The 57,671-nt window shown below is 68.2% G+C and carries 51 protein-coding genes, 1 tRNA gene and 2 pseudogenes (2 of these 54 running past the window's edge); 29 read left to right on the forward strand and 25 right to left on the reverse strand.

Annotated features, from left to right (window positions below; genetic code table 11):
- On the reverse strand, positions 1-685 hold the 5' portion of the coding sequence (locus tag IG75_RS0118790) for a metallophosphoesterase (protein ID WP_030522768.1). It extends 92 nt beyond the left edge of the window; 685 of the gene's 777 nt are visible here — the first part of the coding sequence; its start codon is at positions 683-685; its stop codon lies beyond the left edge, outside the window.
- 699 nt (positions 686-1,384) lie between these two features.
- A complete protein-coding gene (locus IG75_RS0118800) occupies positions 1,385-2,131 on the reverse strand; it encodes an RluA family pseudouridine synthase (protein ID WP_030522766.1) in 747 nt (248 codons plus the stop codon).
- Positions 2,132-2,401: 270 nt separating this feature from the next.
- Between IG75_RS0118800 and IG75_RS0118805 the strand changes: the two genes are divergently transcribed.
- From IG75_RS0118805 to IG75_RS0118830, 6 genes are all read left to right on the forward strand, one after another.
- Positions 2,402-3,640, forward strand: a complete 1,239-nt coding sequence (locus IG75_RS0118805) for an MFS transporter (RefSeq protein WP_030525822.1) — start codon at positions 2,402-2,404, stop codon at positions 3,638-3,640.
- Between the two features lie 133 nt (positions 3,641-3,773).
- A complete protein-coding gene (locus tag IG75_RS0118810) occupies positions 3,774-7,463 on the forward strand; it encodes a nitrate reductase subunit alpha (protein WP_030522764.1) in 3,690 nt (1,229 codons plus the stop codon).
- Positions 7,463-9,142: a nitrate reductase subunit beta gene (narH, locus tag IG75_RS0118815; protein WP_030522763.1), complete on the forward strand. Its 1,680-nt coding sequence runs from the start codon at positions 7,463-7,465 to the stop codon at positions 9,140-9,142. The genes IG75_RS0118810 and narH overlap by 1 nt, the downstream gene beginning before the upstream one ends.
- A complete protein-coding gene (gene narJ, locus IG75_RS0118820) occupies positions 9,139-9,918 on the forward strand; it encodes a nitrate reductase molybdenum cofactor assembly chaperone (RefSeq protein ID WP_063834168.1) in 780 nt (259 codons plus the stop codon). The genes narH and narJ overlap by 4 nt, the downstream gene beginning before the upstream one ends.
- The gene (gene narI / locus IG75_RS0118825) at positions 9,915-10,679 is read left to right on the forward strand and encodes a respiratory nitrate reductase subunit gamma (RefSeq protein ID WP_030522761.1); all 765 of its coding nucleotides are present in this window, start codon (positions 9,915-9,917) and stop codon (positions 10,677-10,679) included. Before narJ ends, narI begins: the two co-directional genes overlap by 4 nt.
- Positions 10,680-10,798: 119 nt before the next feature.
- Positions 10,799-11,551, forward strand: coding sequence for a 2'-5' RNA ligase family protein (locus IG75_RS0118830; protein WP_051714717.1), 753 nt, complete (start codon positions 10,799-10,801; stop codon positions 11,549-11,551).
- Here IG75_RS0118830 and IG75_RS0118835 read toward each other — a convergent pair.
- Positions 11,501-12,760: a helix-turn-helix domain-containing protein gene (locus IG75_RS0118835; RefSeq protein ID WP_156059009.1), complete on the reverse strand. Its 1,260-nt coding sequence runs from the start codon at positions 12,758-12,760 to the stop codon at positions 11,501-11,503. The genes IG75_RS0118830 and IG75_RS0118835 overlap by 51 nt on opposite strands.
- A gap of 366 nt (positions 12,761-13,126) precedes the next feature.
- On the reverse strand, positions 13,127-13,384 hold the full coding sequence (locus tag IG75_RS39170) for a hypothetical protein (protein ID WP_156060987.1): 258 nt from the start codon (positions 13,382-13,384) through the stop codon (positions 13,127-13,129).
- Between the two features lie 307 nt (positions 13,385-13,691).
- Here IG75_RS39170 and IG75_RS39175 point away from each other — a divergent pair, with 307 nt between their 5' ends.
- On the forward strand, positions 13,692-13,874 hold the full coding sequence (locus tag IG75_RS39175; protein ID WP_156059005.1) for a hypothetical protein: 183 nt from the start codon (positions 13,692-13,694) through the stop codon (positions 13,872-13,874).
- Positions 13,875-14,016: 142 nt separating this feature from the next.
- Entirely contained in the window at positions 14,017-15,183 is a 1,167-nt protein-coding gene (locus IG75_RS0118840; RefSeq protein ID WP_030522759.1) for a thiolase family protein, read from the forward strand.
- Positions 15,184-15,306: 123 nt separating this feature from the next.
- Here the strand turns inward: IG75_RS0118840 and IG75_RS0118845 are convergent, their stop codons facing one another.
- The gene (locus IG75_RS0118845; RefSeq protein ID WP_030522758.1) at positions 15,307-15,849 is read right to left on the reverse strand and encodes a C40 family peptidase; all 543 of its coding nucleotides are present in this window, start codon (positions 15,847-15,849) and stop codon (positions 15,307-15,309) included.
- Positions 15,850-16,097: 248 nt separating this feature from the next.
- Positions 16,098-16,679: a helix-turn-helix domain-containing protein gene (locus tag IG75_RS0118850; protein ID WP_030522757.1), complete on the reverse strand. Its 582-nt coding sequence runs from the start codon at positions 16,677-16,679 to the stop codon at positions 16,098-16,100.
- 90 nt (positions 16,680-16,769) lie between these two features.
- Between IG75_RS0118850 and IG75_RS0118855 the strand changes: the two genes are divergently transcribed.
- The 5 genes and pseudogenes from IG75_RS0118855 to IG75_RS0118875 all read left to right on the forward strand — a co-directional run bounded on the left by IG75_RS0118855 (position 16,770) and on the right by IG75_RS0118875 (position 22,701).
- Positions 16,770-17,417 carry a class I SAM-dependent methyltransferase gene (locus IG75_RS0118855; protein WP_030522756.1) on the forward strand — a complete coding sequence of 216 codons (648 nt, stop codon included), beginning with the start codon at positions 16,770-16,772 and terminating at the stop codon, positions 17,415-17,417.
- A 184-nt stretch (positions 17,418-17,601) separates the two neighbouring features.
- Positions 17,602-19,662: pseudogene (locus IG75_RS0118860) on the forward strand (CocE/NonD family hydrolase); the annotation flags it as partial.
- A gap of 563 nt (positions 19,663-20,225) precedes the next feature.
- Positions 20,226-21,236: an adenylate/guanylate cyclase domain-containing protein gene (locus tag IG75_RS0118865; protein WP_030522754.1), complete on the forward strand. Its 1,011-nt coding sequence runs from the start codon at positions 20,226-20,228 to the stop codon at positions 21,234-21,236.
- A gap of 116 nt (positions 21,237-21,352) precedes the next feature.
- Complete coding sequence (locus tag IG75_RS0118870; protein WP_030522753.1) at positions 21,353-21,640, forward strand: DUF1330 domain-containing protein; 288 nt, start codon at positions 21,353-21,355, stop codon at positions 21,638-21,640.
- Between the two features lie 125 nt (positions 21,641-21,765).
- Positions 21,766-22,701, forward strand: coding sequence for an aldose 1-epimerase family protein (locus tag IG75_RS0118875; protein ID WP_030525827.1), 936 nt, complete (start codon positions 21,766-21,768; stop codon positions 22,699-22,701).
- 84 nt (positions 22,702-22,785) lie between these two features.
- Here IG75_RS0118875 and IG75_RS0118880 read toward each other — a convergent pair whose 3' ends face one another.
- Positions 22,786-23,715, reverse strand: coding sequence for a LysR family transcriptional regulator (locus IG75_RS0118880; protein WP_051714719.1), 930 nt, complete (start codon positions 23,713-23,715; stop codon positions 22,786-22,788).
- Positions 23,716-23,922: 207 nt separating this feature from the next.
- On the opposite strand from IG75_RS0118880, the gene IG75_RS0118885 reads away from it, so the two are divergent.
- The gene (locus IG75_RS0118885; RefSeq protein ID WP_030522750.1) at positions 23,923-25,071 is read left to right on the forward strand and encodes an MFS transporter; all 1,149 of its coding nucleotides are present in this window, start codon (positions 23,923-23,925) and stop codon (positions 25,069-25,071) included.
- 122 nt (positions 25,072-25,193) lie between these two features.
- On the opposite strand, the gene egtD is transcribed toward IG75_RS0118885, so the two are convergent.
- Positions 25,194-26,168 (reverse strand): L-histidine N(alpha)-methyltransferase, encoded by a 975-nt coding sequence (egtD, locus tag IG75_RS0118890; protein ID WP_030522749.1) that lies wholly within the window; start codon positions 26,166-26,168, stop codon positions 25,194-25,196.
- A 90-nt stretch (positions 26,169-26,258) separates the two neighbouring features.
- Here egtD and IG75_RS0118895 point away from each other — a divergent pair, with 90 nt between their 5' ends.
- From IG75_RS0118895 to IG75_RS0118920, 4 genes are all read left to right on the forward strand, one after another.
- Positions 26,259-26,471 carry a hypothetical protein gene (locus tag IG75_RS0118895; protein ID WP_030522748.1) on the forward strand — a complete coding sequence of 71 codons (213 nt, stop codon included), beginning with the start codon at positions 26,259-26,261 and terminating at the stop codon, positions 26,469-26,471.
- Between the two features lie 895 nt (positions 26,472-27,366).
- Positions 27,367-28,236, forward strand: coding sequence for a helix-turn-helix domain-containing protein (locus tag IG75_RS0118905; protein WP_063834171.1), 870 nt, complete (start codon positions 27,367-27,369; stop codon positions 28,234-28,236).
- A 60-nt stretch (positions 28,237-28,296) separates the two neighbouring features.
- Positions 28,297-29,772 carry an alpha/beta hydrolase family protein gene (locus IG75_RS0118910; RefSeq protein ID WP_030522745.1) on the forward strand — a complete coding sequence of 492 codons (1,476 nt, stop codon included), beginning with the start codon at positions 28,297-28,299 and terminating at the stop codon, positions 29,770-29,772.
- Positions 29,773-30,051: 279 nt separating this feature from the next.
- Entirely contained in the window at positions 30,052-30,357 is a 306-nt protein-coding gene (locus tag IG75_RS0118920) for a hypothetical protein (RefSeq protein WP_063834167.1), read from the forward strand.
- Between the two features lie 19 nt (positions 30,358-30,376).
- On the opposite strand, the gene IG75_RS0118925 is transcribed toward IG75_RS0118920, so the two are convergent.
- From IG75_RS0118925 to IG75_RS0118945, 5 genes are all read right to left on the reverse strand, one after another.
- On the reverse strand, positions 30,377-32,089 hold the full coding sequence (locus IG75_RS0118925) for an ABC transporter ATP-binding protein (protein ID WP_030522743.1): 1,713 nt from the start codon (positions 32,087-32,089) through the stop codon (positions 30,377-30,379).
- Positions 32,086-33,912, reverse strand: coding sequence for an ABC transporter ATP-binding protein (locus IG75_RS0118930; RefSeq protein ID WP_030522742.1), 1,827 nt, complete (start codon positions 33,910-33,912; stop codon positions 32,086-32,088). Before IG75_RS0118930 ends, IG75_RS0118925 begins: the two co-directional genes overlap by 4 nt.
- Before the next feature lie 333 nt (positions 33,913-34,245).
- Positions 34,246-34,890, reverse strand: coding sequence for a DUF4097 family beta strand repeat-containing protein (locus IG75_RS0118935; RefSeq protein ID WP_030522741.1), 645 nt, complete (start codon positions 34,888-34,890; stop codon positions 34,246-34,248).
- Positions 34,891-34,962: 72 nt separating this feature from the next.
- Entirely contained in the window at positions 34,963-36,177 is a 1,215-nt protein-coding gene (locus tag IG75_RS0118940) for a cytochrome P450 (RefSeq protein ID WP_030522740.1), read from the reverse strand.
- 101 nt (positions 36,178-36,278) lie between these two features.
- Positions 36,279-36,578 (reverse strand): ferredoxin, encoded by a 300-nt coding sequence (locus tag IG75_RS0118945; RefSeq protein WP_246872164.1) that lies wholly within the window; start codon positions 36,576-36,578, stop codon positions 36,279-36,281.
- Between the two features lie 137 nt (positions 36,579-36,715).
- On the opposite strand from IG75_RS0118945, the gene IG75_RS0118955 reads away from it, so the two are divergent.
- Positions 36,716-39,871 (forward strand): AfsR/SARP family transcriptional regulator, encoded by a 3,156-nt coding sequence (locus IG75_RS0118955; protein WP_030522738.1) that lies wholly within the window; start codon positions 36,716-36,718, stop codon positions 39,869-39,871.
- Here the strand turns inward: IG75_RS0118955 and IG75_RS0118960 are convergent.
- The 3 genes from IG75_RS0118960 to IG75_RS0118970 form a co-directional block, all read right to left on the reverse strand.
- Positions 39,855-40,616 (reverse strand): ABC transporter permease, encoded by a 762-nt coding sequence (locus IG75_RS0118960; RefSeq protein WP_030522737.1) that lies wholly within the window; start codon positions 40,614-40,616, stop codon positions 39,855-39,857. The genes IG75_RS0118955 and IG75_RS0118960 overlap by 17 nt on opposite strands.
- Positions 40,613-41,557 (reverse strand): daunorubicin resistance protein DrrA family ABC transporter ATP-binding protein, encoded by a 945-nt coding sequence (locus IG75_RS0118965; protein ID WP_030522736.1) that lies wholly within the window; start codon positions 41,555-41,557, stop codon positions 40,613-40,615. The genes IG75_RS0118960 and IG75_RS0118965 overlap by 4 nt, the downstream gene beginning before the upstream one ends.
- A 326-nt stretch (positions 41,558-41,883) precedes the next feature.
- Complete coding sequence (locus IG75_RS0118970; RefSeq protein ID WP_051714721.1) at positions 41,884-42,630, reverse strand: DsbA family protein; 747 nt, start codon at positions 42,628-42,630, stop codon at positions 41,884-41,886.
- Positions 42,631-42,770: 140 nt separating this feature from the next.
- Between IG75_RS0118970 and IG75_RS0118975 the strand changes: the two genes are divergently transcribed.
- Positions 42,771-43,544, forward strand: a complete 774-nt coding sequence (locus tag IG75_RS0118975) for an SDR family oxidoreductase (RefSeq protein WP_030522734.1) — start codon at positions 42,771-42,773, stop codon at positions 43,542-43,544.
- A 265-nt stretch (positions 43,545-43,809) separates the two neighbouring features.
- Complete coding sequence (locus IG75_RS0118980; protein WP_030522733.1) at positions 43,810-44,385, forward strand: dihydrofolate reductase family protein; 576 nt, start codon at positions 43,810-43,812, stop codon at positions 44,383-44,385.
- Here the strand turns inward: IG75_RS0118980 and IG75_RS0118985 are convergent.
- From IG75_RS0118985 to IG75_RS0118995, 3 genes are all read right to left on the reverse strand, one after another.
- On the reverse strand, positions 44,367-45,077 hold the full coding sequence (locus IG75_RS0118985; protein WP_030522732.1) for a helix-turn-helix domain-containing protein: 711 nt from the start codon (positions 45,075-45,077) through the stop codon (positions 44,367-44,369). The genes IG75_RS0118980 and IG75_RS0118985 overlap by 19 nt on opposite strands.
- A 10-nt stretch (positions 45,078-45,087) precedes the next feature.
- Positions 45,088-45,228 carry a hypothetical protein gene (locus IG75_RS39180; RefSeq protein WP_156059002.1) on the reverse strand — a complete coding sequence of 47 codons (141 nt, stop codon included), beginning with the start codon at positions 45,226-45,228 and terminating at the stop codon, positions 45,088-45,090.
- 115 nt (positions 45,229-45,343) lie between these two features.
- The gene (locus IG75_RS0118995; protein WP_030522731.1) at positions 45,344-45,580 is read right to left on the reverse strand and encodes a FitA-like ribbon-helix-helix domain-containing protein; all 237 of its coding nucleotides are present in this window, start codon (positions 45,578-45,580) and stop codon (positions 45,344-45,346) included.
- 118 nt (positions 45,581-45,698) lie between these two features.
- On the opposite strand from IG75_RS0118995, the gene IG75_RS0119000 reads away from it, so the two are divergent.
- Positions 45,699-45,878, forward strand: a complete 180-nt coding sequence (locus tag IG75_RS0119000) for a hypothetical protein (RefSeq protein ID WP_030522730.1) — start codon at positions 45,699-45,701, stop codon at positions 45,876-45,878.
- A gap of 146 nt (positions 45,879-46,024) precedes the next feature.
- Here the strand turns inward: IG75_RS0119000 and IG75_RS0119010 are convergent, their stop codons facing one another.
- Positions 46,025-47,584 carry a WD40 repeat domain-containing protein gene (locus IG75_RS0119010; protein WP_030522729.1) on the reverse strand — a complete coding sequence of 520 codons (1,560 nt, stop codon included), beginning with the start codon at positions 47,582-47,584 and terminating at the stop codon, positions 46,025-46,027.
- A gap of 259 nt (positions 47,585-47,843) precedes the next feature.
- Here IG75_RS0119010 and IG75_RS0119025 point away from each other — a divergent pair, with 259 nt between their 5' ends.
- Both IG75_RS0119025 and IG75_RS0119030 read left to right on the forward strand, forming a co-directional pair.
- Positions 47,844-48,725, forward strand: a complete 882-nt coding sequence (locus tag IG75_RS0119025) for an NAD(P)-dependent oxidoreductase (RefSeq protein WP_030522728.1) — start codon at positions 47,844-47,846, stop codon at positions 48,723-48,725.
- A 386-nt stretch (positions 48,726-49,111) separates the two neighbouring features.
- Positions 49,112-49,768, forward strand: a complete 657-nt coding sequence (locus IG75_RS0119030) for an immunity protein Imm33 domain-containing protein (protein ID WP_156059000.1) — start codon at positions 49,112-49,114, stop codon at positions 49,766-49,768.
- Positions 49,769-50,005: 237 nt separating this feature from the next.
- Here the strand turns inward: IG75_RS0119030 and IG75_RS0119040 are convergent, their stop codons facing one another.
- A complete protein-coding gene (locus tag IG75_RS0119040; RefSeq protein WP_245713316.1) occupies positions 50,006-50,302 on the reverse strand; it encodes a hypothetical protein in 297 nt (98 codons plus the stop codon).
- Positions 50,303-50,343: 41 nt separating this feature from the next.
- Between IG75_RS0119040 and IG75_RS0119045 the strand changes: the two genes are divergently transcribed.
- Together IG75_RS0119045 and IG75_RS40295 are read left to right on the forward strand one after the other, a co-directional pair.
- Complete coding sequence (locus IG75_RS0119045; RefSeq protein WP_247904484.1) at positions 50,344-51,684, forward strand: helix-turn-helix domain-containing protein; 1,341 nt, start codon at positions 50,344-50,346, stop codon at positions 51,682-51,684.
- Positions 51,685-51,751: 67 nt separating this feature from the next.
- Positions 51,752-51,925, forward strand: a pseudogene (locus IG75_RS40295) (helix-turn-helix domain-containing protein); the annotation flags it as partial.
- A 981-nt stretch (positions 51,926-52,906) separates the two neighbouring features.
- Here IG75_RS40295 and IG75_RS0119055 read toward each other — a convergent pair.
- Positions 52,907-53,680 (reverse strand): helix-turn-helix domain-containing protein, encoded by a 774-nt coding sequence (locus IG75_RS0119055; RefSeq protein ID WP_030522722.1) that lies wholly within the window; start codon positions 53,678-53,680, stop codon positions 52,907-52,909.
- Between the two features lie 67 nt (positions 53,681-53,747).
- On the opposite strand from IG75_RS0119055, the gene IG75_RS0119060 reads away from it, so the two are divergent.
- Positions 53,748-54,692, forward strand: a complete 945-nt coding sequence (locus IG75_RS0119060; RefSeq protein WP_051714722.1) for an LLM class flavin-dependent oxidoreductase — start codon at positions 53,748-53,750, stop codon at positions 54,690-54,692.
- 310 nt (positions 54,693-55,002) lie between these two features.
- Here the strand turns inward: IG75_RS0119060 and IG75_RS0119065 are convergent, their stop codons facing one another.
- Both IG75_RS0119065 and IG75_RS0119070 read right to left on the reverse strand, forming a co-directional pair.
- Positions 55,003-55,410 carry a hypothetical protein gene (locus IG75_RS0119065; RefSeq protein WP_156058999.1) on the reverse strand — a complete coding sequence of 136 codons (408 nt, stop codon included), beginning with the start codon at positions 55,408-55,410 and terminating at the stop codon, positions 55,003-55,005.
- A gap of 96 nt (positions 55,411-55,506) precedes the next feature.
- Positions 55,507-55,944: a hypothetical protein gene (locus tag IG75_RS0119070; protein WP_245713317.1), complete on the reverse strand. Its 438-nt coding sequence runs from the start codon at positions 55,942-55,944 to the stop codon at positions 55,507-55,509.
- Between the two features lie 63 nt (positions 55,945-56,007).
- Here IG75_RS0119070 and IG75_RS39185 point away from each other — a divergent pair, with 63 nt between their 5' ends.
- Both IG75_RS39185 and IG75_RS39190 read left to right on the forward strand, forming a co-directional pair.
- Positions 56,008-56,250, forward strand: a complete 243-nt coding sequence (locus tag IG75_RS39185; protein ID WP_156058997.1) for a hypothetical protein — start codon at positions 56,008-56,010, stop codon at positions 56,248-56,250.
- Positions 56,251-57,419: 1,169 nt separating this feature from the next.
- Positions 57,420-57,611, forward strand: coding sequence for a hypothetical protein (locus IG75_RS39190; RefSeq protein ID WP_156058995.1), 192 nt, complete (start codon positions 57,420-57,422; stop codon positions 57,609-57,611).
- A 15-nt stretch (positions 57,612-57,626) separates the two neighbouring features.
- On the opposite strand, the gene IG75_RS0119085 is transcribed toward IG75_RS39190, so the two are convergent.
- Positions 57,627-57,671: transfer RNA gene (locus IG75_RS0119085), tRNA-Arg, on the reverse strand (it continues 28 nt past the right edge of the window).

Raw genomic sequence — 57,671 nt, forward strand, 5'->3', positions numbered from 1 at the left:
CCGGGTCCGGCGCGTAGTCCATCACCCGCTCGGGCGGGGCGAGTTCCCATTCGCCGCCCAGTACGGAGGCGGTACTCGGGCCCATGAGCAGCGGACGTCCGGCGAAGGTGGCGACCGCGGCGGTGTGCGCGTGCCCGGTCAGCGTGCCGATGATCCGCTCGTCGCCGGTGATGACGGCGGCCAGCCGCTCCGGCCCGGCCAGCGCGATGGGATCCACGATCGGGCTGTGCAGGAAAACCGGGGGATGGTGCAGCGCCAGCAGCACGGCATCATCGGCGGGAGTGTCGGCGAGGGTCTCGTGCAACCAGTCGTAGGTCTCGTCGGTCAGCCGCCCACCGGACTGCCCGGGAACACTGGAATCGAGCAGGATCAGCGTGACACTGCCGACCCGGTGCACCTGATTGACCGTGTCGTCGAGCGGGGGAGCGCCGAGCAGCACCTCCCGGAACGCCGGCCGTTCGTCGTGGTTACCCGGAATCGCCAGCACCGGTAGGTCGGCCTGCAGCGCGGCCCGGGCCTCGGCGTACTCCTCGGGTTTGCCGGAATCGGTGATATCGCCGGTCACCACGATCACATCGGGCCGCCGCCGCAGATCCGCGAGGTAGGCCATGACCCGCTGCGCGCGTTCGACGTTACGGGTGCCGAGGTCGAAATGTGGATCACTGATCTGAGCCACCAAGATCATCGGACGCTCCTGTGCTTATTGGCGCCGCCTTCGGCGTCGCGGGGTCGAGGCCCCCGCAGGTCCCGCCGTTCAGCCCTCGAGACTCGCGGCTTCGCCGCATGCGCTTCGAGGGCTGAACGGCGGGACGGGCCTCGACCCTTTCAGGGTCTCGTAAGACTCGACACCGCGTGGGGGTCCGGTCCGGTGCTGGGTTCATCGACCGTGGGGCCCGGTCCGGTGCTGGGTCCTTCGACCAGCTTAGGGGAGTTGGCCAGTGCAAATGGTGCGGGTATGAGGGAGCACACCACCCGGGCGGGGTGCTGCGGGATGTGGCCGGGATCGCTGCAATTCAGGCATGGCCGGGAACCCAGTGGCCGGCCCTGGCGCTGACCGCCGTCGCCGTGAGACGCCTCGGTATCAGCCGAGGCGGGGCCGGAAAGAAATAGTCCGCCCGCGGACCCGGGACGGGTAGCAATCGCAGCCGGGTGTCGAGGACCACGGCCGCAACCGGTCCGGGCGGTCCGGCAAGCCCAGCGTGGGACAGCGGGCCTTGAACTCGGCCACGCTCTGAAAGAAACAGACGACCTTGCCGTCCTTGGAACGGCGATCGGTTCGCCGGGTGTGCGCACGGGCACCGGAGTCGAAGAACTCTGCGGCCTCGGCCACCGACATGTCGAGGCGTTCACGATGGCCCGGCGGTGGCCGCACAGTATCCGGGATTCACCAAGGCCCGGGCAGGGCGGGCGGCGGGCCGGGGAGTGGTGACCAGAAGTCGGCGCCGGGCGTGGCCTCCAGCTCCAGTCTGCCGTCGGGGCGCCATTCGGCGGCCAGGCCGAGGCGCCAGGAGTGCAGATGGGCGCGCGGGATCGTGCCGGAGCGGTCGAACAGGGGATCGCCCAGGATGGGGTGGCCGATCCAGGCCAGGTGTACGCGTAGCTGGTGGCGGCGGCCGGTGATCGGACGCAGCGCTACGACGGTGTGCCCGGGGCGCCGGGCGAGGACGGTGAACTCGGTGGTCGAGGGGTAGTTCTTGGTGTGCAGCAGATCCGTGTCGGCGACGGACCAGCGGTCGCCGACACGCCGGATCGTTTCGCGCGGGGCGGCGACCCGGACGCGGTTCTTGCGTCCCACGCCGAGCGGAAGATCGATGATCCCGGTGCCGGGGAGTTCGGCGGCACCGGCGTCGACGATCGCCAGGTAGACCTTTTCGGCGGTCTGCTTGTTGAACTGGCGGGTCAGCGGGCCGTGGGCGGACAGTTCCCGGGCGAACAGGATGAGACCCGAGGTCACCTTGTCGATCCGGTGGACCGGGTACAGCTTCTCGCCGTGCGCCTCGGCGGCTTCCACGATATCGATATCGTGGCGTTCCCCGGTGACCGATATCCCGGCCGGTTTGTTCAGGGCCAGGACCGCCTCGTCCTCGAGGAGCAGGCTGCGGGCGCGCAGCTCGGGCCAGTCGATATCCACCGGTCGAGCCTAGGAGCCGACGACGGGGTTCGGTCGAGCAGGCTCCGCCGGTGATATCACGCCACTCCCGGAATCCCGAGTGAGCTGTGAGTCGAGGCCCGTAGAAGGCACAATGGCGACAGCAGGCCGTAAGTCAGTGATATCGCGATAACGGTGGTTCGGGAGGGCCCGGCCTTCCCGGCCGCGTTCGATGACCGAATCGCCCGTCGAGCGGTGGGACCAGGTGTCCACCGGGCGCGAGAGCTAGCCGGACCGATCTCCCCAGGAGTGATGGTGGCCTCTTCGACCCCGCTGAATCCCGGCCGAGCGATGGCCGGCGACCGTACCGTGACCGGCGGGCGCACCCTGATGCTGGTCCTGGCCACAGTGGGTTTCGCGCTCAATTTCTGGGCGTGGGCACTGCTGAGCCCGCTGGCGCCGCGGTTCCGCGACGACCTCGGGCTGAATTCCTTCCAGGAGTCGCTGGTGGTGGCCGTTCCGGTGATCGTGGGTTCGCTGGGCCGGATCCCGATCGGTGCGCTGGCCGACCGCTACGGCGGGCGCCTGATGTTCCCGGTGGTTTCGCTGATCACGGTGCTGCCCGTCCTGTTCCTGGGCCTGGTCGGGCATTCCGCGTTGGCAGCCCTGCTGATCGGCGGTTTCTTCCTCGGTATCGGCGGCACGGTGTTCGCGGTCGGCGTGCCGTTCGTGAGCGCCTGGTTCCCGCCCGAGAAGCAGGGGCTGGCGATCGGTGTGTACGGGATGGGCATGGGCGGGACCGCGATCAGCGCCCTGACCACGGTCCGTCTGGTGGAGGCGGGCAATACCGCCACACCGTTCCTGCTGTGCGCGCTCGCGCTGGTGATCTACGCGAGCGTCGCCTGGTATCTGCTGCGTGACGCCCCCGGCCACACCCCGCCCACCGAATCCGTCACCGCCCGGCTGAACCAGACCGTGCGACTACCCGCCACCTGGGCGGCTTCGGTGCTCTACGCCGTCTCCTTCGGCGGCTTCGTGGCCTTCTCCGTCTACCTGCCCTCTTATCTGCGCACCGCCTACGACCTGTCCCAGACCGACGCGGCCAACCGTATGGCCGGGTTCGTGCTGCTCGCGGTGGTCATGCGGCCGGTCGGCGGTTGGCTGGCGGATCGGTTCGACGCGCCGACGGTCCTCGCCGCCACGCTGTGTGCCGTGGTGATCGCCGCCTCGGTGCAGGCCACGACCCCGGGCCTGGCGCCGACCGGCACCCTCGCATTCCTCGTGCTGGCCGCCGCGCTCGGCGCCGGCAGCGGCGCCACCTTCGCGCTGGTCGCCCTGATCGCGCCCGCGGGCAAGGTCGGGGCGGTCACCGGTTTCGTGGGGGCCGCCGGTGGGCTGGGCGGCTTCGTGCCGCCGCTGGTGATGGGCGCCGTCTACGAGGCGACCGCCGACTACGGCCCGGGTCTGCTGGCGCTCGCGGTGGTGGCCCTGGTCGCGCTGCTGTTCACGCTGATCGTGGTGCGCCACCAAGTGGAGCGGAACCACACATGAGAGGCGGTACCGCCGCCTTCCCTGTGGTCTCCGCCGACGTCTGTACCCGTCGCGAAGGAGTTTCCATGAGGCGGTACCTCCGCCGGTGCTGCGCCTTCCGCGGACCGTATGTACACACTTCCAGGGAGGTTTCATGACGCACCGCGGCCCGGGGCGGGCGGGGCTCGACGACGAACTGACCGATGCGCTGGTAGGCACCCGGCGGTTCTTCACCCGTGCGCAGATCTCCCCGGATCGGCGTTCGATGTTCGAGGTGGGCGGGCGGCAGGCGGACGAGTTCTATCGGGACCGCTGGAGTCACGACAAGGTGGTGCGTTCCACGCACGGCGTGAACTGCACCGGGTCGTGTTCCTGGAAGATCTATGTCAAGGACGGGATCATCACCTGGGAGACCCAGCAGACCGACTATCCGTCGGTGGGCCCCGACAAACCCGAATACGAGCCGCGCGGTTGTCCGCGTGGGGCCGCGTTTTCCTGGTACACATACTCGCCGACCCGGGTGCGCTACCCGTATGTGCGGGGTGTGCTGCTGGAGATGTATCGCGCGGCGAAGGCCGCCACCGGGGACCCGGTGACCGCCTGGGAAACGATTGTCGAGGACCTGGATTCGGCGCGGCGGTACAAATCCGCGCGCGGCAAGGGCGGTCTGGTGCGGGCCACGTGGGACGAGGCGACCGAGATGATCGCGGCCGCGCATGTATACACCATCGCCCGGTACGGCCCGGACCGGATCGCGGGGTTCTCGCCCATTCCGGCCATGTCCATGGTGTCGCACGCCTCCGGGTCTCGATTCGTCTCACTGGTGGGCGGGACGATGCTGTCCTTCTACGACTGGTACGCGGATCTGCCGGTGGCCTCGCCGCAGGTGTTCGGCGACCAGACCGATGTCCCGGAATCGGGGGACTGGTGGGACGCGGGCTATCTGATCATGTGGGGGTCGAATCTGCCGGTGACCCGGACGCCGGACGCGCACTGGATGGCCGAGGCCCGCTATCGCGGGCAGAAGGTGGTCGCGGTCTCCCCGGACTATGCCGACAATGTGAAGTTCGCCGACGAATGGCTGGCCCCGCATCCCGGTACCGACGGCGCGCTGGCCATGGCGATGGGGCAGGTGGTGCTGCGCGAGTTCTTCGTGGAACGCGAGGTGCCGTATTTCACGAGCTATGTGCGCCAGTTCACCGATCTGCCGTTTCTGGTCCGGCTGGAGGAGACCGACGGCGGCTACGCCCCGGGCAAGTTCCTGACCGCCGCCGACCTCGACGAGCACGCCGGGGTGGAAAACGCCGCGTTCAAAACGGTGGTACTCGACGCGGACGGCCGCCCGGTGGTCCCGAACGGTTCGGTCGGTTACCGCTACGGCGAAGCCGGGGTGGGGAACTGGAATCTCGATCTCGAGGGTGTGGTGCCCCGGCTGACACTGTTCGGCGAGACGGCGGTACCCGTGCTGTTGCCCCGGTTCGACACCGCGGCCGGTGACGACACGACGATCCGGCGGGGCGTACCGGTGCGGCGGGTGAACGGCCATCTGGTCACCACGGTGTTCGACCTGATGCTGGCGCAGTACGGGGTGCACCGGGACGGCCTGCCCGGGGCCTGGCCCGTCGACTACGACGATTTCTCCCACCCCTACACCCCGGCCTGGCAGGAAACGATCACCGGTGTCCCGGCCGCGGCGGTCCTGCGGATCGCGCGTGAGTTCGCGGCCAATGCCGAGGAGAGCCACGGCCGCTCGATGATCATCATGGGCGCCGGGACCAACCACTGGTTCCACTCCGACACGATCTACCGCGCATTCCTCACCCTGACCACCCTCACCGGATGCCAGGGCGTGAACGGCGGTGGCTGGGCGCACTATGTGGGCCAGGAGAAATGCCGGCCGGTCACCGGATGGACACAGCTGGCCTCGGCCCTCGATTGGTCGCGACCGCCACGGCAGATGATCCAGACCGCCTTCTGGTACCTGCATTCCGACCAGTTCCGTTACGACTGGTTCGGTGCCGACAAACTTTCGGCCGGTTCAGGCGCCGGGCGGCTGGCGGGGATGAGCACCGCCGATGTGATCGCGCAATCCGCGCGGCTGGGCTGGATGCCGTCGTATCCGACCTTCGACCGCAACCCACTGGAACTGGCCGATTCCGCCGCGGCCGAGGGCGGCTCGGTGGCGGGCTATGTGGTCTCCGAACTGCGTTCGGGACGGATGCGTTTCGCCTGCGAGGATCCCGACGCCCCGGAGAACTTCCCGCGGATACTGAATGTGTGGCGGGCCAACCTGCTCGGTTCCTCGGCCAAGGGCAACGAGTACTTTCTCGAACATCTGCTGGGCACCGAATCGTCGCTGCGCGCCAAACCCACTCCGGCCGGCGCGCGCCCGCGTGATGTGGTGTGGCGGCCGGACGCGCCGCGCGGCAAACTCGACCTGCTGCTGACCCTGGATTTCCGGATGACCAGCACCACCCTGTTCTCCGATATCGTGCTGCCCGCCGCGACCTGGTACGAGAAGCACGATCTCAACACCACCGATATGCATCCGTTCGTGCACTCGTTCAACCCCGCCATCGCACCGCCCTGGCAGACCCGCACCGATTGGGACGCCTTTCGGGCGATCGCCGAGAAGTTCAGCGAACTCGCCGGCCCGCGGCTCGGGGTCCGCAAGGATGTGGTGGCGGTGCCGCTGTTGCACGACACCCCGGACGAACTGGCCACCCCGCACGGCCGGGTCGCGGACTGGAAAACCGGCGATGTGGAACCGGTCCCCGGGGTCACCATGCCGAAACTGGTGGTGGTCGAGCGTGATTACGGCGCGATCGCGGCGAAGATGAACGCGCTGGGCCCGCTGGCGGAGAAACTCGGCGGCACCACCAAAGGGGTCACCTTCGATTTCGGGCCGGAGGTCGAATACCTGCGGCACAAGAACGGCGTGATCCGCGGCGGACCGGCCGACGGGCGGCCGTCGTTGCAGCGCGGTATCCAAGCGTGTGAGGCGATCCTGGCGCTGTCGGGTACCACCAACGGGCGCCTGGCCACCGCGGGTTTCCGCACTCTCGAACAGCGCACCGGTATGCGGCTGGTCGATCTGGCCGCCGAGCACGAGGGCAAACAGATCACCTTCGCCGATACCCAGGCCGCTCCGGTACCGGTGATCACCTCACCGGAATGGTCGGGGTCGGAAACCGGGGGTCGCCGGTATTCGCCGTTCACCATCAATATCGAACGCCGCAAACCCTGGCATACATTGACCGGCCGCCAGCATTTCTATCTCGACCACGACTGGATGACCGAACTCGGTGAGGGACTGCCGGTATACCGGCCGCCGCTGAATATGGCCGCGCTGTTCGGCGAACCCGTGCTCGGTTCGACGGGGGAGCTGGGTGTGACCGTCCGCTATCTCACCCCGCACAGCAAATGGTCCATCCATTCCGAATACCAGGACAACCTGTTCATGCTGAGCCTTTCGCGCGGCGGGCCCACCATCTGGATGGCGCCCGCGGACGCGGCGACCATCGGGGTGGCCGACAACGAATGGGTCGAGGCGGTCAACCGCAACGGTGTGGTGGTGGCCCGGGCGGTGGTCTCGCACCGCATGCCCGCCGGAACCGTGTACATGTACCACGCGCAGGACCGGCTCATCGATGTGCCGATCAGCGAGACCTCCGGGCATCGCGGCGGTGTGCACAATTCGCTGACCCGGCTGCTGGTCAAACCCAGCCATCTCATCGGCGGCTACGCCCAGCTCAGTTTCGCGTTCAACTATCTCGGACCCACCGGTAATCAACGCGACGAGGTGACCGTGATCCGTCGTCGCAGCCAGGAGGTGAGCTATTAATGCGGGTGATGGCGCAGATGGCGATGGTGATGAATCTCGACAAATGTATCGGCTGCCATACCTGTTCGGTCACCTGCAAACAGGCGTGGACGAACCGGTCGGGCGTGGAATACGTGTGGTTCAACAATGTGGAGACCCGGCCGGGACAGGGGTATCCGCGCACCTACGAGGATCAGGATCGGTGGCGCGGCGGCTGGGAGCTGAACTACCGGGGCAGGCTGCAACTCAAAGGCGGCGGCCGGTTGCGCAAATTGTTCACCATCTTCAGCAATCCCATCCTGCCCGCCCTGAGCGATTACTACGAACCATGGACCTACGACTACGAGAATCTGACTACCGCGCCGGCCCAGCGGCACACTCCGGTCGCCCGGCCGAAATCGCTGATCACCGGCCGGGATACGAAAATCGAATGGTCGGCGAACTGGGACGACGATCTCGGCGGCGCACCCGAATTCGGCCACCGGGATCCGCTCCTGCGCAAACTTTCCGAACAGGTGCGTTTCGAATTCGAGCAGACCTTCATGTTCTATCTGCCGCGGATCTGCGAACACTGCCTGAATCCGTCCTGCGCCGCCTCGTGTCCGTCGGGCGCGATCTACAAACGCAGCGAGGACGGCATCGTCCTGGTGGACCAGGACCGGTGCCGGGGCTGGCGGATGTGCGTATCGGGCTGCCCGTACAAGAAGGTCTATTTCAACCACCGCACCGGGAAAGCCGAGAAGTGCACCTTCTGTTTCCCGCGGGTGGAGGTCGGATTGCCGACCGTCTGCGCCGAGACCTGCGTGGGCCGGCTGCGCTATATCGGGCTGGTTCTCTACGACGCCGACAAAGTGCTGGAGGCCGCGGCCACCCCGGAGGAACACGGCCTCTACGAAGCGCAGCGGGAGGTGTTCCTCGACCCCGCCGACCCCGAGGTGCGGCGCGAGGCCGAACGCGCGGGTATCCCGTGGGACTGGGTGGAGGCCGCCGACCGGTCGCCGATCTATGCGCTGATCAACACCTATAAGGTCGCGCTGCCCCTGCATCCGGAATACCGCACCATGCCCATGGTCTGGTACATCCCGCCGCTGTCGCCGGTGGTCGATATCGTGCGCGATACCGGCCACGACGCCGAGGATCACGGCAATCTCTTCGCCGCGATCGAGGCATTGCGAATTCCGGTGGACTATCTCGCGCAGTTGTTCACCGCGGGCGATCCCGGCCCGGTGACCGCGATCCTGCGCCGGCTGGCCGCCATGCGCAGCTATATGCGCGATATCAATCTGGGCCGGGAACCACAGGAGCGTATCGCCGAGGCGGTCGGTATGTCGGGTGAGCAGATCTACGATATGTTCCGCCTGCTGGCCCTGGCCAAATACGACGAGCGCTATGTGATCCCGCCCGCGCACACCGAATCGGCGCACGGGCTGGAAGAACTCGCCACCGAATGCAGCCTCGATTACGAGGGCGGTCCGGGAATGACCGGCTCCGGGCCCTTCGGCGAGAATTCGGGCGGGGTCTCGCCCATTGCCGTGGAGAACTTCCGGATGCTGCGCAACCGGCAGACCTCCGAGACCGCCACCAGCGTCGGCGGCCACGGCCGGGTGAATCTGCTCAACTGGGACGGAAAGGTCCCCGACGGGCTGTTCCCGCCGGAGGGGGTAAACCACCGGCCCGGTGACGCCGAGCGGCCGCGATGAGGGCGACCAGGGCGAATGCCCTCGACCCGGACACCCGGGCCGCCGCCTGGCAGGTGCAGTCCCTGCTGCTCGGCTATCCGGACGACTCCCTGCGCCGCAATCTCGACCTGCTGAGCACGGTGGCGGCGACGCTGCCGCCTCCGGTCGGTGCCCCGCTCACCCGGTTCCTCGGCCATGTTCGAACCCGTTCGGTTTTCGAACTCGCCGCCGACTATGTGGCGACCTTCGACCATCGCAAGCGGTTCAGCCCCTACCTCACGTACTTCGCCTACGGTGACACCCGTAAACGCGGTATCGCCCTGCTGCGGTTCAAGCAGGCGTATCGAGCGGCCGGGTTGGAGATCTCCGAGGAGGAACTGCCCGACCATCTGTCCGTGGTGCTGGAATTCGCCGCGGCCGATAATGCCGAGACCGGGTCGCGGCTGCTCACCGAACATCGGGCCGGTCTCGAGGTGATGCGCCGGGGCCTGCGGGACACCGGTTCACCTTGGGCCGATGTCCTCGACTCGGTCACCGCCACCCTCCCGGCTCTCGCCGGCTCCGAATCGGATGCCGTCGCCCGGCTCATCGCCGCAGGTCCACCGGAGGAAGCCGTTGGCCTGGCGCCGTTCGCCCCGCCGCAGTACCTCCCCGATCCGGTCGTACCACCGGTCCCCGGCGGCGCCTCCGGAGTCACGGAGGCAGCCGCGGGGTATCCAGGATCGTCGGCATTCGAGGTCGGGATCAGACCTCCCCAGCCCGAGAAGCCGCATACGGGTACGGAGGCGCGCCGATGACCGCCGTGCTGCTCGCCGCACCGGGTGAGAACCTCACCGCGGTCGACATCCTGCTGTGGGTCGCCCTGCCCTATGCCGCCATCGCGACCTTTCTGGTGGGCCATTACTGGCGCTACCGCTACGACAAATTCGGCTGGACCACCCGTTCGTCCCAGCTCTACGAGAGCCGCCTGCTGCGCCTGGGCAGCCCGCTGTTCCACTACGGAATCCTGCTGGTGATCGTGGGCCATATCGTCGGTCTGCTGGTCCCGGAGGGCTGGACCGAGGCCGTCGGTGTCAGCGATTCGGTGTACCACGTGGCCTCCGCCAGTCTCGGGATCGTGGCCGGTCTCGCCACCCTCGCCGGAGCGGCCATCCTCATCTACCGCCGCCGCACCACCGGACCCGTCTTCTCCGCGACCACCCGCAACGACAAGATCATGTACGTCCTGCTGCTCGGCACGCTGCTGCTGGGTTTCGGCACTACGCTGGTCAACAATGCCGACAATCACCCGCACGACTACCGGGAGACGGTCTCCCCGTGGTTCCGCTCCATCCTGTCCTTTCGCCCCGATACCGACCTGATCCTCGCCGCGCCCCTCGGTTTCCAGCTGCACGTGATCGCCGCCTGGCTGCTGTTCGCATTCTGGCCGTTCACTCGGTTGGTCCACGTGTTCTCGATGCCGATCGGTTACCTGACCAGGCCCTACATCGTCTACCGCAGCCGCGACCGGGAGTTGGGTTCCCGGCCGGAGCGCCGGGGGTGGGAGCGGATCCAGTAGGCGTTCATTGTTGTCGGGCCCGAGGTTGATCAGCGGCCACGGTATACGGCGCACCCGAGCCCAGCCGGACGTACACTCGCGATCGTGGTCGATTCGAATACGGTCAACCGGCAGCAGAGATGAACGCGAAGGGCCCGTTTCCCCCACTGTTTCCTGCTTCGACCGCTGATGCCCTGGCGATTCGGGAGAATGATTGGTCGGCTTTCCGGCAGCTCGGAAATTTGGCTGACCATTGGACGATCAAGTACTGGGCTCCAGACCGGATCGGGTATTACTGGTACTTGACTTTCGAAGACCTCGAGCTGGCCGCTCTCGCGGGGCAGTGTCAGAAGGGCCTCGAACACGACGGCATCGATTTCGTTCCCCGAGATGGCCTGCACCTGACCCTGCTCGGTCTCGGCCACGCCGACGAGGTATCCGATGAGCAGCTTGCACGGATCATCGCGGTCGCGAGGAATCGCTTGGCCGAGTTCCCGGCCTTCGATCTCGAAATCGGGCCACTGGCAGGGTCCCGCAGCGCGCTGCGCTTCTCTGTTGCTCCATGGGACGAACTGCTGGAACTCCACCGACTCCTACGTGAGGTTACTGCCGCCCACCTGCCTTCCTGCGAACTCGCCGAGACCGCGGGCTTCCGACCGCATCTGGGCATCGGATACATCAACAAGCCGGTCGGCGCCGCGGCTCTGATAAGTGACGTCGAAGGATTGCGCACACTGCGTCCGGTGACTGTCTGCGTTGCCGCTGTCGAATTGGTCGAATTGAGACGAGAAGGGCACGTCTACCGCTGGGCCGTACGGGACAGATTCGCCTTGCGCTGCGCATCACCCCTCGGACGCCGAGAACCGGCGAGCGTTCGTCGACCAAGTGCGTAGTGATTCGAGGTATGCCTGCGATGCTCGCGAAGGAATCGCCTCGATTGCGTGCCCGAACTCGTGCGCTCGCTGCCAAACGGAACGGATCGGGCGGTCTTTCGACGCCTCGAGGGCTTCGATGCCCAACTGGGCCGCACTGTCGATATCGCGCAGGCCGCCTCCGAGCATTGCGGTCGCCCTATCGAGTCGGACGAGCGAATGACTCCACACCGAGTCCGACTGCGCGACGTAATCCTCGACCCGTTCGCCGAACTCGAGGCAACGGCGGAAGTCTCCGGCCGAGAGAAATGCTGTAGCTGCGTTGGCCATCAGACGTGCCTCACCGTAGGCATCGAAGGACAGCGCGGGTGTGAGCCCCGGCCCGGTGCCCAAACTGGCCGCCTTGGCGATCGCCAGATCGATCGCTTCTGCTACACCGGCAGCATCGCCGACCTTTCCGAGAGCTCGCGCCAGGCCGTTCGAATACAGCCGAACCGACTGTGGGCCATCGTTCGCCGCGTCCAGCCCCTCGTAGGCCACTCGAACCGCAGTTGCGTAGTCGCCCTGGTAGTACGCGCAAAAGCTCTCGGTACCTTTTATCCAGGCTCGCAATTCCGCATCGTCCGATAATTCACCGATGACGAGCGCTTCCTTACAGTACATCTTGGCATGGCCGAATCTGCCGCGATTCACCGCCATATAAGCGAGAATTCCCGCCAAGCGACCTGCAACCGCGTACAAAGAGCGCAACTGAGTCGGATTCCGGCGCTGGCGCAGCATGGCCTCGAGCTGCCGCCGCGCATCGATAACGACTGGGGCGAGACGATAGGGCCCGGCGAATTCATAGCGCTCTACAACGTCGTCGACCAAAAGCGCGAGTGCGTCGGGGACCGTTCGGTCCGATTCGATGACACTCAGGTGCTGGATGCGTTGCAGGATCTCGGCGGGGTTCTCGAATGAGTCGGTCGAACCGCCTGCGGGTGTCGATGTATTCGGCGCGGAGAGCGCGACCTCGAACCGTGCCTCCTGATCGGGGCCGAGGTCGCGCAGCAGATCGTCCATGCGCGCGGCGAACTTACCTGACAGTTCGATACTTTCGCGACGCCCTTCCCACTTGCGTACAACCCCCACAGTGAATCCCGCCGTCTCGGCAAAGTCCTCCTGAGTAACACGCAGCGCAGCGGTCCGGAGGGCACGAACCTCTACCCCTGTCCATCTGGTCACGATCATCGTGCTCAGCCCCACCTGTGTCGTTTCGCTCGTGAATCTGCAGCGTAGAGGTTCCGTTGTAGTCCCGTGGCTTCTATCGCTCGGAGATCCGGCGAAACCTGGAGCTACCACCCCGCGTCGGCTGCCGACGGGCCCGGCGCGGGGTCGGTTTCCACTCCAGACCGACTACGAGGTGACCCATGTGCCAAGAACGACTGCCTTTGCCCGTAAGGGCTCCATCGAACCGTGCGATGGCTGCGACGCTGCGGCTTCGGCGGGCCGGGGAGTGCGCAGACCTCAACACACTCGAACGTGTAGCTGCCGGCCTGCGCAACCTTGATTCGGTGCCGCGCAGGGAGGTCCGAACGCAGCACGAGATAGACGGTGTCATTGCTCGATACCGGGCCGCTCGGTCCAAGGAGTTGGGCAATGACGATTGAGGGTTTGTGTTCGTGTGGCGACGAACCGTGGGTCGTACTGGGGATGCTCACTGTTTCGAGGTGCGACGAAGATGGCTTGATCGTGCGCTGCCCGGATTCGCTGCACTGCCTCCGCGGTGCCGCTGTCGTCGATGGTCGCATCGGTGAGCAGCACCGAAATGTCCCCGGCGTTTGCCCGTGGCTGGGCATGCGGGTGCGTCTCCACCCACCTGAATGTGGTTGTCCGGCCCGCATAACAACGCGTCAGCTGCGGATCGTGCTACGGGCCGGTTGCCATCCTCGAGGAGAGATACGTTCTGTGCCCTGTCCGGGTTGCAAGTGCTTCGTGTCCACACCGGACGGAGTTTTCGAACGGCACGGTGATGGGCGGTGTTCGTGGGCGGGAGTGAAAGTTGTGGACCAAGGCTTCCCCCCGCCGCTACTGGGACCGGAGTAAGTCCGGGAGTGCTGAAATCTCCCGATATCTTTGCAGGGCGTGCGACGGAATATGTGCGGGAGGGAAGGAGCTTTGCGTGACCGATCTCCCCGCTCTGCTGGCCGTCGCACGGGCTGCAGTCGCCGAGGGTGCGGCACCATTGTCGAGCGCCGTGCGACGACGACGTTCCGAGCCGCTATGCCTGCGCCGATTCGCCAGCGGCGATCCGGGCCTGGCGGATCGTGTCGACCAGATCCTCGCTGATGACTTCACAGAATGACTGCGGCCAGCCCTATTGAGGAGGGGGCTCGTCGGCTGACCGGCCGGAAGGGTGGAGGCTGGCCGCCGGGTGCGAATGCGTGTTAACTTAAATCGAACGGTCATTAACTTGACCGGCCGGAACGAGCAATTCAGGAGGGACTATGCAGTCCGCCGTCATCGTCGATGTGGTTCGCACGCCGTCCGGGAAGGGTAAGGCCGGTGGGGGGTTGTCCGGGGTGCACCCGGCGACTCTGCTGGCCGGAGTGCTGAGCGAACTGCTGCAGCGCAACGACCTGGATCCGGCGCTGGTCGACGATGTGATCGGCGGCTGCGTGACCCAGAGTGGGGAGCAGGCCTTCAATATCTCCCGGACCGCTGTGCTGGCCGCCGGATTCCCCGAATCGGTACCGGCCACCACGGTGGACCGGCAGTGCGGGTCCAGCCAGCAGGCCGCGCATTTCGCCGCGCAGGGCGTGATCGCGGGTGCCTACGATATCGCCATCGCCTGTGGCGTGGAGTCGATGAGCCGGGTGCCCATGTTCTCCAACGCGCAGGGCCAGGACGCCAATCGCGGTCCCATCGCGCACCGGTACCCGGAGGGCCTGGTGCAGCAGGGTGTGGCCGCCGAGATCCTGGCGGCCCGCTGGAAGTTCGACCGGGCCACCCTCGACGAATTCGCGGCCCGGTCCCATCGGCTGGCGGCCGAGACCGCCGCGGCCGGCGGGTTCGACCGGGAACTGGTCGCCGCCGGGGAGCTGACCGCGGACGAGACCATCCGGGCCGGATCCACCCCGGAGAAGCTCGCGGGCCTGAAGCCGGCGTTCGCCGACGAGCAGTACACGCAGCGGTTCCCGGAGATCAACTGGTCCATCACCCCGGGCAACTCCTCGCCGCTCACCGACGGGGCGTCGGCGGCGCTCATCATGAGCGAGCAGGCGGCTACGAAGCTCGGTCTGCGCCCGCGGGCGCGCTTCCATTCCTTCGCGGTGGTGGGTGACGATCCGCTGCTCATGCTGACCGCGCCCGTACCGGCCTCGAAGAAGGTGCTGGAGCGGGCCGGTCTGACAATCGACGATATCGACGCCTACGAGGTCAACGAGGCGTTCGCGCCCGTGCCGCTGGTCTGGCAGCACGAGCTGAACGCCGACCCGGAGAAGCTGAACCCGCGCGGTGGGGCCATCGCGCTGGGGCACCCGCTGGGCGCTTCGGGAGTGCGGATCCTGGCCACCATGGTCAACCATCTCGAGCAGACCGGCGGGCGGTACGCGCTGCAGACCATGTGCGAGGCGGGCGGTCTGGCGAACGCCACCATCATCGAACGTCTCTGATCGCCGAATACGCCCCCTCGGGACTTCCCCGCCCCGAGGGGGCGTATTCCGTGGATGCGCCGTGGGCCCGAGGCTGTGGTTCGGGTTTGCCACCGGTCGATGGGGACCACGGTGCGGCTCGGGTCAGAAGCGGCGTGCTCCGACCACGGGCGAATACGACATCGGCGATATCTCCACGGTGGAGGTCGCGGCGTGGATCACCTGACCGTCTCCGGCGTACAGCGCCGAATGGCCACCACTGCTGTAGGAGATCACATCGCCGACCCGCAGCTGGTCGAGCGGTACCGGTGTCCCGGCGGAGAGCTGGGACCAGCTGGTGCGCGGTACCTGGACTCCGGCCTGCTGGTACGCCCACTGCACCAGTCCCGAACAGTCGAAAACGTTGGGTCCGGTACCGCCGGATACGTACGGCGCCCCGAGTTTGCTGCGCGCCGCCGCCACCGCGATATCGCCGACTGCCGGGGCGGGCGCCACCTGCGGGGTGAGTGCGCCGATGCCGGGGATTTCGGCCGGCAGGGGTATCTGATCGGGAATTTCGAAGGTGCCGAGGCCGGGCAGGGTGACCGGCTGGGCCTGGGCGGGTGCTGTTGTGCCGAGGATGGCGCCGGCCGCGGCGGCGAATAGGGCCAGTGCGGCGCAGCGCTGACGTATCGGTACAGAATCCATAATTGCGGTCCTCCGTGCTCAGGTCGAGAGCCGGCGGGAGCGCCACGGTTTTCATCGCCGAATGCGCGAGGAGAACATCACCGACTGCTCGAACAGCGTTGGAAATACACCACAGCTATATGTCGGTCCTGCAAACCCGGGGAGTCATATTTCGCGTGATCGCGCGCCGTGCGGTAAACGACACGGGCAATACGGATCACGAAGAAATAACTATCTATATTTCCGCAGCGTAGCGGCCGTGTCCGCATTCACTCCGGGCGATATCTGGCCTTGATGTGGAACCGTTCGCCCTGCGGTCCGTAGATGCTCAGGTACTCCACCGGATGCTCGTCGGCGTTGCCGAACCAGTGCGGCAGATGGGTGTCGAATTCGGCCACTTCACCCGGGGTCAGGATCATGTCGCGGTCGCCGAGGATGAGTCTGAGTTTGCCGTTGAGCACGTAGAGCCAGTGGTAGCCCTCGTGGGTGTGCATCTCGGGTTCGGCGGCGGCGCGGCCGGACAGGATCTGCTTGTAGGCCTGCAGGCCGCCCGGTCGGCGGGTCAGCGGGATGAAGGTCTGGCCGTGCCGGGTCACCGGGCGGGTGTGGACCCGGGGGTCGCCGGTCTCCGGCGCGTCGACCAGTTCGTCCAGCGGCACCTGGTGGGCCTTGGCCAGCGGGAGCAGCAGTTCGAGGCTGGGTTTCCGCTGGCCGGATTCCAGGCGCGAAAGGGTGCTCACCGGGATGCCGGTGACCTCGGACAGTGCCGCCAGCGTCGTACCGTTGCGGCGGCGCAGTTCGCGCAGCCGCGGGCCGATCGCATCGATGACCTCGCCGAACTCCCGATCCATACCTCTATTGCAGAACTGGCAAATAAATTTGTCAAGCCGGCTGTTTGCCCGGATGCTGGGGAACACACCTCACGAGACCAGGAGTAACGGATGGACCAGCAGTTCTGGGACGATATGTACGGCGAGAGCGAACAGCGGTTCAGCGGTTTGCCCAACGATGCGCTGGTCGCGGAAGTGACCGGTATGGCACCCGGCCAGGCCCTCGATCTCGGCTGCGGTGAGGGGGCGGACGCCTACTGGCTGGCCGAACACGGCTGGCAGGTCACCGCGGTGGATATCTCGCAGGTCGCGCTGGACCGCGCGGCGGCCGGGCATCCGGAGATCTCGTGGCAGCGCGCCGATATCACCGTCACGCCGATGCCGGCCCGCTCCTTCGATCTGGTGTCGGCCCACTATTTCCCGATCGTGCACGAAACCGATCACGCCACCGTGCGCGGGCTGCTCGAGGCCGTGGCCCCCGGGGGGACCCTGCTGTTCGTCGCGCACGACCCCACCGAATTCCCGCCGCGCGAAGAACATTCGCACGAGGGCGGGCATTCACACGAGGGCGGGCATGCGCACGAGGGTGACGGGCCTTCACCTCGATTCGACCCCTACGACTTCTATCAGCCGTCCGAGATCGTCGAACTCCTCGGCGACGGCTGGACCGTGGAGGTCGACGAGCGGCGCGACCGCAACCGGCCCGCCGCCGGACATCAGGTCAAGGACCTCGTTGTGCGGGCGCGGCGGGTGAACTGACACCGCGGCGCGGGCCGGCCGCCCGATACCTGTCCCTCTCGGGTTCCGGTGATCGGCCGGGTCCGCGCGTCGTAACCCGGTTCCATCAGAGCTGATTGCTATCGTCGGCTCCACCTGTGTGCGGAAACTATTGTCCGCGCCGACTGTGCGCGGAAACCGGAACCACGAGGTGGAGGGTTTGTTCATGCGGCTGTACCGGGTTCACGGGCTCGCGGCCGCCGCGGCCGCCACCGTGGTAGTCGTCGTGACCGTGATCCTGGTGGTGGCAGCACAATCCACGCACCACCCGGTGCACCGGGACACCTCCCCGGCGGTATCGCCGGCCGAACTCGCCCAGCAGTGGACCGACCTGCACGACGGCCCGCAGCCGTATCCCGAAACGCAGATCGACAAAGACGTACTGATCACCATGAGCGACGGTGTGGTGCTGAAAGCCGATGTGTACCGGCCCGCGGCGGCCGGCGGTGCGGTGGAGACCCGCCCGCTGCCGACGATCGTCACCATGACGCCGTACTCGAAAATGATGTCGAGCATGATCGATTCGGCGATGGGCGATCCCGAAGTGCGCCGGTGGACCATGGACCTGGTGCGCCGGATCAACCTGACCGGCACCCCGATCAGCGGTTTCGAGGATCTGCTGCACGCACTGGACGGCGGCACCGTGGCGACCGTGCTCGGGCTCGACAGCCAACTCGTCCGCGCCGGTTACACGGTCGTCTCCGTGGATGTGCGCGGTACCGGGCAGTCGCAGGGGCTGTGGGACACCCTCGGTGAGCGCGAACAGCTCGACACCCGCGAGGTGATCGAATGGTCGGCACGGCAGCCGTGGTCCAACGGGCGGGTCGCCATGAGCGGCGGCTCCTATGCCGGGATCAACCAGTTGCGTGCCGCGGAGAACGCCCCGAAACCGCTCCAGGCCATCTTCCCGGTCGAACCGGGTAGCGATCTCATGCGCGATGTGGTGGCGCCGGGCGGCGGTGTCGGCGTGACCTTCCTGCCGCTGTGGCTCAACCAGGTGAACCAGAACAAGCTCATGCCCGATGTGAAGGCCATGCTCAACGGCACCTTCGACTGGCAGTGGCTCAGCGACCGCATGGCCGATCCGGCGACGAACTACGATCTGCTCGCCCAGGCGCTGCTCACCCCGTCCCTGCGGGACATGCCGCCGGCCCTGGCCGACGCACTGGACGAGAACAGCGCCTTCCGCCAAGGGATCATGGGCCATCCGGAGAAGATCACCGTGCCGACCTTCGTCTACGGCGGCTGGCACGATATCTTCGCCAACAGCGCGACCACGCTCTACAATGACATCCCTCTGCCGCCGGGCCGCAAACAGCTCATCGTCGGCGACACCTACCACGCCAACCCCGGTGCCGGGACCGGACGCCCCGGGGCCCCGCCGCGCCTGGACGTGCTGCAACGCGCGTGGTTCGACCATTGGCTCAAGGACATCGACAACGGCATCACCGACTACGGTCCGGTGATCGTCTGGGAGCAGGGCGGGGACTGGGTCGTGCTCGACCGGTTCCCGCAGCCGGGTATGACGCACCGGCGGGTGTATCTGTCGGGGGCGGCGAGCGGAACGACCGGCGACTCTCTCCACGACGGCTCGCTCACCGTCCGACCGGGCGCCCCCGAACGGCTCACCGTGTCCCCGGGCCTGACCAATTTCTGCTCGCGGGACATGGCGCAGGGTTCGGCGGGAATCGGCGCGGCACTGGATTTGTGCGCCAAGGATTCCCGGATCGCCGAACGTAACGCGCTCACTTTCACCAGCGAGCCCATCGCCGAACGCACGATCCTGTCCGGCCCGATCAATGTGCACCTCAACACCGTGCACGACACCGCGGACGGCTACTGGAACGTGACGGTCAACGATGTGGCGCCCGACGGTACCTCGACCGTACTGAGCACCGGCCAGCTCACCGCGTCGCTGCGGGCGATCGACGAGTCCCGCAGTACCCGCTCGGCCAACGGTGATCTCACCGCGCCGCACAATCCGCTCACCCTCGACAGTGTGCAGAAAGTGGTGCCGGGGGAGCCGGTGACGCTCGATATCGCGGTCATCCCGATTCAGGCGGTACTGGTGCCCGGGCACCGGCTGCGTCTCGACGTATTCGCCGGCAATTCGCCCAAGGCACTGGCGTTCCGGCCCATGCTGAACAACAGCGAGCTCGCACCGCAGCATCTGGAACTGGATCCGGCCGCGCCGAGTTTCGTCAACCTGCCCACCGACCGGCCGCTGTTCGTCTCGCCCGCCGAACCGGCCCAGGCCGCGCCGCGCTCGGTACCGGCTCCGACTTCACAGCCGGTACCGGCACCGCAGCCCGCGCAGGCCCCGACTCCGCCCGTGGCACCGGCGACCCCGGCCACGGAGCCGAGCGCCCCGAGCGCCCCGCAGCCCGCACAGTCCGCGCCGCAGCCCGGCGAGCCGACCACGCCGCCTGCCCGGCCGACCCCGCGGCAGGCCGAGGCCCCCGCGCCCCAGGCGGTCCCGGCCGCCCCGGCCCCGGCCGCGCCACCGGCCCCCGTGACCCCTTCCACCGAGGTGCCGGCCGCGCCCGACCCCGCCGCACGCCCCGCCGAGATCGCGCCCCGGGCGGCTCCCGCCGTGGTCCCGCACACCACGCAGCCCGTGGTGCCGCACCCGGACTCCGCCGGGCCCGGCACGCCGGGGCCGGCGCCCGCCCGGCCGTAACCCCGGTTCGGGCCGCCGCTATGCGGACCGTGACCCGAACATGACGCAGATCACCGGGCGATTCACCCGGACCGGCCGGTGCGCGGCCGCGGCGTCGTAAGGTTTCGCCCATGGTGTCGCAGGAGAGGGCCGAATTGGTGCGGTCGGCGGCCGAGGCGAGCCTGCTCGCCGGTCGCCGGCGCTACAACCGCAACGAGGTGGCCGAAAGAGCCGAGGTGACGCCGGAGCTCGCCCGGCGGCTGTGGGTCTCGCTCGGTTTCCCGGCCAGCGAGGACGACAGCGCGCGCGATTACACCGACGCCGATATCGCCGCCATCAAACGGTTCCGGGAGGTGGGCACGCTGGCGGGAGCCGACACCCGGCAGCAGGCCGCGACGGCCCGCACCATCGGGCAGACCATGGCGCGGCTGGCCGAATGGCAGGTGGATCTGGTCCTGGCCGAGATCGATCGACGCGTCGCCGCGGCCGGAGCGGACGGGGATCGCGAACAGATCACCCGGACCGCCACCGCGGAAACGGTGGAACTGCTGGAGAGCCTGCTGTCCTATGCCTGGCGGCGCCACCTCGACGCGGCACTGTCACGGAATCTGGAGGATTCCGGTCCGCCCGCCGATTCGACCCGAGCGCTGGCCGTCGGGTTCGCGGATATGGTCGGCTACACCCGGCTGACCCGGCATCTGCATCCCGACGAGCTGTCCACGCTGCTGGAGGCGTTCGAATCCACCACCAACGACGCGATCGCCGAGAACGGCGGCTGGGTCATCAAGAACGTCGGCGACGAAGTGATGTTCGCGGCCGAATCGCCGCTGGCCGCGGCCCGGATCGCGCTGGCCCTCCAGGAATCCACCATGACGGTGGGCACCACGCCGGAGCTGCGGATCGCGCTGGCCTACGGGCCGGTGCTGCAGCGTTTCGGTGACCTGTACGGCTCGGTGGTGAACATCGCCGCCCGGCTCACCGGTGTCGCCCGGCCGGGCACGATCCTGGTGGACGACGGGGCCGCGGCGGAATTGGACGGCGAGCCCGAGTTGAGCATCAAACACCTGCGCAGTGTGCGCGTGCGAGGGTTCAACCGGCTGCGCCCGCACCTGCTCCGCCGTAACGGCCGGGCCGCATCCTGACCGGCACCAGCGGCATTCTCCATTTCAACATATGGAATTTCTGACAACGTAAATGCCACTGTGGGTAGGGTCGTCGAGGGAGCCGGTTGCGGCTCACGCGTGAAAAGGAGACCAGGATGGCCAAGGGCTACGTCATCGTGACCGAGCTGATCAAGGACCCGGCGGGGATGGCCGAATACGGTAAGGCGGCCGGTAAAGCCATGGCCGCCGGTGTGAAGGTCCTGGCGGTCGACACCAAGTTCGAGGTCCTCGAAGGGGAATGGCCCGCCACACAGACCGTGGTGCTGGAATTCGAATCTCCCGAAGCGGCCCGTGCCTGGTACGAGTCCGAGGAATACCAGGCGGCGATCCCGCTGCGACAGGCGGCCGCGGACTGCAACGCGGTAATCGTCAACGGGCTGTAACCGCCCGGGCTCGCGCGCGGCCTGTCCGGCCCTCCGGTCGTAGCGGTTGCCGCCGCTGTGGCCGGGCGCGCGACCCGAGCCGCGCGTTCGGAGCCGCGGCCGGGCCGGGTATCTAGGCTGGCGAGGTGACCATCTCCGAGCGCATCACACCGACCGGCCGCTCGATCGCGCTGGAGCTCTCCGGCGTGCGCGCCGAGATCGGCACGGTGGCCGCCGTCCTGCGTGGGCTGACCGTCGGCGGTGTCGCGGTCACCGAATCGGTTCCGGCCGGGGCGACACCGCCGATGGGCGCCGGAATCGTCCTGGCGCCCTGGCCCAACCGGGTACGCGACGGTATCTGGATTCTCGACGGGCTACCCCAGCAACTCGATATCACCGAACCGGCGCGTTCGAACGCGATCCACGGGTTGCTCCGCAACACCGGCTACGAGGTGCGGGAACTGTCCCCCGCCGCCGTGACCCTGGGCGCGCTGATACCGCCTCAGCACGGCTGGCCGTTCCTGCTGGACACCTGGGTGCGCTACGAACTGCGCCCCGACGGGCTCGCCGTGACCCACGGCGTGGTGAACCACGGAGATCGGCCGGCGCCGTACGCCGTGGGCGCGCACCCATACTTCCGAATAGGTGAGACACCGGTCGAGGACCTGGTGCTGACGGTTTCCGCCGCAACCTATCTCGAGGTCGATGCCCGCATGAATCCGGTGGCCGAACACCCGGTCGAGGGCACCCGCTACGACCTGTGGGCCGGTGTGCCGCTGTCACAGCTGGACCTGGACACCCCGTTCGGCGGGGTGACACCCGCGGCGGCGGCCCGGCTCACCGCACCCGACGGTTCGACGGTAGAACTCGCGCAGGACACCGGCTGGGAGTACCTGCAGGTTTTCACCCCGCGGGAGTTCCCGCGGCCGCGGGGCCGGGGACTCGCGGTCGCGCTGGAACCGATGACCGCCCCGCCGAACGCGTTGAACTCGGGTGACGGATTGCGTCACCTCGCACCCGGTGAACGGTGGGAGGGCGGATGGCGTATCCGGTACACGCCCGGGCCGAATCGGGATCGCTGAAGCGCGCGGTGCGTGCGGACGGCGCCCAGTGGGTCGCCCGGCCACCTCGCCTTGTTCCGCTGACCTGCCCGGACACGAGCACACTCAGTCGCGCGGGGCGATCTCGGTCACCGCCGCGCGCAATCGCTCCGAGCGCGGCGAATGCGCGGTCGTTTCGTTCCAGACCAAGGCGAAGGTGCAGGGCGGCAGGTCGGTGACCGGGACATACGCGAGGTCGGGCCGGGGGTACAGCCGGGCCGCCGCCGCGGGTACGAAGGCGACCGCCCGGGTGAGCGCGACCGTATTCAGCAGGGATTCGAAAGTGCTGCCGTGGCTTTCGGCCGGCCGGGCGCGGGTGCCGTCCGGCCGGGGATCGGCGGTCCAGAACGCGCGACCCTCGGGGAAGGTGGACGGTGACATCTCCACGACCGGGTGTTCCGCGAGGTCCGCGAGAGAGAGGATGTCGCGGGCGGCGAGCGGGTCGGTGGCCGAAAGGCAGGCCAGGCGGGGCTCCACCACGAGCGGCTGGGCGTGGAGGCCCGCGGGAACCGGTAGATGGACGAAGGCGGCATCGATTTCACCGCGTTCGAGGGCGGTCAGCTGTGCGGTGAAGGTTTCCAGTACCCGCACCTGCGGTTGCGGGTTCGCGAACGCGTCCAGCACAGCGCGGATCTCCGGTATCGAGCCGAAGCCCTCGCACACCCCGATCCGCAGTGTGTCGTCGCCGACGGCCAGATGATATGCCGCGCGGCGCAGGTCGTCGGCGGCGGTCACCACGCGCCGGGCGTGCGGTAGCAGCTCCCGTCCGGCCTCGGTGAGTTCGACGTGCCGGCTCGTGCGCTGGAATACCCGCACTCGTAACCGGTCCTCCAGGGCGCGGATCTGCTGGCTCAGCGCCGGCTGGGTGAGATAGAGGCGGCGCGCGGCGCGGCCGAAATGCAATTCCTCGGCCAGTATCAGCAGCAATCGGAGCTGGTGCGGAGTGGGATCGTCACCGTTGGAAACCGCTGTATTCGCCGAATCGATAATGGACATATTATCAATCTACGCGGATGCGAATCGTCAGATCGTTGCCGCCGCGCCGATGCGGCGGGCAAGCTGGGGAGCGGATCCACACCGCGCCGAAATCGATCGGCGCGGTGTTCAGCTGAGCAATTCCCTTCCCACTGCAGTCGTTTCCGCGCGTGCGGAAGCGCAAGAACGGATCGATGGGTCGCTGTGCAGCCGAATCTGTTTTCCCTCATGCTCTGTGTCTTCGGAATCACCACCGGTGAATTCGTGGTCGCCGGAATCCTGCCCGATATCGCGGACGATCTGGCGGTGTCCGTACCCGCCGCCGGGTTGCTCGTCACCGCCTACGCCGCCGGCATGATCGTCGGCGGCCCGTTGCTCACCGCGCTCACGGCGCGGTTCCGAAGAAAACCGCTGTTGCTGGCGCTACTCGGGGTGGCCGTCGCGGGAAACGTGGCGTCGGCGCTGGCGCCGGTGTACGGACTGCTCTTCGCCGCGCGGGTGGTCACCGCCTTCGTGACCGCCACCTTCTTCGCCACCGCGATCGTGGCCGCGACCTCGGCGCAGCCACCGGAGAAACAGGGTTCGACGGTCGCGAAATTGGTTCTCGGCATGAACCTGGCGATGGTGCTGGGCGCACCGCTGGGTACCGTCGTCGGCGCCGCCTACGGCTGGCGGGCGACCTTCGCCGCGATAGCCGCCGTCTGCTTCGCCGGCCTGCTGCTGGTGGCGCGCTGGGTCGCCGATGTGCCCGGCGCGCGGTCCGCGGTCCCGACCGAGCTGCGGGTGTTCACCGATCGCAGAGTGCAACTCGCCATCGCCGTCACCGCCGTGGGCAACACGGGTGCGCTCATGGTGTTCACCTATTTCGCTCCGCTGCTCACCGATATCGCCGGGTTCGCGGCGGGAGCCGTACCCGTGTTGCTGCTGGTCTACGGGGTCGGCGCCATCGCCGGGAATCTACTCGGCGGCCGGATCGCCGATCGTGCGCTGTTGTCCTCGCAGCCGGGCATGCTCGTGCTGTCGGTGGTGACCCTGCTTCTCACCTGGGCGGTCGGCGGGCTCGCCGGAGCCGTCGCAGTGATGGTGTTCGTACTGGGTGCTGTGGCGTTCGCCGTGGTGCCCGGTATGCAAGCGCGCATCCTGCAGACCGCCACCGTCGCACCCACGCTCGCGATCGCGGTGAACGCCTCGGCCTACCAGCTCGCGGCGGCCGCGGCGGGTTGGCTCGGCGGCCGCACCATGGACGCCGCCGGGCTGCGGAGCATCTATCCGGTGGCCGCGGCGGTGACGGCCGCCGGGGCGGTACTGAGCGGGCTGGTCTGGTATCGAGAGCGCGGGGTGCCTGCCGCGGACGGCGAAGTTGTCGTTCGCGGGTGAGATGGTCTGCCCCGGAATCGACACGAGTACCCGGCCCCGGTGGGCGCGCCGCTACCGCCGCGCCTACCGGAGGGCGTCGGTGACGACGTCGAGAGCGAGGCCGGGGTGACGGGGCGGTCGGCTCACCTGTCGGCCAGTACCAGTGCGAATCGTTGCGCGGGGTCGGTCCAGGCGTGACGCATGCGGAAACCGGCGGTGGCCAGTTCGGCGCGGAAACCGGTCAACCGGAACTGCGCCGAGATCTCGGTGCGCAACTGTTCTCCGGCGGCGAAATCGATCACGAGATCCAGATCGGGGATCGTCACCCGCATCGCCTCGGTGGCCGCCAGGCGCATTTCGATCCATTCGAGGTCCGGGTCCCACACGGCCAGATGGTCGAATGCGAGCGGATCGAAATCGGCGCCGAGCCGGTCGTTCAGTACATGCAACATATTTCGGTTGAACTCCGCGGTCACCCCCGCGGCGTCGTTGTACGCGGACATCATCACGGCGGGATCGGTGACCAGGCCCACCCCGACGAGCAGCTGTTCGCCCGGTGCGAGCACCTGGTGCAATTCGCCCAGAAAAGCGGTGCGTTCGAACGGCGGCAGATTGCCGAGGGTGCCGCCGAGCAGCGCGACCAGACGGCGGCCGCCGTGCGGAAGCGCCGCGAGCATGGTGGTGAAATCGCTGACGATGCCGTGAATGGACAGATGCGGGAATTCGCCGCTGGTCCAATCGGCCGCGGCCCGTAACGCGGTTTCGGAGACGTCCTGCGGTATGTAGGAGCACAACGAGCCGTGCGCGGTGAGCGAGTTCAGCAGCAGCCGGGTCTTCTCGGAGGAACCCGAACCCAGCTCGACCAGTTCGGTCGCGCCCGAGGCGTGGCGGGCGATCTCGTCGGCCGCGGTATGCAGCAGTGCGCGTTCGGTGCGCGCGGGATAGTACTCCGGCAGCCCGGTGATGAGGTCGAACAGCGCGTTTCCGCGGGCGTCGTAGAACCATTTCGGGGGGAGCCATTTCCGGGGGCCGGACAAACCCCAGAGCACATCGGTGCGCAGCTGCTCGCGCAGATCGGCCTCCGTGAGCTGAATATCGAAGGTGGGTGCGATAGCCATTGGATTCCTCTCTGTTCCGCGGCCGTCGCCGTGAAAGTTAGGGCAACCGCGGCGGCGGGACATCCGCCATTTCGAGCGGAATATCCGCACTTGTGCGCGGGCGGGTCGCTGTTCGCGAATATCGCCCGGCACGGATTGCCCGGTGTCCGGGTGCGCCGGCGCATGGCCGGCGGTGACCCGGGCGTGGTCGTGTTCGGCGGCGGATCGCCGCCGGCAGTGATCGTGCTGGATATCGCCGCCGACCGGACCGTTACCGGCAGCTACTCCCTTACCAGCCTGGAAAAGCTCACCCGTATCGAATAAGCAAATTTTTAGCAATCCTTTGTCGCGCTCTCTGTGGCGAGTGGCTCGGAGTGTTCGAATATGCGCTTGATGTGGTAGTTATCCGGTCTGTGGCCGTTCCGGAACCTCACCTCTGCTTGACAGCAGCCCGCGGTCAGGCGATATTGGCTACTGGTCGGACAATGATCGGATACCGCGCCGCGGACTGCACGCACCGCTCCTGGACAGGAGAGAGGGATGCCGCTTTTCTCGCCGGGATCATCGGGCCGTCGCCGCGAGACATCGGCCGGGGCGCCATGTCGACGTGCGGCCAACCGCGCCCGGGGGTTGTCACACCGACCGCGGTTACGCACCCACGGTGGCCTGGGATCGGGCCGGTATCGGTCCCCTGAGCAGATTCGCACCGATTTCTGTGGGGTGGACGGCCGCTTCCGCCGCCGGCGAATCCTCCGAGCCGACCTGCACCGGGCGCCGGGCGGTGCAGTGCCGCGCCGAATCCGGCGGACAACCGTCCGGTGGGCACCCGTATCGCGACCCGGACCAGCGGTACCACTGCGGCGAACTGAACCTCATCGGCGGCTCGGAGGCCCGGGTGGACTTCGTGTACACCCGGCGCGCGCCCGCCGTCTGCCCGCGACCGGCAGGTCGGCTCACCCGGGCCGACCTGCCGGTCCACCACCGTTCCTGCCGGTCCACCACCGTCCCGGCGTCCGGAGTCACCTGCGGGCTCTGCGGCCGCACCGAGTGCACTGAGCGACTGCTGGTGGCCGCCGAATATCCCGCGACCACGGTGTATCTCGAGTGTTCCGGACCGTGCGGAGGATCGACCGCGCCGATGTGGGCTCCGGTGGACGCGGCGTAACGAAATGGGCGGCTGCTCACCTGCGGAATGTGCGGTTAGCCTGGTCGTGTGCAGGTGAGTTCGTCGGACAGCGATCCGGGCGTCGAGTGGGAGATCGGCCCGCCGTCGCGTGTCGTGCCGGGGCGCCGTGCGGCGATGATCGGCTTTCGTGACCACAGCGCGTCCGGCCTGGATCTGCGGGTCGCGGATATCCCGGCGGTCACCGTGGTGGTCGAATTCGGGGGCAGTGGGCTGACCGTCGAGGGGCCGGGCGGCCGGCGGGAGTTCACCGCCTTCATCGCGGGCTGTACCAGCGGGACCATGCGGATCAGCGGTGCGCGGCCCGCGTGTGTCGAGGCGCGGCTGTCTCCGGTGCAGGCGTATTCGCTGCTGGGTGTCGCGCCCGCCGAGCTGGACGGCGCCGTCGTCGACCTCACTGATCTGTGGGGACCGCGGGCGGCGCTGTTACGGGAACGGCTGGCCGCCGCCGCGACCTGGGAACAGCGGTTCGCGCTCACGGAGGACTTCCTGGCCGGACGCGCTGATCCGGCCCGCGCGGTGGATCCCGAGGTGGCCGTCAGCTGGCATCGCATCGTCACCGGACGCGGACAGGTCAGGATCGGTGAGCTCGCCGATGCCTGCGGGTGGAGTCGTAAGCGGTTGTGGGCGAGGTTCGATGCCCAGATCGGGCTGACCCCCAAACGGGCCGCGATGCTGGTCCGGTTCCGGCACGCGGTCGACGGTCTGGTGGCGGGCGGGTCTGCCGCCGATATCGCCGCGTCCTGCGGTTATACCGATCAGTCCCATCTCGGCCGGGATATGTCGAGTTTCGTCGGTGTCACGCCCGCGGCGCTGACGCGCAAGGTGCTGAACCCGTTCTCCAAGCGTCGCCACCAGGCCTGGGGAACATTCGTCCTAGACCGTCCCGAGCCGGCCGTTCGATAGTGGGCCCGCGCCGGCGGGTCTTCCGGCGCGATGCCACGAATACGCCGGAAGGAAGAGTCGATGGCGGCCGAGATCCTGTTGTGGGTGGCCAATGCCGCGGGCTTGCTCGCGCTGGTGGTGCCGTGGCGCGGAAAGCCGCGCCGCCTGCGGCATATCGCCGTGCTCGCGCCGCTCGCGGCCGGCGCCCAGTTGCTCGCCGACGGTTATCGCTGGCCGATGGTTCCGGCCTACGCGCTGTCGGTGACCCTGGCGGTCGTGTGGGCGCTGGGGACCGCCCGTACGGGCAACCCTTCCGGATGGTTACGTGCCCTCGCAATAGGTGTCGGCACAGCCCTTTTCGCCGTCTCGGTGGCTACGCCGATCGCGGCTCCGGTGTTCGGATTGCCGCAGCCCGGTGGTCCGTACGCGATCGGTACCGTGACCTACCACTGGCGCGACGACGCTCGACGCGAGATCTTCGACCCCGACCCCGCCGCCCGCCGCGAGCTCATGGCGCAGGTCTGGTATCCGGCGGAGTCCGGAACCGATGCCCCCACCGCGCCCTATGTGGCGGACGCGAAAGAACTCTCGGCCGCCGCGGGCCCGCTGCTGGACGCTCCGGGTTTCGTGTTCGACTTCTGGGACGAGGTTCCCACGCACGCCACCCGGCGCCCGCCGGTGGCGGCGGCCCGCCCCCGCTACCCGGTTCTGGTCTTCGCCTCCGGTCTCAACGCATTCCGGCAGTCCAATATGTTCCAGGTGGAGCGACTGGTCTCGCACGGATTCGTGGTGGTGGGCCTCGACCAGCCCTATACCTCCGCCGTCACCGTGTTCCCCGACGGTCGCACGATCGCCGGGTGGACGAAGGACCGGGTGTATCCGGCGGTCCAGCAGAGCCTCACCCCGGCCGTTCCCGCTCCCGCGCTCGGCTATGCCGAACTAGCCGACGGACTCATCCCCTACCTGGCGCGGGATATCGGGTTCGCGCTCGATCAGCTGACCCGGTTGAACGCCGCCGATCCGGAGGGGCTGTTGACCGGCCGCCTCGACCTGGAGCGGGCCGGTGCCTTCGGGGTCTCACTCGGTGCGATGACGGTCGGCCAGGCCTGCCACACCGACCCGCGGCTGCGGGCCTGCTCGATGATGGACGCCGCGATGCCCGCCGATGTCGTCCGCGCCGGGCCGCGGCAGCCGAGTATGTGGCTGACCCGGGACGCCGAATCCATTCTGCTCGAACGCGAGCGCAGCGGCGGCTGGCCCGACCGTGAGATCACCGAAACGATCACCACCCAGCGCGAGGTGTTCGCCGCGAGTCCGCCGGGACAGGGCTACCACGTGGAGATCCCGGGAATGTTCCATGTGAATTTCACCGATGCCCCCGCGTGGACGCCGTTGGCGGAGAAACTCGGTCTCTCGGGACCGATCGGGGGCGCGCGCGGTCACGAGATCGTCGCCGCGTACACGCTGGCGTTCTTCGAGCGGTTCCTGTCCGGCGGCGACGCCGCGCTGCTGGACGGTCCGGCCCCGTGGCGTGAGGTCCGCATCGAACGCCGATGACCCATCGGCCGGGTCGCCGGTGGTCGTGCGCCGCCGGATGATGTGGGCCTCGGTACCCACCGGTCGTGCCGTCCTCGATTTCCGCGTCGGCTACGGTGAATACGCGGAGACCAGGCCTCGCGGACCGTAGAATTCCCAGGGTGCGCAGGGCTTTCGAGGCGTGCACGGGAATCGGCGATGCGGCACCGCAGTTCACGGCCTAGACTCGTACCCAGAACTTCTCGTGGTTAAACCAGCCTTCCGGCTGGACCGGGCCCGCGGGCAGGTAGGAGAGCGTCAGTGGACCTCGAAGAAGCGCGCCGCTTCGCGGCGAGAGTGTGGGGCAGCGCGGATCTGACACGTACAGAGCGCTTGGCGGCCGTCAAAGCGGACGCGCACGCCCGCGGTAAGGAGCCGTTCGATCTGGGCCGGCTCGAAGCGCTGTGCGATACGAGCCATGAAGGTCGCATGGACCCGATGTCCTGGCGGCAGCGCCGGTTCGAACTGATCTATTACAGCCACCCCGAGATGATGTGCATCGAGGATCTCGCCGCCTACGTCACGATGACCCAGGGGTGCAGTCCGGCGATCCGCCCGGTCGATTAGGTCCGGCCGCCGCCGGCGATCATTCACCCGCCACCCGGTCGGAGACCGCCCAGAAGTCGGCGTAGCGACCGCCCCGGCGCAGCAGTTCCTCATGGGTTCCCTCCTCCACGATCCGCCCCTTGTCCAGGAACACGATCCGATCCGCCCGCCGGACCGTGTTCAGCCGATGGGCCACCATCACGACTGTCCGTCCCGCCACGAGCCGCTCGATACCCTCGTGCACGGCTGCCTCGTTCACCGGATCCAATGCGGAGGTCACCTCGTCGAGCAGGACGATCGGCGCGTCCTTCAACAGAGCTCGCGCGATCGACACCCGCTGTCGTTCGCCACCGGAGAGCAGGCCGCCCCCTTCACCCACCGCGGCCGACCAGCCACCGGGCAGCCGTTCGATCACCTCGTCCAACCGGGCCGCCTCGGCCGCCGCCCGGACCTCGGCCGCGGTGGCATCGGGCCGGCCGAGCCGGACATTGTCCTCGATCGTGCCGTCGAAGAGGTGCACATCCTGGAAGACGATGGCGAACTGCGCCATGGCGACCGCGGGTTCGAGGTCGCGCACGTCGACACCGCCGACCCGCACCGCTCCGGCGTCCACATCGTGGAATCGTGCGATGAGCTGCAATACCGTGCTCTTACCCGCACCCGAGGGGCCGACGACGGCGAGCCGCTGCCCCTCCGGCACCGACAGCGACAGCTCGTCGATCACGGTCCCTTGCCCGTGCCCGAAAACCACGGATTCGAACTCCAGGCCGTGACCGGCCGGCGGGATCGGTTCGGCGGCTTCCGGCAGTGGTTCGGTGCGCAGTAGCTCGTCCAGTCCCGTCAGCACTGAACGCGCACTGCGCAACCGGCCGCCGATCTCCGAGAGCGAGAGCAGGGGATCGGCGCAGCGCGCGGCCAGCACCAGAATCGTCAGCAGTTCCGCGGCACCGATATCGCCGCCGAGGGCCAGGTAGGCGCCGAGTGCGAGCAGGGCGGTGAACATCGCCTGGACGGTCAGCGCGGTGCCCACCGCGCCGGACAGTGCCGCCAGGGTGGAACGACGGCTCGCGCGCTCGATGCCGCGCAGCGCGTCGTCGAGCAGCCCGAAGCGTTCCCCGCTCCGCCCGCCGGCCCGTAGCACCGGCTGGGCCTGCAGATATTCGACAACTCGGGCGGTGGCTTCTTGGTCCCGGCGGTGGCGTTCCTCGTCGGTGGCCGTCGCGGCACGTCCCGCCCGCAGCTGGACCGCCGCCACGACCGGTGCGGCCGCCAGTGCGGCGAGGCCCATCCGCCAATCGAAGGCGAGCATCACCGCCACGATCGTCAGCGGGGTCACCCAGGCGGAGATGAACGGTGCGAGCAGATGCGCGATCACTCCCATCGCGTCCAGTACGCCGCGACCGGCCAGTACCGAGACGTGCCCGACCCGGCCTGTGCCGTACCAGCCGAGCGGTAACCGGGCCAGATGATCGCCGAGCCGGTGGTACAGGCCCAGCAGCAGGGCGGTGCCGACCCGGAAACCGCGCAGATCGCTGAGATAGCGCAGCACACCGTAGAACACGACGGTGACGGCGAACGCGATCAGCCAGGGCCGCGCATCCGCGGGTGTGCTCCCGAACAGGGAGCGGAGCACGGGGACGAGCAGGGCGTAGGAGAAACCTTCGGCGACCGCGGTCACCGTCATCAGGGCCACGGTGCGACGCACCGGCCGGGCGTATTCGGGTCCCAGCACTCGTAACAGCATCCGGATCATCGGGAATCTCCTCGCGGCAGGTCACCGAGGGTGACACTCTCGTCGGACAGGGGGTGCCGGGACCGCTGGTACGCGGCGAACTTCCTACCCCGGGCCAGTAGTTCGGCGGGACTGCCGCGCTCCACGATCGTCCCGTTCTCCAGCAGGACGACGGTGTCGGCATCGGCGAGGGTCTCCGGGCGATGGGCGATGACCAGAACCGTGCGCTCGCCGGGCCGGGCCGCCAGCGCGGCGCGCACGGCCTGTTCGGTCCGCGGGTCGGCGAAGGCGGTCGCCTCGTCGAGCACGAGAACCGGGGTATCCGCCAGCAGCGCCCGGGCCAGCGCGATCCGCTGCGCCTCACCACCGGACAACCCCGCCTCGGCACCGAGGATCGTGTCGTACCCGTGTGGCAGTTCGAGGATGCGATCGTGAATGTTCGCCCACTGCGCGGCGCGGATCACGGCGTCGAGGTCGGCGTGCGGCACCGCGAGCGCGATATTGTCCGCGACCGACGCGCGCAACAGGCGGACATCCTGGAAGACGAAGGAGATCGCCCGATAGAGGTCCGCGGCGGCCAGCTCACGCAGGTCGACCCCGCCCAGCGTGATCGCGCCGTGGGTCGGGTCGAAGAAACGCGGTAGCAGTTGTACCAGCGTGGATTTCCCGCTGCCCGACGGCCCGGCCAGCGCGGTGACCGTACCCGGTTCCAACACCAGGTCGATATCGCGCAGCACTTCCCCGCCGGGCTCGTAGCCGAAGTGGACCCCGCGCAGCTCCACTCGGTGACCGGCCGGTGGGCGCGGCCGCGCGGGCTGCGGAAGCGCCGGCTGCGCGAGCACCTCCCGGATCCGGGTGACCGCGCGCCGGGCCGCCTGCACATCGTCGAAGCCGTGCCCCAGGGCCGCGACCGGGGCGGTCAACCCCAGCCCCAGCAGTAGGAACGGCAACAGGTCCGCCGGAGCGAGGCCACCGGAGGTGATCAGCGCGGCGCCGCCGGTCAGGACGACCGCCAGCACGAACGGCGGGGACAGCGCCAATTGCATCCCCGCCGCGAGCACCGACATCCCGCGCACCCAGCGCAGGAATACCGCGACGAACGCCTCTGCCGCCACCAGGAATTCGCGGTGCGCGCGTTCGGTCCCGCCGAATGCCTTCACCACCGCGATACCCTGGACGAATTCGACCACGGAGTTGGAGATCCGGCCCATGGCCGCGTCGAACTCCTCCTGTTCGCGCAGCCGCGCCGGGGTCATCATGAGCGGGACCACCGCCACCGCCAGCAGCACCGGGATCAGGGTGATCAGCGTGAGCCGCCAATCGACGGTGCACAGATAGACCAGCGATACCAGCGGCACGACGAACGCGGCGACGAGTTCACCGGGCGTATGGGCGATGAACGGATGGACGGCGGCCACATCCTCGCCCACCACCTTCGCGAGTTCGCCGGTGCGGCGGCGGGAGAACCAGCCGATCGGCACCCGGCTCAGCCGCAGGGCCAGCTGCCGTCGCAGGGCCAGTTGGACCCGGCCGTCCAGCAGATGCCCGATTCCGGCGGCTGCCGCCGAGCAGAGCAGCCGCACGAGCAGGCCGCCCGCGCCCGCGATCACCACGAACCGCACGTGTTCGTGATCGACCGGCCCGGGCGACAACAGGGTCCGCCCCAGTTCCACGACCGCCAGCAGCGGCGCCAGACCGGCCACCGCGCCGACGATGTGGAGCACCACCACGGTCACGAAACTTCGCAGATAGGGCCGGAGCAGCGGCACTGTGGCGCGCTCCGGGGCCGACACGGGGCCCGGTGCGCGGTCTTCACCGACCGCCGCGGCCGCTGTGGTGGTCATCGTCGCGTACCGATCGGCCGCACCGGCACCGTGCGCGTATGGCAACCGTGCCGTGATCCGGTGTCCTCCGAGCGGACCGGCCTGCTCCGCGGTGGACGAACACTGCCGCTGACGTCGTACATGGCTCTCCTGCTGTGCAGTCGGGTGGCGTGGTCGCCACCCGTCCGGTGATCCGGGAACGGGTCGTTTCCGGATACGGATGCCAGCATCGCCGCGGCGGGCAGGGATGTATTGGACGAATGTTCCGGCCGGGCGGGGCTGGATACCGCAACGCGGCGGGCCGTCCCTACGGGAAGGCCCGCCTGTATTACTCGTTGTGCACGTGCCGGATGTTCAGACGACGCTCGCGTGCCGGACGATGATGTCGCCGTAGGAATTGTGTGCATACACCCGCACGATGTTCCGGTGGCTCTCGGCCGGGTCGACCGGTTCCATCCGGTTCTGCACCGTGCCGTGCCGGGCGCCCGCCTCCAGCCGGGCCGCGCTGCCCGGGCCGATACCCACTTCGAGTTCGCCCATGGATGTCTCCAACCGCAGTTCCCCGCGTACTGCCTCGACGATGCGGATATTGCCCTTGGCGGTTTTCGCGGTCACCGAATCGGTCGGGCGCTCGACGACGATATCGCCGGCGGCCACCTCCAGATCGCACCGGCCGAGTTCGCCGGTGCCCACCAGCCGTCCCACCGCGGCGGTGCCCTTCCACCGGGAGCCGGTGGGCACCTCGATGGTCACCACGATCGACGGATTGCCGCCGAACGGGGTGTAGGTCCGCCAATCCCGCGGTGTGATCACGCTCAGGGCACCGGCCGTGAAATCGACCCGGGTCTGTTCGGCGGCGCGGATATCGCCCTTCTTGGACTCGTCGGCCGGCCTTACCGTGACCACGGTGTCGGTGCGGTCGGCGGCGGTGACGGTGACTTCGCCGGAGAGTACTTCGACGGTGACGGCGATCGGTTCCGGCGTCTCGAATGTCGGCATGGCTGTGCTCCTCTGTGTGCGAAAGAGATAGGGGTCTGCCGATCGCGATCGGCGGGTGGTCTACCGGGCCGTTCAGGACCAGGTGACCGGCAGTTCGTGGACGCCGTAGATGTTCATATCGGTCCGCAGCGGGACTTCTCCGGCCGGCACGGCGAGCCGCAGGGCCGGGAAGCGGCGCAACAGTCCGGCGAAACCGGCGCGCATCTCCACCCGGGCCAATTGCTGGCCCAGGCACTGGTGGACGCCGTGCCCGAAGGACACGTGCCCGCGGGCCCTGCGGTGGATATCGAGGGTGTCCGGGTTGTCGAAACGCCGGGGATCGTGGTTGGCGGCCAGCAGCGAGACCACCACGGTCGATCCCGCGGGGATGGTCTCCCCGCCGAGTTCGAGATCCTCGGTGGCGTAGCGGTAGAAGATATCGGCGACCGACAGGTAGCGCATGAGTTCCTCGACCGCGTCCGGCATCAGGTCCGGGTCGGCGCGCAACTCGGCCAGCTGCTCCGGGTTCTCCAGCAGCGCGAAGGTGCCCAGCGCCAGCATGTTCGCGGTGGTCTCGTGGCCGGCGAGCAGCAGCAGGAAGGAGATGCCGGTCAGTTCCTCGATGGAGAGGTCCTCGTCGCGGGCGAGGTCGGACAGGATGTCCTCACCGGGCTCGGCGCGTTTGGCCGTGACCAGTTCGGCCAGGTAGCCCATCATCGCGCCGTAGGCACCCATCTTCTCCTCCAGCGGCTGGTCCCGGAGCAGGAATTTGGCGGAGTTGGTCTGGAAGGTCTCCCGGTCGGCGTAGGGGACGCCGAGCAGTTCGCAGATCACCAGTGAGGGCACCGGCAGCGCGAAGGCCCGCACCAGATCGACCGGCGGGGTCAGGTTCGCCATCTCGTCGAGTTGCCGCTCGACGACCTCGGCGATGTGCTCTTCGAGCTGTTTCATGCGCCGGACGGTGAAAGCGCCGATGAGCTTGCGCCGCAGCCGGGTGTGGTCCGGCGGGTCCATGGCGATGAACAGACCCGGGATCTGCGGGGACGGTTCGGTCTGGGCGGGCATATCGGGAGTCGCGTCCAACGCGTGCACAATGCCGATGTCCAGGCGGGAGCTGAAGCGGGTATCGGCCAGCAGCGCGCGGACCTCCTCGTATCCGGTGACCAGCCAGCCGGCGTGTCCGTCGGGGAAGAGCAGCGGGCTCACCGGGCGCGCCTCGCGCAGCCGGGTGATCTCGCGCGGCGGGTCGAAGGGGCCGGCATCGCGTTCGGTGGGGAGGCCGTGCGGGACGGAGGCGGTGTCGCTCATCGTATTTCCTGTCGTTTCGAGGTCCCGTACGGCCGGGACACGGGGTGGTCGGTGGTGCTTCGAGGCGGGGCGGGACTTGATTCGTGTCCTTCCGTCTCCGGTCAGTCGCCGCTCCGGCGGTCCGGTTCCGGTGCGGGCGCCCGGCCGAGAAGGGTGATCGCCGCCGCGGGGCAGTTGTGGGCGGCCTCGCGGGCGGCCGGATGGCGCGCGGCCTCGGTCGCGGTGGCCAGAAGCAGCACCCGGCCGTCCGCCTCGTCCTGGTCGAACAACTCCGGAGCGAGCAGTGCGCACATACCGGCGCCGATGCAGCGTTCCCGGTCGACCACGAGTTCCATGGGTGCTCCCTCCCGCCGGGTGACCGGGCTGTCCGGGCCGGTGGTCGCTCTTGCCGATCTGGTCATGGGAGAACTGTCGCCGGGTCCGCTGATACCGGCCTGATACCGCACTGACACGGCCCCTGATGCGGTGTTCGTGCTGGTAGGAGGCGTGATATTCACTCGCGGAAAGGCCGCGCGGCCCGCTGCGGCAGAATGGGCCGGTGCAGATCGCGTTGCTTGGACCGCTCGACATCCGAGCAGACGACGGGGGATCCATCGAGGTACCGGGCGTCCGGCTACGGGCGCTGTTGATCGCCCTCGCACTGGAACCCGGTCGCGCGGTCCCGCGGTCCACGCTGGTCGACTGGATCTGGGGCGAGCAGCCGCCTGCCGACGCCGCGAACGCCCTGCAGGCGCTGGTCTCCCGGCTGCGCCGGCTGCTGCCGGACGGGTCGCTCGAGGGGCAGGCGGGTGGATACCGGCTCACTGTGCGACCCGGCGCGGTCGACGCGGTGCGTTTCGAACAGCTCCTCGAAGCGGCCCGCGCCGGTGACGACGCGCAGCGGACCCGGCTGCTGCGTGAGGCCCTCGACCTGTGGCGCGGTGCGCCGATGCGGGATGTCGACGTGCGCGACAGCGAGGCCGTGGACGCGGTGATCACCCGGTTCGAGGGGCTGCGCCTGGCCGCCACCGAGGACCTGTACGAGTCGGAGATCCGCCTCGGCCGGGCCGCGGAGCAGGTGAGCGAGCTGACCGAGCTGGTGGCCCGGTATCCGGTGCGGGAGCGGCTCGTCGCCGCGCTGATGCGGGCGCTCGGTGCCGCGGGCCGTGGTTCCGAGGCGCTGGTGGTGTACCAGGACGCGCGGGAGGCCCTCGCCGACACGCTGGGGGTGGATCCCTCCCCGGAACTGTCCGCCCTGCATGTCGCGCTGTTGCGCGGCGAAGTGGGTGCGGAGAATGCCGAGCGCCGGACGAACCTGCGGGCCGAACTCACCGGCTATATCGGCAAATACGCCGATATAGCCGCCGTGCGCGACCTCATCGCGAACCATCGGCTCACCACCCTGACCGGGCCCGGGGGTTCGGGGAAGACCCGGCTGGCACTCGAAACCGCGCAGACCCTGCTCGACGACCTACCCGACGGCGCCTGGCTGGTCGAACTGGCGTCCGTCGACGCGAACGGGGATGTGGCGCAGTCGGCGATCGCCGCGCTCGGTCTGCGTGACGCGCTGCTCGGCGGAGCGCCGAACGCCGAACCGATCGAGCGGTTCGTGGCCGCGATCCGCGACCGCGAAACACTGGTGATCCTGGACAACTGCGAGCACGTCATCGACGCGGTAGCGGTGTTCGCCCACCGGGTTCTCGGCGAGTGCCGCGGGCTGCGCATCCTGGCCACCAGCCGGGAACCGCTCGGCATCACCGGCGAGGCACTGTGGCAGGTCGAGCCGCTGGCGCTACCCGCCGAGCACGCGGACCCGGGCGAGATCGAAGCGTCCCCGGCGGTGCAACTGCTGCGGGACCGTGCCGGAGCGGTGCGCAAGGATCTCGCCGCCGACGCCCGCGCGCTGGCGACCATGGCCCGCGTCTGCCGTGCGCTCGACGGGATACCGCTGGCGATCGAACTGGCCGCGGCCAGGCTGCGCACCATGTCCCTCGAACAGCTCGCCGACCGCCTCGACGACCGGTTCCGCCTGCTCACCGGTGGCAGCCGCACCGCGATCCCGCAGCACCGGACGCTGCGCGCGGTGGTCGACTGGAGCTGGGAGTTGCTCACCGACGCGGAACGGACGGTGTTGCGCAGGCTCGCGGTATTCGCCGGCGGCGCGAGTCTGGCGGCGGCGGAACAGGTGTGCGCGGACACCGGGGACGGCCGGAACGCGGGGGTCGAGCAGTGGGAGGTGCTCGAACTCCTGACCGCGCTGACCGAGAAATCGCTGCTGCTCACCGCGGCCGAGTCCGAACCGCGCTATCGGATGCTCGATACGATCCGGCAGTATGCCCGCGACCGGCTGGAGGAGTCGGAGGAGGCGGACGCGGCGCGCCGCGCGCATCTCGCGTATTTCACCGGACTCGCCGCCACCGCGGAACCGCACCTGCGCCGCGGCGAACAGCTGGAGTGGCTGGCGGCGCTGGGGGCCGAGCACGACAATATCGCGGTCGCGATGCGGGGCGCGCTCGCGGCCGGTGACGCCGCGGGGGCGCTGCGGCTTGCCGCGGCGGCCGGGTGGTACTGGTGGCTCGGCGGGTACAAGGCCGAGGGCCTGGAGTTCGTCTCCGCGGTCGCGGACGCGCCCGCCGAGGTGGACGACGGGACCCGGGCCATGGTGTACGCGCTGGTCGTGCATTTCCTGAGTTCCGGACGCAATGACGCGAATCAGCTGGGGGAATGGATCCGTAAGGCGTACGAGGTGAGCCGGCGTGTCCGTGCCGGTCATCCCGCCCTGGCGTTCATTTCCGCGCTGGAACGGATGCTGCACGGCCCGGAGGGGCTGCCCACCGCCTTCGAACCCCTGCTCACCGACGACGATCCCTGGGTGCGTGCCCTGGCCCGGTTGCAGATGGGCAAGATGCGGATCGTGCTCGGGCAGGACGGGCCGGAAGTCGACGAATACCTCGCGGGGGCGCTGACCGAGTTCCGCGCCCTGGGCGAGCGCTGGGGGATGTCGTTCGCGCTGACCGAACGGGCCAACCGATTCGCCACCCGCGGCGAGTTCACCGCCGCCTGCGAGCTCTTCGAACAGGCGGTCGCGGTGGTGACCGAGGTCGGCGCGACCGAGGACATCGTCGGCCTGCTGTCGCGGCAGGCCCAGTTGTACTGGCTCGCGGGTGAGACCGAGGCGAGCGCGGCCGCGATGGCCGAGGCCCAGCGCTGCGCGGATCGGGTCGCCTGGCCGGTGGCATTGGCCGAACTGGCCCTGGCGAAAGCGGAGCTGGCCCGGTGGGGCGGCGATACCGAGCAGGCCCTCGAACAGATCCGCGTCGCCACAGCGATATTGGGCAGCGAAGCGGAGATGCCGCAACTCGCCGCCGCGATCCACACCCTGCTCGGCTACCTCGCCACCGACCTCGACGAGGCCCGGGCGCATCACGCCACGGCCTTCCGGGCCGCCACCGAGGCGGGGCACGCGGTGCTGGTCGCCCAGGTGATCGTCGGGATCGCGGACCTGGCGCTGCGCGCGGACCGCGATATCGAGGCCGCGCGGCTGCTCGCGGTGAGCACCGCGGTCCACGGTGTGCCCGATCGTTCGCAACCGGACGCGGCCCGGATCGAGCGGACGATACGAGACCGCCTCGGCGAAGCGGACTTCACCGAGGCGATGCGCGAGGGCGCGGAAGCGGACTGGCAGGAACTGGCCGCCGTCACGCTCGCTTGTTGAACGTGGTCCGGGACCACACATATCCGAGGACGGCGAATCCGGCGCACCAGGCGAGCGCCGCGGCCGTGTAGCCGCCGGACGGATTACCGGCCAGGAATCCGCGCAAGGATTCGATGATCGGTGTGAACGGCTGATACTGGGCGAACTGCCGGACCCCCTGACCCATCTTCTCGGCCGGCACGATCGCGGTGCTCACGAACGGCAGCATGATCAGCGGCACCACACCCATCCCGGCGGACTCCGGCGTCTTCGCCGCCATACCGAGCGCCACCGTGAGCCAGGACGCGGCGAATGAGGTTGCCGCCAGGACGCCGAGTGCGCCGAGCCAGTCGAGCCCGGTGGCCGGCGGCCGGAATCCCAGGGCGAACGCCACCGCGAGGATCGCCACGATGGCGACCACGTTGGTCAGGATGGTGGCCACGACGTGGCCGGTCAGTACGGCGCTGCGGGATACATCCATGACCTTGAACCGGTTGATGATGCCCTTCGACATATCCGAGCTCACCGCCACCGCGGTGCCCGACAACCCGTAACTGATGGCCAGCAGCAGCATGCCCGGCGTCGCGTAGTCGATGTAGTCGCCGCCGACGTCGAAGGCGCTGCCGAATACGTAGACGAAGATCAACATCATCACGACCGGCATGAAGGCCGCGTTGAAGATGGTGACCGGATTCCGGGTGGAATGTTTGAAATTACGGCGCAGCATGATCGACGAATCGGTCAGCGGTGCGGTGATCGTGCTCATGGTGCGGTGACCTCCGTGGTCGCGTGGCCGGTGAGGGAGAGGAACACATCGTCGAGATCAGGAGTGTGGACGGAGACCTCGGCGGCCTCGAGCGCTGACGTGTCGAGCCGGTCGAGCACATGTCGCAGTGATTTCGAGCCGCCGTCGCCCGGCACCCGCAGCGTCAGCGCTTCGTCGTCCCGGGTGGCGCCCGGCAGCACCCGCGCCGCCGCGTCCAGCTCGCTCACCTGGGTGAACCGTAGCCGGATATAACTGCCGGGGACCTGACGTTTGAGCTCGCCGGGTGTGCCCTCCGCGACGATCCGGCCCTGGTCGAGCACCGCGATCCGGTCGGCCAGCTGATCGGCTTCCTCCAGATACTGGGTGGTGAGGAAGATCGTGACGCCCTGATCCGTCAGTCCCCGCACGATCTCCCACATGGTCCGCCGGCTCCGCGGATCCAGTCCCGTGGTCGGCTCGTCCAGGAAAACGATCTCCGGTTTGGTGACCAGCGTCATCGCCAGATCCAGCTTCCGCCGCATACCCCCGGAATAGGTCGCCGCCCGTTTTCGCGCCGAGTCCGTCAGCTCGAACCGCTCCAGCAGTTCGGTCACCACCCGCTTCCGCTCGTCGCCGCGGAGCCGATGGATATCCGCCATCAACTCCAGGTTCTCCGCCCCGGTCAGCAGATCGTCCACCGCCGCGAACTGCCCGGTGACCCCGATCGCCGCCCGCACCGCCTTCGTCTCGGCCGCGATATCGTGCCCGGCGACCCGGGCGGTGCCACCGTCGGCCTTCAACAGGGTGGTCAGTACGTTCACCGTGGTCGTCTTGCCGGCGCCGTTGGGGCCGAGCAGGGAGAAGATCGTGCCGGCACCGATGTTCAGATCGATGCCGTCGAGGACGGTTTTGTCCCCGTACGCCTTCCGCAGCCCCGAGGCCGCGATTGCCGAATTGCTCATGGGAAGTACTGTCGGCGGGGCAGCTGATACGGCCCTGACGCGAAGCTGACACGGGCACTGACACCGTGTTCGGACGAGTCGGACGCAGGCCCGGGCCGTCGTGGTGATCGCGGCAGTATTGCCCTCGGCCGACCGAGTGTCTCCGTCACCGGGGCGTCGCCCGCGCGGGACCACCATGAAGACGCGTGGTATCCCGGCGACTCGGCCGGTGGGCGAAGACCGATACGAAAAGGACTCGCGCGCGGGGCCGGGGCGGCTCAGCTGTCAGCGGCAACTGTCGGGGCACGACACATCGTCGAGGTGCCGTGCCGGGGAGGCGGCTCGTTTCAGCGCGCGGCCGCGATAACCGCGGCGAGGCCGTTCGGACTCATCAGGGCGGCCGCGTCGGTGACCTGCTTGCCGTTCACGGTGACGGTCGGGGTGGAGTTCACCCCGCTGTTCAGCACCTCGTCGGTCTTCGCGCGCAGATAGGAGTCGTACGTCCGGTCGGTGATGCATTGAGCCACAGCGGGATCGGTGTAACCGGCGGACTCCGCGATATCGATCAACGCGCTGTCGGGCAGGCCGGCACCGCCCTCGGCGGGCTGTTCGGTGAACATATCGGCGAGCCAGGCCTGGTAGTCGTCCACGCCGGAATTCGCGACACAGAACGCCGCATTGCCCGCGCGCGAGGAGTATTCGGTGGTGCTGGCGCGGTCCAGGAACGTGATGACGCTGTATTCGACCGCGGCGGTGCCATCGCGCACGGCATCCTCGAGTACCTTGCCGTTGGCCTCCTCGAACGCTTTGCAGGCGGGACACTGCAGGTCCATGACGACGCGGACGGTCACCTTCGCATCGGATTCGCCGACCCGGACCGCGCCGTCGGCCAGCACATTCGCGGGAGCCGAGCCGCCGGTCGCCGCTGTGGCGGTGCCGGGAATCTCCGCCGCCGCCGCATTCCGGACCAGCAGCCCGATACCGATCGCGGCGGCGGCCACCAGCAACACCACGAAAGGAGCGAGTACGACGAGAAGCCGGCGGTTCGATCCCTGATTCTGCGGGGGCGGCCAACCGCCGGGGTAGGTGCTCAATTCGTGTGCTCCCGATCGCCGGACATTGCTCCGTCAGCCTAGTCGGCGGCGCCGGGGTCAGGTGAGATGCTTCGGTGGGGCGGCTCGGTTCCCGAGCGGAGCCGGGGCGAATCTGTCGGCCACCGATGACGGAGGTACGGATGACGAAACGGATACTGGTCACCGGCGGTACCGGCCGGCTCGGGCGCGTCTTCGTGCCCCAGTTGCTCGCCGCGGGCCATGATGTGCGGGTTCTCACCCGTTCCGAACGCGCCCCGGAGGCCCATCGGTGGGCGGTCGGGGACCTGAGTACCGGCGCCGGACTGGGCGAGGCGCTCGCCGGTATCGAGGTGATCGTCCACCTGGCCACGACCAACGGCCGCGGCGATATCACCGCGACCCGGGCGCTGGTCGAGGCCGCACAGGCATCCGGCCACCCACATCTGGTGTACCTGTCGATCGTCGGTATCGACGATCACGCCCTCGGCTATTACCGCGCGAAAGTCGAGTGCGAAGCCCTGATCGAGCGCTCGGAGCTGCCGTGGACCATTCTGCGGGCCACTCAATTCCACGACCTGATCGCCGAGATATGCGACGCCCAGCGGCTGTTGCCATTCCTGGCGATGCCGTCGAAGGTGAGCTTCCAGCCGGTCGATGTCACCGAGGTGGCCGGCCGCCTCGTCGCGCTCGCGGCGGGCCCCGCGAGCCGGCGGGCACCAGACCTGGGTGGTCCGCGGATACGCGCCGCCACCGACCTGGCCCGGGTCTACCTGCGGGCCGCCGGGCGCCGTAGACCGGTGCTGGCGGTCCCGTTGCCCGGTAAGGCGATGCGTGACTTCCGCGCCGGGCTCCAGCTCGCTCCGGACCACAAGGACGGACGGATCACCTTCGAAGAGTTCCTCGCCGCGCGTGCCGAACGGGACCGGGGGCGCTGACGTCCGGGTGGGGTCCTCGCGGTCGGCCGGCCGGCGGGACGGCTCCTGTTCGTCCGGCGGACGGCGCCGAGGTCCCGAGGCCGCGGGGGCGCTGTGGTCAGGCCCGCGATTTCACCGGCGCACCAACGGCAGAGCATTACCCCTACCGCATCCGGCAGTGCTTCACGTTCGGCAGCGGTTGTGTCGGTTTCGTCCAAGACAACGGCTGCCGCTGTTCCTACGCTGATCCCAGGCCGAATCCGAGGCCCATACTCAGGAGGAACTGATGACACGCGAACTCGTCTACACAGGCTTCATGTCGCTGGACGGCGTCGTGGACTCGCCGGGCGGCACGGTCGAGGGGCACCGCAGCGGCGGCTGGGTGATGGACACCGAGTTCGTGCCCGAGGCATTCGCGCTCAAAGGCGAAGAACTCGCCGATACGACCGCGCTGATGTTCGGCCGTCGCAGCTACGAGGCATTCGCCCCGACCTGGCGCGATTCCGACGATCACGCCGCATACAAGGATCTGCCCAAATACGTCGTCTCATCCGGCCTGCGTGAGGACACGCTGATCGACGGGTGGGGCCCGATCACGATCCTGCGCACGGCCGACGACGTCGCGAAGCTGAAGCAGACCGACGGCGGCGCGATCTACATCCACGGCAGCGCCGAACTGGCCCGGACATTGTCGGACGCCGATCTGATCGACCGGTACAACCTGCTGGTGTTCCCGGTGCTGCTGGGCGCGGGCAAGAGCCTGTTCAGCCGCGCCGACCGCGATAGGCAGACCCTCCGGGTGCGGGATTCGGCCACCTATTCCAACGGCGTGACCAAGCTCGTCTACGACGTCGTGCGCTGACCGGGATCGAGTGCGATCGCGCCACCGTCTCCCGCGCGCAGCTGCTGCGCCGTCCGCCCGACATACCGGCGCAGTGCCCGGGCGAGATGGGGTTCGTCGTAGTACCCGAGCTTGCCGACGACATCGCCGGGCGTCTCACCCGAGGTCAGCAGCAGCGCGGCGGTACGGGCGCGCCCGATCTGCCGGACAGCGCCCTGGGTGAGCCCGGTCGCCGCCCGGAAACGCCGCTCGAGCGTCCGCTCGGTCACCTCCGGCGGCGACCCGCGCAGCGTCGCCGCGACCAGCGGATCGCGGACCACGACTCCCTCACGCACGAGCCGGTCCACGAGCGCCTCGGCATCGTCGGATCGCGGTGTCTCCCGCTGGGCGCCATCGAGCCAGAATGTCCGGCCGGTCACATCGGGCAGGGTGATACCGCCGTCCACCAGCGTCGATGTCGCCGTCGCGCGCAACGACGTCCCGACCGCGAACTGGATACCGACGAACCCCGCCCCCTCGGGCACGGGCGCGGTACCGGTGTGGCTCTCCGGGCCGGTGATCGCCGCATACGGCCGCCCCTGCTGCTCCCAGAACACCAGCCCCCAGGTCTCGGACGCGACCGAGGTCATCTCCGAGACGCCCTCGCTGCGGCAGGTCCATACGGACTCGACCCACGGCGAATCCGACGCCCGCGTCCCGAACAGCAGTCCCACGATCCGGATACTAGGCCGAACCGAGCGTCTGAAGAACGGCGACCGCGACCTCGGGCATCGCCTGTAGCGCTCCCTTGGCGAGTCGCGCGTCGAAGGTGACCAGGGGTGCGTCGTGCAGCGCGGCGACTGCGAGGTGCGCACGACTTCCCATGGCATATGGGCGGGTGCGGCCCACTCGTCGTCCGCGAAAAGCGCTGCGCGAGCCGCCTCCCCCCGGTCGGACGGCCCGGCGACCGCCATCACCATGACATTGGCGTCCACGACGATCACTCGTCGTCCCCGCGGCCGGTACGGATCTCCGCGACCACCGCATCGGCGTCCATGGTCAGGGAACGTCGTCCCACCAAGCTCTCGATCAGCTGCCGATTGCGCTCGGCGCGGAACTCCTTTTCCAGGAGGGCCCGGAGATAGGTCTGGGTGGACTGTCCCCGAGCGGCCGCCCGGCGGGCTATGGCGTCACGAACTTCCTCGGGGACGTCCTTGATCTGGATTGCGACACTCATGCAGTCAGGTACATGCGCATGGCATGTGCATGCATGCATGCATGGTTACTCGGCGGCCGGGTGCCGGAGGCGGCACGTCGCATTGCCACCCGCGTCGCCGCTGGAGGACACTGGGGGAATGGCTGACAGGGAGCAACGCACACCCTTCTACGGGATAGTGCTGATACTCGCTGCGCTCGGTGCGTCGTTGGCGGTCAGTTACTACGGACCGATGTGGTTCCGCGTCACCGTTTATATCCTCACCGTGCTGGTCGTCCTGGTCGGCGGTGTCATGACGTTCCGGGACTACCCGTACTGACGTAGCGAATGCGCGAGCACGTCTCCCCGATTAGTCAGGGGCGGCGAGCAAAAACTTGTCGATGCAGCCGGCCGGCGCCGGGAGGTCGAGCGACTTCCACAGCGGGACTGTCTCGAACCGACGGCACAACTCCCGAGAGCGCGCTTTCACTCGGCGCGCAGGATCGGTCTGCCTTCGCGTAGCCAGGCCGCCGCAACGCGTTCGTCGAGCACGCCGTTCTCCAGCACGCCGGCGACGAACACCTCGTCGGCCCGGGTGGGCGGGAAGCTCGTGTCACCGTAGACGTCGCCGATGCAGAACGCGTCGATCTCGCCGTCCGGTTTGGGGAAGTACAGGGAATAGGCCAGTACCTGGGCCCGGATCGCCGCGGCCCACAGGGTCCCGCCGTCGTCGCCGTGGTCGCACATCACCACGGTCGCCACCTCGAGGCTGCCGCCGATCGAAGCGGCGATGCCGTAGCGGAACATCGCCGCGTGAGCCCATACGTCACCCTGGACGACCAGCAGGCTGCCGTAACCCTCGCCACCGGCGGTCGCGTCGAGCAGACCGTCGACGATCAGGTCACCGCGGATCGCGACCGCATAGCCCGACTCCTCGGCGTCGTCGAGCAACGCCGCGGTGTCGGGGACACGGACATCGCCGTCGTAGAACCGGACGGTGTCCAGGGGGCAATCCGGCCAGGCGACCTCGGGCATCCGCCGCTCGGCTTCGTCGAGCGGGATGGATTCCCACGCGTCGACGGCGAGCGGGGGACGCTCCCCGCGACCCACGGTGCGCACTCGCGGCGGACCGAAATCCTGGCGCGGCGCCCGGTACACCATGCTCGGCGCCGCTTCGCCGGCGCCGTCGAAGTACAGTGCGCCGCGCAGCCGGTACGGCGGACCCTGCTGTATCCAGCCGGCATACAGGTGGCCGTCGCGCCACGGCAGGATGCCGGTGAGGCGATAGGCCGGCACCGCGGCCGGCAACGTGTTCAGGATGCCGTCCCGGCCGAGCACGCCGACGAAGCCACCTTCACCGGTGACCAGGAAGGCGTCGCGCCGCGCGTCGTAACTCAGGCGTTCGAGGTCGAGAGCGGGAGCATCGCACGGTTCGGGTGACCGGCCGGGTGCGGCGAGATAGAGCTGGCCCGCATCGCCGGCCACCGCGAGGCGGCCGTCGGGCGCGAAGGCGGCGTCGGTCAGCGGGGCTCGGCCCGAGAACAGGGCATTCACGGCGCCGTCGGAGGTTCGCCGCAGCAGTCGGCTGCCGGTAACGAAAACCAGCTCGCCGCCGGGCGCGGCGGCCACGCCGACGACACTGTCCGAGGTGAACCGCGTATGGGTGCGCAGTTCGCTCGTTCGCGGGTCGAGCGTGGCGACGAAACCGTCGTCCCCGGTGACCCAGATGAGTTCGCCGACCCCCGTCAGCGCGTACAGGCAGCCCTCGCACGGTGTGGCCACCCGCCGGATCCGGGCACCGTCGGCGATCGCGAGATAACCGTGTTCGCCCGCGAGGACGACCGTCCCGTCGTCCAGTGGATACACCGCACGCAGGCCGTTCGCGTCCACCGGCCACCTGCGCCAGCCCTCGGCGTCGAACCGCGACAGTGCGCTCTCGCCGCGGCCGCCCCCGGCCGCCCAGATCACGCCGTCGCGGCCGGCGAGCGCCAGCGGCCCCGGCAGGCTCCCGAGCAGCGGGTGCCCATCCTTCAAGAACGCATCCACGAACGATCAACCTACCGTCACTCGAATTCGCCCACCCCGCAGAAGAAGCCGTCGCTGCGCATCATCCGGGCCAGCAGTGTGCGCGGGTCTGCCGAGACGTCCGGCACAGCGGGCCGGCGCGCACCGGTACGACCTGGTGGATTACCTGGAGGTGAGCAACCGGCGGGAAAAGTGCGTACTTGTCGGCCGGCGCGCCGCGCGCCGACACTCGGAACACCGCGGCGATCGCCCGATCGCCGCGCAGTGATCGGAGCCGCAGATGAACTCAGCGAAACGGTTGTCGGTGACCGTACTCGGCACCGGGTCCATGGGCAGCGCGCTCGCCCGCGCCTTCCTCGCCGCCGGATACCGGACGCACGTGTGGAACCGCAGCCCGGAGCGGGCCACCACCCTGGCCGCCGCGGGCGCCGTCGCACACCGCGATATCACCGATGCCGTGGAGGCGAGTCCGGTGATCATCGCGTGCCTGAGCACCTTCGCCGCCACTCGGGCCAGTCTGTCGCGCGACCCCGGGATCGTTGCGGGCCGCGATATCGTCACCCTCAACAGCGGAACACCGGCGCAAGCCAGGGAATTCGGGCAGTGGGCGCACTGCGCCGGTGCCCGTTTCCTCGGCGGCGCGATCAAGAATGTGCCCGCGGCCGTCGGTAACCGGGATACGCTGCTGTACTTCGGCGGCGACCGCGCGGTCTTCGACGCCCATACCGACACCTTGCGCGTCCTCGGTGGCGACCTCGATTTCCTCGGCGTGGAAACGGACCTCGCCGCGCTCTACGAATCCGCGGTCGGCGCGACGCTGCTACCCGCGCTGCTCGGCTTCCTGGAGGGCGCCGCGGTGCTGGCCTCCCGCGGCCTGCCCGCGCACACAATGGTCCCGTATTCGGTGAAGTGGCTGCGGATGATCGAGTCGCTGCTGCCGGTGCTGGCCGAGGAGATCGACACCGAGAACTACGCCCTCCTCGGCTCCAGCGTCGGCCTGTTCCACACCGCACTCGTCGACGACGAGCAACTTGCCGCCGAATCGGGTGTCGACCTGTCCTGGCACGCTCCCATGCACGACCTGCTTCGCCGCGCCGTAGCCGAGGGCCGTGGCGAGCAGAGCATCACCGCTCTGATCGAACTACTCACCACGCGAGAGTAATCCGCTGCCGCGTATCCGGGCCGGGCCGCGAAATCCGGCTCCGGCGGCAACCGGAGTGGCGCGAACCCCGAAACACCGGACACCAGATGCGCGAGGGCTTTCGCGTCCGTGCCCGGGGAGCGGACATCCGGCGCCGTGGGTCGTAGCCGTGGAGTCCGTCGGCACGGCGGCGGTGCAGGTGCCGACCCTGGCGTCGGGTGCGATCGGAACAGTGTGGTGAACGCCGAGCGATACGACATGAACATCCTCCGTCGATCTCCCATGTCCACGGCATTTCGGACCGCTCGGACGTGCTGCCAGCCGACATGATGTGAGGGCGCGTCGGCTTCGGTCTCCTCGCCGTAAAGGGATCCGAACTGTTCGCGGACCTGCGAGATCGGAGAACTGTGCAGCAGCGTAGGACGGCAGCCGGGGTGCCCGGGCAGGCCGAGTTCACTCTGGAATACGTACCCGACCCGGTGTACGGGCCGGGTGTCGAGTGGCTCGTAGCGGGTCTGGAGGAGTCCATTCGGGAAGGTAGTCGTTTCCCCGTTGGCGAGACCGTCGGTATCGGCTGGTTGGACTGCTATGTGACCGACCGCGGAGACGGCACCCTAGGGTTGTGCGAACCCGATTGCGCGCAGGTGCCTCCCGCCTTCGTAGCGGGTACGGCGCTGGCCCTCGAGCAACTGTGGTTTCAGATCGAAGTCGCCAAAAGCGTCGGACTGGAACCGGAACTGGACTTCCCGAACCATCCACAGCGCGCAGTGACCTGCGACGCGTTCACTGCCACCGGCTCCGTTCTGATGCAGCGCTACCCTCACGGTGACACCGAATCGGGCTGGTTCATCGGTTGCCCCGGCGACGCCCACCAGCACACCGGCGGCGTGCTGCGCTCGGCGGCCCTCTACGAGCTCGCGATAGCGAAACCCGCGATAGTCGGCTATCTCGCGCTGCCACCCGGCTGCTCGATCGTCCTCGCCGGCGGCGCTCCCGAAATCACGCGCGGCAATGATCGCCTGGTTCCACAGCCGGGTTCGCTTCTCGAGGCGATGTTCCCCTGACATCAATAACTCTGGTCGAGCCCGTTCAGGGAAATTCGATCCCGCATCTCGAACAGCAGCGAGTGCGCAGCCACTGTTCGCGGCGAAGCTCGTGCACGCACTCGGCCGACACCGCGTGCGGTCCCGCCGAGTCCGAGACTCCGTCGAGCCCGCTCGCCGGATAAATGGGTCGGAACCACACGATCGTCAGAACGAGAAGTGCGACTATCAGCAGCGCCAGGACGAGATCGGCCCCGCTCACAGTTCGATCACCGACCACCGGTATCCACGAGGATAGTGGCACATCGGGGTGACCAGCGCGGCCAGGTCGGTGACGATATGACGGACGGAATCGGCGTGCTCGAACGTCGGTACGACGACCGCGCTCACATTGTGCTCGGTGATTGCCGAAGCGACGATCAGCCCGGAAGCCAGCGGCGCGGTATCCAGCCGCACCGTCCACACCACCCGATACCCGTGCCGCTCGGCGAGCCGATGCAGATCGACTCCACCGCCGTAGATGTCTCGCCGGACCAATCCCAGCGCCCTGTCCACACGCACCCCTTCCCGTCCCTTGGTGTGCACTCGCCGTCGGGGTGGTTTCACCCGACGGCGAGGCGTGCCAGCAACTTTCGTGCGCGGCGGGACCGCAGAAGGACAGGCAGGGGACAGGAGACAGCTCGGAGAAATCGATCTACCCTCGCTGCATGGAGGGCCATATCGGGAAGAGCGTTGCCGCCGAGCGCAAGCTCGCCGGATTGAGCCAGGTGGGTTTGGCGAACCGGGCCGGATATTCGCTGTCGATGGTGAAGGCGGTCGAACAGGGCAGGGAGGCGGCGTCGGCCGGCTTCGTGGCGGCGGTCGCGAAGGCGATGGGTATCGATCCGGACCGGTTGCAGGGCACTCCGTACCTCGGGACTCTGGCCGAAGACGGCCCGCTGACCGGCCTCGAAGAGCTACGCTCGTTGTTCGCCGAGGGCAGCCATATACGCCCTGCGCAACCGCCGAATCGGCAGGCACTGGCCGCCGGGCTCGCCGAGGTCGAGAAAGCCATGCGCACCGACCGCACACGTCACGCGCTGTCCCTCTTACCTTCACTGATCAGGCAGCTGCACGGCGCTATCGAACTCTCGGGCGGGGAACTGGACAGAGCAGAGGTGTACTCCCTGCTCTGCTCGGCTTACGTCGCGGCGGAAGGCGCCTGTGTCCGCCTGGGCTATGCCACCCTGACCGCCCTCGTCCTCGACCGACTCGACCAGGCAGCCCAGCGGACCGATAACCCGGCATTCACCGTGCGCGCCTTGATGAAACGATCACGGCTGCTGATGTCGTACGACTCGACCGATGCCGCGTTAGGACTCGTCGGGCGTGGGCTCGACCTCGTGCCGGGCGATACGGAATCCGAACGAGTGCTGCGTGGCTACAGTCATCTGCGTGGTGCGATAGTGGCGGCGCGCGGCCGTCGGCCGGCCCTCGCGCGTGCGCACATCGAACAGGCGAGGGTCATAGCCGCACCGATGCGCCATGAGAGCCACCTGTACACAACAGACTTCGGACCGGGAAACGTGGCCGTGCACGCGTGTGCGATCGAACTCGAGGCAGGCGATCCGGGTAAGGCAGCTCACGACGGCGCCGCTCTCCGTCTGCCTCCGGATATGGCCGCGCCCCGAGCGGGGCACCACTGGCAGGACAATGCCCGGGCATGGTTGATGGCAGGGAAACCGGACAGGGCGCTGGCCGCCCTGAACAAGGCCCGGGCAACCGCCCCGCAGCAGACGCGACTGCACCCGGCGGTGCGTGAGACGGTCCACGGGATCGCGGCTGTCCAGCGTCGCCAGAGCGAGAGCCTTGTGGGATTCGGCGTTGTTCGGCGGATTGCACTCATCGCCGAGCCATTCTCAGAACCCGTGCCTTTCACTGCTGAAGGGACAGAGTAAGGACAGGACTTCCGGGCCTGCACTGAGTTCGACGGACAGCGAGGTGATCCGTCTCTACTCTCGAAATATGAGCGAGAACGTGGGCCGGCGGATCGCGGCGGAACGCAAGATCGCGGGGTTCGGCCAGCAGACGCTCGCCACCCGGTCGGCATACAGCCTCAGCATGATCAAAGCGGTGGAGCAGGGACGGGAACCGGCGTCCGCCGGGTTCATCTCCGCGATCGCCCGTGCTTTGCGAGTAACACCGGAACACCTGACCGGCGCACCCTACGACGACGGCAAACCGTTGTCGGATGCGGTGAACGATCTGTCGGTGCTGCTCGCCGAAGGACGGTACGCGCGTGGGGTCGAGCCGGGCCCGGTCGCGCAACTCGAAGCGGACCTCACTGCGGCCCAGCAGCTCTATCGCAGCGACCGAACCCGTCAGGCGATCGAAGTGCTACCCGGGATCATCCGCCGGGCACACGGTGCTGTCGGAGATCTCACCGGTGACGCGCAAGCCCATGCGTACACGCTTCTCGCTTCGGCATATGTGCTGGCAGAGTGGTGTGTCCGGCGCACAGGTCATCTTCTGCTCGCACTACCCGCACTCGATCTGGCCGATACGTACGCACCGTTGGCGGGCGATGCCCACTGGGGCGCGTTCTCTGTGTTGGCCCGTGCCCGGGTCCTCACGCACTACGCGGAATCTGTGGTTGCGGGCCAGCTCATCGACACCGCGATCGCAGCGGCCGACGAAACCGCGGCAGGTCTCGTGATCTCGGGTTATTCCCATCTGGCCGCAGCCGTGAACGAAGGGCGGAAACTGAACTACGCGAACGCAATGGACCATGTCGACGCGGCAGCCGATATCGCACGACGAACCGGTGAAACAGACTCGTATATGACCGCTTTCGGTCCGCTCAACGTTCGGATCCACCGGCACGCGATCGAACTGGAAGCCGGCGACCCACATCGTGCCGCACAGGAAGGCGCGCAGCTCACCGCCGCGCCCGGAGCTCCGCCGACCCGTCTGGGTCATCACTGGCAGGACAATGCCCGGGCCTGGTTGATGTCAGGAAAGCCGGACAAAGCACTGGTCGCGCTCAACCGGGCCCGCGCCGCCGCCCCGCAGCAGACGCGACTGCACCCGGCGGTGCGTGAGACGGTCCACGGGATCGCGGCTGTCCAGCGTCGCCAGAGCGAGAGCCTTGTGGGATTCGAGGGACAGCGTCTCCGTCCTCTACCCTCGGTTCTTATGCTCGAGTGCCTTAGCGGTGCGGGAATCAGCGGGCAGGAACGTTTCCAGCCGCAGTTCGGAAATCGTGACGTGCACGGCAGTGGCGAAAGTGGTGATCGCGGTGATCAGGCTCAGCTCGCCGAGGCCGGATCGGAGCCGTAGCGGGACGGCGAAACCGAAATGATCCGTACCGACCGGGGGCGGGTGCGGTAGATAACCCTCCAGTTCGGCCAGCATCGCCATGTGCCGCTCGTGCGGGGCGCGGGCGTTGTCCTGCCTCGGTCGTTCGAGCACGTGTTGTGCCCAGTCGTCGAAGTTCAGGATCCGCGGCGCCATACCGCGCGGATGTAATGCCAGGCGTAGCACGTTCACCGGTGGTTCCAGCAGTTCCGGCGCGACGCCCTCGGTCAGTATGTCGAGCCCGTCATTGGCCGCCACCAGTTCGCCGAACCGGTTCACCACGATCGCCGGATAAGGACTGTGCCCGTCGAGCAGCCGCCGCAGGCTTTCCATCACCGGTTGCAGCGCCGGATCGTCCAGGTCGGTTTCGGGGTAGCTCGGTGCGTAGCCGGCCGACAGCAGCAGTGCGTTCCTTTCCCGCAGCGGCAGTTGCAGGGATTCCGCGACCCGCACCACCATGCCCCGCCCCGGCATGGACCGGCCGCTTTCCATGAAACTCACGTGCCGCTGCGTGGTGCCGGCCCGCAGCGCCAGTTCGAGTTGTGACAGCCGCCGCCGCTTCCGCCAGTCCTTCAGTGCCGTGCCGAAACCGCTCATGCGGGAAGCGAAGCATATTCCCTCCACGGAATTGAGTGCATACCCTCGTTCGACGATGGTTGACCACATGAAATACGGACTTCTCCTTCCAGCGGGTCAGGCCCAGCTCGACGCGGGCGGCTCGGCGCAGACCCTGGTCGATATCGCTGTGGAAGCCGAGCGGCTCGGATTCGACTCCGTCTGGGCCGGCGACTCTCTCGTCCGCGCCAGGATCGAACCGCTCACCTTGCTGGCCGCCGTCGCGCGGGCGACCGAACGCGTCACGCTCGGTACGGCGGTGCTGATGCCCGCCTACCGGCATCCGGTGCACGCCGCGGTGACACTCAGTTCGCTCGATCTGCTGTCGGAAGGTCGACTCGTGGTCGGCGTCGGGGCCGGTTTCCCCGGCTTCAGCGAAAAGGAACTGGAGCTGGTCGGGGTGGATTTCCGTACGCGCTTCTCCCGGCTCGACGATACGGTCGCGCTGTGGCGTGAGCTGTGGACCGGCAACCCGCAGGCGTTCCACGGCAAGGTCCTGCACTACGACTGGTTACCCGAGGTGCCCGCGCCCGCACGTCCGGGAGGCCCGCCGATCTGGCTCGGTGGGATCACCCCGGCCGCGCTGCGTCGCACCGCGCGACTGTACGACGGTTGGCTGCCGTACCCGCCCGACCCGGCGGATTACGCGAGCGCGCTGGGCACGATCCGTGACACCGCGACGCGGCCGGTCACCCCGGCCCTGTTCGCGACCGTATTCGCGGACGACGACGCGCAGCGTGGTGCGAAGGCCCTGGACGAGTACTGTCAGGCCACCTATCGCATGCCGCTGGAGTCCGTCGCGCAGATTCAGGTAATGATGACCGGTCCGGATGTTCCCGCTCAGCTCGGACGGTTCGTCGAGGCCGGCGCGCGGCATATTTTGTTACGGATCGGTGCGGTCGATCCCGCTACCTTCACCGAGCAGTTGGCCAGGGTCGCGGAGATTCTTCCGGCGCTCCCTCCAGGGCCGGCCCTCGGGGCGGCTGCGGATTGAACAACGGCCACAGCGGGCCGTTCTGTGTCGCCACTGCGTTCGCCCGTCCGTGGCGTCGAGTAACTGCTACAGACGGGCGTGTGCGGTGGTGTAGTCGATCGCGGTCCTCCGGTATACGAGCAACATTCGGTAGGCAATCCGGGGTGAATTCCCGAGCCTGTGCTACGAAGGCTGAACTCGTGGCCGCGGTCGACAAATGGATACGTTGGTACCACCCCCGCCAAGGGCGTTTCGACCGTGGGTGCGTCGGTAATCGCCGTCGCGGGGATGATCGTAGTCGGTTCGGGCGCTCGGCGACCGAACTGCGGCGTCAGAAGCGATCGTCTCCAGAGAGGCGTTCGTGGTCGATCTCGTCGTCGCGTTCGCGGTCGCGCTCATGATCGGTCTTGGCATTCACGTTCCACGAGACCGGGTGTGCGCCGGGGCCGCAGTCCTGGCTGAACTGGATTGTCGATTCGGGGCGAATCCGTACCTCCTGGACCAGCGGGCGGAGGCCGCTGCACATTACGAATGCTCCGGCGGTTGCCGGGCCCACATCGGTATTCGTGCATTCGAAATCGACACGGCTGTCGACCGGAACCGCTGAACAGAACGCTTCACGGGGCCGCGCTTGAGCAGAGCCCGCACCGACGGTCGTCGATACCGCCACGGCCGCGAGACCGGACATCACCGCGCCCACGATCGATATTCGCCAGGCACTTCTCTTGGCTAGGGACATCGAGTTTCTCACCTTCACTGCACTACAGAACAATTCCCGAAATCATATGCATTCCGGAGCCGGATTCCCAAAGGAAGGAGTTCCCACGGTAGCCATTTAGCCGACGGCCTTCGGTGACCCTGCGCGCGCGTAGTGATGGGCGAGCGCAGCGATATCGTCCGAGCCCTCCAGTGCCGCGGCGATCCGAGCATGCATCCTCGTCGTCCGTATCCGACTGACATCGGTCACCAGCGTGTCCCGGACCAGCGTGTGCACGAACCGGACCCGCCCCGGCCCCGGCTCGTCGAGCAATCCGGGCAGTTCCAGCCGCAGCGGCGCGGCCCGGGCGAGTGATCCGAGGGTGTCGGTGAGCCGCTCGCTCTCGTCCCCGCGATACACCGCGACGATCAGGATCGGGCCCGCACACCCACGCCACCGCCGAGCAGGTCCAAGGTTGTGTCGTCCGCGCAGTGGACCGGGATCTGACCCGTCGATGAGGAAGGGGCCGCGGTCGATGATCGTCGAGTCGCCCCTGGATTCGGTGAATTTATCCATGCTGCGTGCGCTTATAGTAATGGTGTGAGATCCCGCGACGGAAGAAACCCAATGGGGCGAACAATGCCCACGACTGCCGCGCTGGTGCGCCGCACCCTGGTTGTAGCGCTGATTGCCGCGGCGGTCGGGGCGCCGAACGCGGTGACGGCGACTGCCGAGGCGTCGCCGACTGGGGATGACGGTTTTTGCATCGATGAGAATACGCGTGTGCGCGACGGGTTGCGCGTCAGTGACGCCACTTGCATTCATGACCACAGCCGCTTCCACAATCACGAGCGCTTCCATATTCCGCCGACTCGTTCTTGAACCCGGCTACCTCCCGAAGTTGGGGCTTCATGGCCACACACGTGTGCGCGGAGCAAGGTCAGGTGCCCGTGCGTCGCAGCATGCACCACGTTGTCGGGCCACTGTCCGGAATGGCCACCTCGGCAGTCATCTCGGAGCCGAGCCGCCGGTAGAACCGTAGGTTGAGCTCATCCGAGTTTTCTAGAAACGCAGGGACACCGGCCTGCTCGGCGGCTTGCATGCCGGGCAATACGATGGCTTTACCAAAATCCTCGCGGTAAGCATTGGATGGCTCGGTACGTCGACAGTGCGGGGAGGGAACACGCGAAAAGCTCTGCGCGGAAAACGGATGTCCAGACCTGGCCGGACGGCCAGACTTCGGCAGTGGCCGTGGGTCTGCACGCGCCGCCATCCGCTGGGCGGGTGACCGTCGATGTGGTTGCGCAAGCGGGTTGGCCGGACATCCCTCATGGGAACGTGGGACACGGTCCCGGTACGAGTCGATCGTGAAGCGGCATATTCTCCCGAGGTGGGGGAGCGTGCGGCTTGCTGATCGGGTGGATATGCACGACGACCTTCAGGCATGGGTCACTGCCCAGGTGGACGCGGGTGCGGCTGGTGGCACCCCTCCGGAAGAACCTCGGGGTCCTGTCCCAGATCTGTGATCACGCGGTCAAGACTCGCAAGATTGCGGTCAACCCGTGCCGCACTGTGGACCGACCGAAGCAGCGACTCGCCAAACGGCGCTATCTGTCCGGCGTCGAGGTCGAGCGGCTGGCCGAGTATGCGGGTTCCAACTGGCTCACGGTGATGGTGCTGGCCTACTGCGGCCCGCGGTTCGCTGCGCCTGCGGGTATGCAAGTTTCGGCAATCAAGATTGGGCGCAGGCGGATTCAGGTTGAGCGGACGATTACCGAGGTGGATGGGCAACTGGTGATCAAGGCCCCGAAGGATCACCAGCGACGAAGTGTCGCGTTCCCGGCATTCCTGGTCGACCCGATGAATGAGCGCGTGGCCGGCCGACGTGATGACGCGGAGGTCTCCACCTCGTCACAGGGTGCGGTCCTGCGGGTGCGGAACATGCGGCGTGATTGGTTCGATGGTGCTGCGAAGGCTGCGGGGTTGGCGGGGCTCACTCCGCACGAGCTTCGGCACACGGCCGCCTCGCTTGCTGTGTCCCAGGGGCGTCGGTGCTCGCTCTCCAACGGATGCTGGGCCACGACAAGCCGAGTACCACTCTGGACTTCTACGCGGATCTGTTCGATGACGATCTGGATGATGTGGCCAGAAGACTCGATTCGGCCCGCACTGGATTCGCTGCGGACTGGCTGCGGACCGGGGGAGCGGCGGGCCTGGAAGGCTCCGAGAAGAAGCCCGCTTGACCTGCACAGATGTTGTGCCCTCGGCAGGATTCGAACCTGCGACACCCGCTTTAGGAGAGC

Source organism: Nocardia rhamnosiphila NBRC 108938 (assembly GCF_000720425.1).
GTDB lineage: Bacteria > Actinomycetota > Actinomycetes > Mycobacteriales > Mycobacteriaceae > Nocardia > Nocardia rhamnosiphila.

Bases quoted from the DNA above. Each gene is read 5' to 3' on its own strand.
- IG75_RS0118885 (WP_030522750.1), top strand. From the start codon at position 23,923: ATGCTCTGTGTCTTCGGAATCACCACCGGTGAATTCGTGGTCGCCGGA.
- IG75_RS0118850 (WP_030522757.1), bottom strand. From the start codon at position 16,679: ATGGATCGGGAGTTCGGCGAGGTCATCGATGCGATCGGCCCGCGGCTG.
- IG75_RS0118910 (WP_030522745.1), top strand. From the start codon at position 28,297: ATGGCGGCCGAGATCCTGTTGTGGGTGGCCAATGCCGCGGGCTTGCTC.
- IG75_RS0118870 (WP_030522753.1), top strand. From the start codon at position 21,353: ATGGCCAAGGGCTACGTCATCGTGACCGAGCTGATCAAGGACCCGGCG.
- IG75_RS0119070 (WP_245713317.1), bottom strand. From the start codon at position 55,944: ATGGATAAATTCACCGAATCCAGGGGCGACTCGACGATCATCGACCGC.
- IG75_RS0118960 (WP_030522737.1), bottom strand. From the start codon at position 40,616: ATGAGCACGATCACCGCACCGCTGACCGATTCGTCGATCATGCTGCGC.
- IG75_RS0119000 (WP_030522730.1), top strand. From the start codon at position 45,699: ATGGCTGACAGGGAGCAACGCACACCCTTCTACGGGATAGTGCTGATA.
- IG75_RS0119025 (WP_030522728.1), top strand. From the start codon at position 47,844: ATGAACTCAGCGAAACGGTTGTCGGTGACCGTACTCGGCACCGGGTCC.
- IG75_RS0118810 (WP_030522764.1), top strand. From the start codon at position 3,774: ATGACGCACCGCGGCCCGGGGCGGGCGGGGCTCGACGACGAACTGACC.
- IG75_RS0118940 (WP_030522740.1), bottom strand. From the start codon at position 36,177: ATGAGCGACACCGCCTCCGTCCCGCACGGCCTCCCCACCGAACGCGAT.
- IG75_RS39180 (WP_156059002.1), bottom strand. From the start codon at position 45,228: ATGGGAAGTCGTGCGCACCTCGCAGTCGCCGCGCTGCACGACGCACCC.
- IG75_RS0118980 (WP_030522733.1), top strand. From the start codon at position 43,810: ATGACACGCGAACTCGTCTACACAGGCTTCATGTCGCTGGACGGCGTC.
- egtD (WP_030522749.1), bottom strand. From the start codon at position 26,168: ATGGCTATCGCACCCACCTTCGATATTCAGCTCACGGAGGCCGATCTG.
- IG75_RS0119065 (WP_156058999.1), bottom strand. From the start codon at position 55,410: ATGTCCCTAGCCAAGAGAAGTGCCTGGCGAATATCGATCGTGGGCGCG.
- IG75_RS0118995 (WP_030522731.1), bottom strand. From the start codon at position 45,580: ATGAGTGTCGCAATCCAGATCAAGGACGTCCCCGAGGAAGTTCGTGAC.
- IG75_RS0118965 (WP_030522736.1), bottom strand. From the start codon at position 41,557: ATGAGCAATTCGGCAATCGCGGCCTCGGGGCTGCGGAAGGCGTACGGG.
- IG75_RS0118855 (WP_030522756.1), top strand. From the start codon at position 16,770: ATGGACCAGCAGTTCTGGGACGATATGTACGGCGAGAGCGAACAGCGG.
- IG75_RS0118925 (WP_030522743.1), bottom strand. From the start codon at position 32,089: ATGATCCGGATGCTGTTACGAGTGCTGGGACCCGAATACGCCCGGCCG.
- IG75_RS0118840 (WP_030522759.1), top strand. From the start codon at position 14,017: ATGCAGTCCGCCGTCATCGTCGATGTGGTTCGCACGCCGTCCGGGAAG.
- narI (WP_030522761.1), top strand. From the start codon at position 9,915: ATGACCGCCGTGCTGCTCGCCGCACCGGGTGAGAACCTCACCGCGGTC.
- IG75_RS0118845 (WP_030522758.1), bottom strand. From the start codon at position 15,849: ATGGATTCTGTACCGATACGTCAGCGCTGCGCCGCACTGGCCCTATTC.
- IG75_RS0118865 (WP_030522754.1), top strand. From the start codon at position 20,226: ATGGTGTCGCAGGAGAGGGCCGAATTGGTGCGGTCGGCGGCCGAGGCG.
- narJ (WP_063834168.1), top strand. From the start codon at position 9,139: ATGAGGGCGACCAGGGCGAATGCCCTCGACCCGGACACCCGGGCCGCC.
- IG75_RS0118830 (WP_051714717.1), top strand. From the start codon at position 10,799: ATGAACGCGAAGGGCCCGTTTCCCCCACTGTTTCCTGCTTCGACCGCT.
- IG75_RS0118945 (WP_246872164.1), bottom strand. From the start codon at position 36,578: ATGACCAGATCGGCAAGAGCGACCACCGGCCCGGACAGCCCGGTCACC.
- IG75_RS0118805 (WP_030525822.1), top strand. From the start codon at position 2,402: ATGGTGGCCTCTTCGACCCCGCTGAATCCCGGCCGAGCGATGGCCGGC.
- IG75_RS0118835 (WP_156059009.1), bottom strand. From the start codon at position 12,760: ATGATCGTGACCAGATGGACAGGGGTAGAGGTTCGTGCCCTCCGGACC.
- IG75_RS0118930 (WP_030522742.1), bottom strand. From the start codon at position 33,912: ATGACCACCACAGCGGCCGCGGCGGTCGGTGAAGACCGCGCACCGGGC.
- IG75_RS0118975 (WP_030522734.1), top strand. From the start codon at position 42,771: ATGACGAAACGGATACTGGTCACCGGCGGTACCGGCCGGCTCGGGCGC.
- IG75_RS0118935 (WP_030522741.1), bottom strand. From the start codon at position 34,890: ATGCCGACATTCGAGACGCCGGAACCGATCGCCGTCACCGTCGAAGTA.
- IG75_RS39185 (WP_156058997.1), top strand. From the start codon at position 56,008: ATGCCCACGACTGCCGCGCTGGTGCGCCGCACCCTGGTTGTAGCGCTG.
- IG75_RS0119060 (WP_051714722.1), top strand. From the start codon at position 53,748: ATGAAATACGGACTTCTCCTTCCAGCGGGTCAGGCCCAGCTCGACGCG.
- narH (WP_030522763.1), top strand. From the start codon at position 7,463: ATGCGGGTGATGGCGCAGATGGCGATGGTGATGAATCTCGACAAATGT.
- IG75_RS0118880 (WP_051714719.1), bottom strand. From the start codon at position 23,715: ATGTCCATTATCGATTCGGCGAATACAGCGGTTTCCAACGGTGACGAT.
- IG75_RS0119055 (WP_030522722.1), bottom strand. From the start codon at position 53,680: ATGAGCGGTTTCGGCACGGCACTGAAGGACTGGCGGAAGCGGCGGCGG.